This is a genomic window from Methylobacterium sp. ARG-1 (assembly GCF_001262595.1).
Lineage (GTDB): Bacteria > Pseudomonadota > Alphaproteobacteria > Rhizobiales > Beijerinckiaceae > Methylobacterium > Methylobacterium brachiatum.
On the sequence record NZ_LHCD01000012.1, the window covers coordinates 1 to 56,177 of the forward strand.

The 56,177-nt window shown below is 69.4% G+C and carries 53 protein-coding genes and 1 pseudogene (1 of these 54 running past the window's edge); 27 read left to right on the plus strand and 27 right to left on the minus strand.

Going from position 1 to position 56,177, the window contains the following annotated elements; translation table 11 throughout:
• Together AKJ13_RS13175 and pgeF are read right to left on the minus strand one after the other, a co-directional pair.
• Window positions 1–282 (minus strand): annotated as a pseudogene (locus AKJ13_RS13175) (porin family protein); the annotation flags it as partial.
• Between the two features lie 291 nt (window positions 283–573).
• Window positions 574–1,344 (minus strand): peptidoglycan editing factor PgeF, encoded by a 771-nt coding sequence (gene pgeF, locus AKJ13_RS13180; protein WP_050733758.1) that lies wholly within the window; start codon window positions 1,342–1,344, stop codon window positions 574–576.
• A gap of 146 nt (window positions 1,345–1,490) precedes the next feature.
• On the opposite strand from pgeF, the gene AKJ13_RS13185 reads away from it, so the two are divergent.
• Window positions 1,491–1,688, plus strand: coding sequence for a hypothetical protein (locus AKJ13_RS13185; RefSeq protein ID WP_050733759.1), 198 nt, complete (start codon window positions 1,491–1,493; stop codon window positions 1,686–1,688).
• A gap of 33 nt (window positions 1,689–1,721) precedes the next feature.
• Here AKJ13_RS13185 and AKJ13_RS13190 read toward each other — a convergent pair whose 3' ends face one another.
• The 11 genes from AKJ13_RS13190 to rpsF all read right to left on the minus strand — a co-directional run bounded on the left by AKJ13_RS13190 (window position 1,722) and on the right by rpsF (window position 10,951).
• The gene (locus tag AKJ13_RS13190) at window positions 1,722–2,792 is read right to left on the minus strand and encodes an SAM-dependent methyltransferase (RefSeq protein WP_050733760.1); all 1,071 of its coding nucleotides are present in this window, start codon (window positions 2,790–2,792) and stop codon (window positions 1,722–1,724) included.
• Window positions 2,789–3,688 carry a prolipoprotein diacylglyceryl transferase gene (lgt, locus tag AKJ13_RS13195; RefSeq protein ID WP_050733761.1) on the minus strand — a complete coding sequence of 300 codons (900 nt, stop codon included), beginning with the start codon at window positions 3,686–3,688 and terminating at the stop codon, window positions 2,789–2,791. The genes AKJ13_RS13190 and lgt overlap by 4 nt, the downstream gene beginning before the upstream one ends.
• A gap of 83 nt (window positions 3,689–3,771) precedes the next feature.
• A complete protein-coding gene (locus tag AKJ13_RS13200; RefSeq protein WP_050733762.1) occupies window positions 3,772–4,674 on the minus strand; it encodes a VOC family protein in 903 nt (300 codons plus the stop codon).
• Window positions 4,671–5,573: an SMP-30/gluconolactonase/LRE family protein gene (locus AKJ13_RS13205; protein ID WP_050733763.1), complete on the minus strand. Its 903-nt coding sequence runs from the start codon at window positions 5,571–5,573 to the stop codon at window positions 4,671–4,673. Before AKJ13_RS13205 ends, AKJ13_RS13200 begins: the two co-directional genes overlap by 4 nt.
• A 10-nt stretch (window positions 5,574–5,583) precedes the next feature.
• Window positions 5,584–6,033 (minus strand): cupin, encoded by a 450-nt coding sequence (locus tag AKJ13_RS13210; protein WP_050733849.1) that lies wholly within the window; start codon window positions 6,031–6,033, stop codon window positions 5,584–5,586.
• Between the two features lie 91 nt (window positions 6,034–6,124).
• Window positions 6,125–6,664 carry a DUF29 domain-containing protein gene (locus tag AKJ13_RS13215; protein ID WP_050733764.1) on the minus strand — a complete coding sequence of 180 codons (540 nt, stop codon included), beginning with the start codon at window positions 6,662–6,664 and terminating at the stop codon, window positions 6,125–6,127.
• Between the two features lie 4 nt (window positions 6,665–6,668).
• Window positions 6,669–8,156, minus strand: a complete 1,488-nt coding sequence (locus tag AKJ13_RS13220; protein ID WP_007561032.1) for a replicative DNA helicase — start codon at window positions 8,154–8,156, stop codon at window positions 6,669–6,671.
• A gap of 303 nt (window positions 8,157–8,459) precedes the next feature.
• On the minus strand, window positions 8,460–9,032 hold the full coding sequence (rplI, locus tag AKJ13_RS13225) for a 50S ribosomal protein L9 (protein WP_007561034.1): 573 nt from the start codon (window positions 9,030–9,032) through the stop codon (window positions 8,460–8,462).
• 41 nt (window positions 9,033–9,073) lie between these two features.
• Window positions 9,074–10,108, minus strand: coding sequence for a hypothetical protein (locus AKJ13_RS13230; RefSeq protein ID WP_050733765.1), 1,035 nt, complete (start codon window positions 10,106–10,108; stop codon window positions 9,074–9,076).
• Window positions 10,109–10,237: 129 nt separating this feature from the next.
• Entirely contained in the window at window positions 10,238–10,489 is a 252-nt protein-coding gene (gene rpsR, locus AKJ13_RS13235; protein ID WP_007561044.1) for a 30S ribosomal protein S18, read from the minus strand.
• A gap of 3 nt (window positions 10,490–10,492) precedes the next feature.
• Window positions 10,493–10,951 (minus strand): 30S ribosomal protein S6, encoded by a 459-nt coding sequence (gene rpsF / locus AKJ13_RS13240; RefSeq protein WP_007561046.1) that lies wholly within the window; start codon window positions 10,949–10,951, stop codon window positions 10,493–10,495.
• Window positions 10,952–11,326: 375 nt separating this feature from the next.
• Here rpsF and AKJ13_RS13245 point away from each other — a divergent pair, with 375 nt between their 5' ends.
• The 5 genes from AKJ13_RS13245 (at window position 11,327) to era (ending at window position 15,280) form a co-directional block, all read left to right on the plus strand.
• Entirely contained in the window at window positions 11,327–12,076 is a 750-nt protein-coding gene (locus AKJ13_RS13245) for a pyridoxine 5'-phosphate synthase (RefSeq protein WP_050733766.1), read from the plus strand.
• Window positions 12,073–12,471 (plus strand): holo-ACP synthase, encoded by a 399-nt coding sequence (gene acpS / locus AKJ13_RS13250; RefSeq protein WP_050733767.1) that lies wholly within the window; start codon window positions 12,073–12,075, stop codon window positions 12,469–12,471. Before AKJ13_RS13245 ends, acpS begins: the two co-directional genes overlap by 4 nt.
• 249 nt (window positions 12,472–12,720) lie before the next feature.
• Window positions 12,721–13,521 (plus strand): signal peptidase I, encoded by an 801-nt coding sequence (lepB, locus tag AKJ13_RS13255; protein WP_007561051.1) that lies wholly within the window; start codon window positions 12,721–12,723, stop codon window positions 13,519–13,521.
• 11 nt (window positions 13,522–13,532) lie between these two features.
• Window positions 13,533–14,297 carry a ribonuclease III gene (gene rnc, locus AKJ13_RS13260; protein ID WP_050733768.1) on the plus strand — a complete coding sequence of 255 codons (765 nt, stop codon included), beginning with the start codon at window positions 13,533–13,535 and terminating at the stop codon, window positions 14,295–14,297.
• Window positions 14,294–15,280, plus strand: a complete 987-nt coding sequence (gene era, locus AKJ13_RS13265; protein ID WP_050733769.1) for a GTPase Era — start codon at window positions 14,294–14,296, stop codon at window positions 15,278–15,280. Before rnc ends, era begins: the two co-directional genes overlap by 4 nt.
• A gap of 99 nt (window positions 15,281–15,379) precedes the next feature.
• Here era and AKJ13_RS13270 read toward each other — a convergent pair whose 3' ends face one another.
• Entirely contained in the window at window positions 15,380–17,458 is a 2,079-nt protein-coding gene (locus AKJ13_RS13270; protein ID WP_050733770.1) for a prolyl oligopeptidase family serine peptidase, read from the minus strand.
• A 243-nt stretch (window positions 17,459–17,701) separates the two neighbouring features.
• Here AKJ13_RS13270 and AKJ13_RS13275 point away from each other — a divergent pair, with 243 nt between their 5' ends.
• From AKJ13_RS13275 to tsf, 4 genes are all read left to right on the plus strand, one after another.
• The gene (locus AKJ13_RS13275; RefSeq protein WP_050733850.1) at window positions 17,702–18,607 is read left to right on the plus strand and encodes a methyltransferase; all 906 of its coding nucleotides are present in this window, start codon (window positions 17,702–17,704) and stop codon (window positions 18,605–18,607) included.
• Window positions 18,604–19,344 carry a pseudouridine synthase gene (locus AKJ13_RS13280; RefSeq protein ID WP_050733771.1) on the plus strand — a complete coding sequence of 247 codons (741 nt, stop codon included), beginning with the start codon at window positions 18,604–18,606 and terminating at the stop codon, window positions 19,342–19,344. The genes AKJ13_RS13275 and AKJ13_RS13280 overlap by 4 nt, the downstream gene beginning before the upstream one ends.
• Before the next feature lie 506 nt (window positions 19,345–19,850).
• Window positions 19,851–20,918, plus strand: coding sequence for a 30S ribosomal protein S2 (locus AKJ13_RS13285; RefSeq protein ID WP_007561064.1), 1,068 nt, complete (start codon window positions 19,851–19,853; stop codon window positions 20,916–20,918).
• A gap of 116 nt (window positions 20,919–21,034) precedes the next feature.
• Window positions 21,035–21,961: a translation elongation factor Ts gene (gene tsf / locus AKJ13_RS13290; RefSeq protein WP_050733772.1), complete on the plus strand. Its 927-nt coding sequence runs from the start codon at window positions 21,035–21,037 to the stop codon at window positions 21,959–21,961.
• Window positions 21,962–22,724: 763 nt separating this feature from the next.
• Here tsf and AKJ13_RS13295 read toward each other — a convergent pair.
• Window positions 22,725–23,540 carry a metallophosphoesterase gene (locus AKJ13_RS13295; RefSeq protein ID WP_050733773.1) on the minus strand — a complete coding sequence of 272 codons (816 nt, stop codon included), beginning with the start codon at window positions 23,538–23,540 and terminating at the stop codon, window positions 22,725–22,727.
• The gene (locus tag AKJ13_RS13300) at window positions 23,537–24,439 is read right to left on the minus strand and encodes a diacylglycerol kinase family protein (RefSeq protein WP_050733774.1); all 903 of its coding nucleotides are present in this window, start codon (window positions 24,437–24,439) and stop codon (window positions 23,537–23,539) included. Before AKJ13_RS13300 ends, AKJ13_RS13295 begins: the two co-directional genes overlap by 4 nt.
• Before the next feature lie 188 nt (window positions 24,440–24,627).
• On the opposite strand from AKJ13_RS13300, the gene pyrH reads away from it, so the two are divergent.
• From pyrH to dxr, 4 genes are all read left to right on the plus strand, one after another.
• The gene (gene pyrH / locus AKJ13_RS13305) at window positions 24,628–25,350 is read left to right on the plus strand and encodes a UMP kinase (RefSeq protein WP_007561072.1); all 723 of its coding nucleotides are present in this window, start codon (window positions 24,628–24,630) and stop codon (window positions 25,348–25,350) included.
• A gap of 171 nt (window positions 25,351–25,521) precedes the next feature.
• Window positions 25,522–26,085 (plus strand): ribosome recycling factor, encoded by a 564-nt coding sequence (gene frr, locus AKJ13_RS13310; RefSeq protein WP_007561074.1) that lies wholly within the window; start codon window positions 25,522–25,524, stop codon window positions 26,083–26,085.
• Between the two features lie 19 nt (window positions 26,086–26,104).
• On the plus strand, window positions 26,105–26,962 hold the full coding sequence (locus AKJ13_RS13315; RefSeq protein ID WP_050733775.1) for a phosphatidate cytidylyltransferase: 858 nt from the start codon (window positions 26,105–26,107) through the stop codon (window positions 26,960–26,962).
• Between the two features lie 19 nt (window positions 26,963–26,981).
• Window positions 26,982–28,160: a 1-deoxy-D-xylulose-5-phosphate reductoisomerase gene (gene dxr / locus AKJ13_RS13320; RefSeq protein WP_050733776.1), complete on the plus strand. Its 1,179-nt coding sequence runs from the start codon at window positions 26,982–26,984 to the stop codon at window positions 28,158–28,160.
• Window positions 28,161–28,371: 211 nt separating this feature from the next.
• Here dxr and AKJ13_RS13325 read toward each other — a convergent pair whose 3' ends face one another.
• Complete coding sequence (locus AKJ13_RS13325) at window positions 28,372–29,031, minus strand: TetR/AcrR family transcriptional regulator (RefSeq protein WP_050733777.1); 660 nt, start codon at window positions 29,029–29,031, stop codon at window positions 28,372–28,374.
• Between the two features lie 139 nt (window positions 29,032–29,170).
• Here AKJ13_RS13325 and AKJ13_RS13330 point away from each other — a divergent pair, with 139 nt between their 5' ends.
• From AKJ13_RS13330 to lpxB, 9 genes are all read left to right on the plus strand, one after another.
• Window positions 29,171–30,406, plus strand: a complete 1,236-nt coding sequence (locus AKJ13_RS13330; protein ID WP_050733778.1) for an HlyD family secretion protein — start codon at window positions 29,171–29,173, stop codon at window positions 30,404–30,406.
• A gap of 8 nt (window positions 30,407–30,414) precedes the next feature.
• Complete coding sequence (locus AKJ13_RS13335) at window positions 30,415–31,998, plus strand: DHA2 family efflux MFS transporter permease subunit (RefSeq protein ID WP_050733779.1); 1,584 nt, start codon at window positions 30,415–30,417, stop codon at window positions 31,996–31,998.
• Between the two features lie 173 nt (window positions 31,999–32,171).
• Window positions 32,172–33,326, plus strand: a complete 1,155-nt coding sequence (gene rseP, locus AKJ13_RS13340; protein WP_050733780.1) for an RIP metalloprotease RseP — start codon at window positions 32,172–32,174, stop codon at window positions 33,324–33,326.
• Window positions 33,327–33,728: 402 nt separating this feature from the next.
• A complete protein-coding gene (bamA, locus tag AKJ13_RS13345; protein ID WP_050733781.1) occupies window positions 33,729–36,299 on the plus strand; it encodes an outer membrane protein assembly factor BamA in 2,571 nt (856 codons plus the stop codon).
• 49 nt (window positions 36,300–36,348) lie between these two features.
• Window positions 36,349–37,419 (plus strand): UDP-3-O-(3-hydroxymyristoyl)glucosamine N-acyltransferase, encoded by a 1,071-nt coding sequence (gene lpxD / locus AKJ13_RS13350; RefSeq protein ID WP_050733782.1) that lies wholly within the window; start codon window positions 36,349–36,351, stop codon window positions 37,417–37,419.
• Window positions 37,420–37,553: 134 nt separating this feature from the next.
• A complete protein-coding gene (fabZ, locus tag AKJ13_RS13355; protein ID WP_050733783.1) occupies window positions 37,554–38,030 on the plus strand; it encodes a 3-hydroxyacyl-ACP dehydratase FabZ in 477 nt (158 codons plus the stop codon).
• On the plus strand, window positions 38,027–38,845 hold the full coding sequence (gene lpxA / locus AKJ13_RS13360) for an acyl-ACP--UDP-N-acetylglucosamine O-acyltransferase (protein WP_050733784.1): 819 nt from the start codon (window positions 38,027–38,029) through the stop codon (window positions 38,843–38,845). Before fabZ ends, lpxA begins: the two co-directional genes overlap by 4 nt.
• 8 nt (window positions 38,846–38,853) lie before the next feature.
• The gene (lpxI, locus tag AKJ13_RS13365) at window positions 38,854–39,723 is read left to right on the plus strand and encodes a UDP-2,3-diacylglucosamine diphosphatase LpxI (protein ID WP_050733785.1); all 870 of its coding nucleotides are present in this window, start codon (window positions 38,854–38,856) and stop codon (window positions 39,721–39,723) included.
• Window positions 39,720–40,892, plus strand: a complete 1,173-nt coding sequence (gene lpxB / locus AKJ13_RS13370; RefSeq protein ID WP_050733786.1) for a lipid-A-disaccharide synthase — start codon at window positions 39,720–39,722, stop codon at window positions 40,890–40,892. Before lpxI ends, lpxB begins: the two co-directional genes overlap by 4 nt.
• A 141-nt stretch (window positions 40,893–41,033) precedes the next feature.
• On the opposite strand, the gene AKJ13_RS13375 is transcribed toward lpxB, so the two are convergent.
• A complete protein-coding gene (locus AKJ13_RS13375) occupies window positions 41,034–41,696 on the minus strand; it encodes a hypothetical protein (protein ID WP_050733787.1) in 663 nt (220 codons plus the stop codon).
• A gap of 98 nt (window positions 41,697–41,794) precedes the next feature.
• On the minus strand, window positions 41,795–42,427 hold the full coding sequence (locus AKJ13_RS13380) for a 2OG-Fe(II) oxygenase (protein WP_050733788.1): 633 nt from the start codon (window positions 42,425–42,427) through the stop codon (window positions 41,795–41,797).
• 298 nt (window positions 42,428–42,725) lie between these two features.
• On the opposite strand from AKJ13_RS13380, the gene AKJ13_RS13385 reads away from it, so the two are divergent.
• The 3 genes from AKJ13_RS13385 (at window position 42,726) to AKJ13_RS13395 (ending at window position 45,725) form a co-directional block, all read left to right on the plus strand.
• Window positions 42,726–43,046, plus strand: coding sequence for a hypothetical protein (locus tag AKJ13_RS13385; protein WP_050733789.1), 321 nt, complete (start codon window positions 42,726–42,728; stop codon window positions 43,044–43,046).
• 152 nt (window positions 43,047–43,198) lie between these two features.
• Window positions 43,199–45,310 (plus strand): ABC transporter ATP-binding protein/permease, encoded by a 2,112-nt coding sequence (locus AKJ13_RS13390; protein WP_050733790.1) that lies wholly within the window; start codon window positions 43,199–43,201, stop codon window positions 45,308–45,310.
• Between the two features lie 118 nt (window positions 45,311–45,428).
• The gene (locus AKJ13_RS13395) at window positions 45,429–45,725 is read left to right on the plus strand and encodes a hypothetical protein (protein ID WP_007561111.1); all 297 of its coding nucleotides are present in this window, start codon (window positions 45,429–45,431) and stop codon (window positions 45,723–45,725) included.
• A gap of 79 nt (window positions 45,726–45,804) precedes the next feature.
• Here the strand turns inward: AKJ13_RS13395 and eda are convergent, their stop codons facing one another.
• The 3 genes from eda to AKJ13_RS13410 form a co-directional block, all read right to left on the minus strand.
• A complete protein-coding gene (gene eda / locus AKJ13_RS13400; protein ID WP_200905631.1) occupies window positions 45,805–46,434 on the minus strand; it encodes a bifunctional 4-hydroxy-2-oxoglutarate aldolase/2-dehydro-3-deoxy-phosphogluconate aldolase in 630 nt (209 codons plus the stop codon).
• A gap of 23 nt (window positions 46,435–46,457) precedes the next feature.
• Window positions 46,458–48,284 (minus strand): phosphogluconate dehydratase, encoded by a 1,827-nt coding sequence (edd, locus tag AKJ13_RS13405; RefSeq protein WP_050733791.1) that lies wholly within the window; start codon window positions 48,282–48,284, stop codon window positions 46,458–46,460.
• A gap of 334 nt (window positions 48,285–48,618) precedes the next feature.
• Entirely contained in the window at window positions 48,619–49,740 is a 1,122-nt protein-coding gene (locus tag AKJ13_RS13410) for a type II asparaginase (protein ID WP_082316944.1), read from the minus strand.
• A gap of 169 nt (window positions 49,741–49,909) precedes the next feature.
• On the opposite strand from AKJ13_RS13410, the gene AKJ13_RS13415 reads away from it, so the two are divergent.
• Window positions 49,910–50,125, plus strand: a complete 216-nt coding sequence (locus AKJ13_RS13415; protein ID WP_050733792.1) for a hypothetical protein — start codon at window positions 49,910–49,912, stop codon at window positions 50,123–50,125.
• Window positions 50,126–50,307: 182 nt separating this feature from the next.
• Here the strand turns inward: AKJ13_RS13415 and AKJ13_RS13420 are convergent, their stop codons facing one another.
• The 5 genes from AKJ13_RS13420 to AKJ13_RS13440 all read right to left on the minus strand — a co-directional run.
• On the minus strand, window positions 50,308–51,327 hold the full coding sequence (locus AKJ13_RS13420; protein ID WP_050733793.1) for an acyltransferase: 1,020 nt from the start codon (window positions 51,325–51,327) through the stop codon (window positions 50,308–50,310).
• 185 nt (window positions 51,328–51,512) lie between these two features.
• Window positions 51,513–52,451 carry a DMT family transporter gene (locus tag AKJ13_RS13425; RefSeq protein WP_050733794.1) on the minus strand — a complete coding sequence of 313 codons (939 nt, stop codon included), beginning with the start codon at window positions 52,449–52,451 and terminating at the stop codon, window positions 51,513–51,515.
• Window positions 52,452–52,524: 73 nt separating this feature from the next.
• A complete protein-coding gene (locus AKJ13_RS13430; RefSeq protein WP_082316945.1) occupies window positions 52,525–53,793 on the minus strand; it encodes an arsenic transporter in 1,269 nt (422 codons plus the stop codon).
• A gap of 51 nt (window positions 53,794–53,844) precedes the next feature.
• On the minus strand, window positions 53,845–55,146 hold the full coding sequence (locus tag AKJ13_RS13435) for a metallophosphoesterase (protein ID WP_050733795.1): 1,302 nt from the start codon (window positions 55,144–55,146) through the stop codon (window positions 53,845–53,847).
• A gap of 20 nt (window positions 55,147–55,166) precedes the next feature.
• On the minus strand, window positions 55,167–56,177 hold the 3' portion of the coding sequence (locus tag AKJ13_RS13440) for an MFS transporter (protein ID WP_050733796.1). It continues 315 nt past the right edge of the window; the window shows 1,011 of its 1,326 coding nt (coding positions 316–1,326); its start codon lies beyond the right edge, outside the window; it ends in the stop codon at window positions 55,167–55,169.

A 56,177-nucleotide genomic window follows, 5' to 3' on the forward strand; every position in this document is an offset into this window, starting at 1 on the left:
CGCGCCGCCGGAGAAGCCGTCCTGGCTGCGGTTGCTGAAGGTGGCGGTGGTGCCGGGGGCGGCGTAGGGGAAGGGCACGCCGAAGGTGGAGTTGTTCGAGCGGCTGCTGGCGTCGAAGGCGTAGCCGGCGTTGATACCGAAATAGGCGCCGGTCCAGGTGAACACCGGGACGGGGGTGAAGACGGGCGGCGGGGCGGCGCGGCGCGGCAGGTCGGCGGCGAAGGCCGAGCCGGCGAGGGCGACGCCCGCAAGGGCGGTGGTGGCGCGAAGCAGGGATTTCATCATCTGGTCCTCACGGAAGGCCCCGCCCCGGCCTTCGAGGCCGAAGCGGAACGCGGATCTGGCTGCATTCCAGCGGTTCCAGGGCTGCTTTACGCGTTGCGGTATCGCCGACCGCTCATCACGGCCCCTTGTGGCAATCCGCGGTTTTTCCCCGGCACCTCGAGCGTCTAAACGCGCCCGAATGGTCAAGGTTCGCTTATGGCCACGCTTTTTTGCGCCGATTCGGTTTGACAAAGTGTCGCACCCCCTGGACGGCATCGGCCACGCTTGCGTCGGACCATGTCGAAAGGGTCAGGGCGTCAGCGCGATGGCCGAGATCAGGCGCCCGTAATCGGGCTCGCCGCGGTGGGTGGTCCGGCGATAGCTGTAGAAGCGCTCCGGATCGGCATAGGTGCAGAGGTTCAGCATCGCAGCCTCGCCGATCTCCGCCTCGTCGAGCCTGGCCAGGATGAAGCCCGGAAGATCGAACTGCGCGTGGTCCTCGCGGGTACCCGGGCCGAGGAACCGGTCCATGCCGGGCGCCTCGGTGCGGAAGCGTGCGACGAAGTCCGGGCCGACCTCATAGGACGCCTGGCTGATCGTCGGCCCGAGCACGGCTACGATTTTCCGTCTCCGGGCGCCCAGCGACTCCATGGCGCGGACGGTCGCCTCGATCACCCCGGTGAGCGCGCCCTTCCAGCCGGCATGGGCTGCGCCCACAACCCCGTTCTCGGGATCCGCGAACAGGATCGGCCCGCAATCGGCGGTGGCGATACCCAGGGCCAGACCAGGCACCCGCGTCACCATCGCGTCGGCCTTCGGGCGATCCGCGGCCAGGACCGGTGCCTCGACGGTGACCACCTCGGCGGAATGGATCTGATACAGGCTGACGAGCCGGTCCGGCGCCAGGCCGAGCTGCGCACACATACGCGTCCGGTTCTCGGCGACGCGCTCCGGGACATCCCGGGAGCCGAGCCCGCCGTTGAGCGTGGCATAGATGCCCTCGGACACGCCGCCGTCCCGGGTGAAGAAGGCGTGACGCACGCGCCCGTGCGACGAGAGTTCCGGCGCCTCGATATACATGCCTGCAGTCACGGTCGGCTCCCTCGCGGTCCTGGTGTCGCGCTCGATAGCGGAATGGCTGCCCCTTGACGATGTCGTGGAACCGTCAGATTCTTGCTGCATTGCAGCATGAGTCCGGGTTCCGGATTCTTCCGAGAAGGATCGCAATGTCACGACGGACCGAGAACGACTCCCCGATCGAGACCAAGGCCCCCGAGGTTCCGGAGCACCGGAACCCGAGCGCATCCGAACACCCCGTCGTGCGTGAGCTCGGCGAACTCGACCCCTCCGACCCGAACCCGCCGGCACCGCCGACCCCGCGGGCACCGACCGGCTCCGACGCCGGTTTCGGTTCGTTCGGCTGACCACGTCCCACGCTGCCGTCCGGGTTCGAAGCCTCAGGCTTCGGGAAACCCGGGTAGCGGCCCGAGACCCGGGCCCGTCACGGCCAGGGCCTTGAACAGATTGCCCATTCCCGTCGGGCTCGCATCCGTGAGTCGCTCGACGGCCGCATCGATCGCCGCGGCCTGAGCCGGGGTGGCCCGGGACTTCAGGCGCTCGGCGCGGGCATTCAAGCCCAGCGCGAGCAGAAAGTCCCGTTGCGCCACCGGCCCATGAGCCGTCGCGCCCTCGGCCTGGGCAGCCTTCGCCAGGGCGGCGAAATCGACGTGATGCGTGAGATCCGCGTCTCCGGGCGCCGCCAGCGGATCGGTGAAGCGATGCCCGGACAGGGCCTGAAGGGTGTCGCCGAAGCCCGGCCGGCTATGACCGTAATCGATCGCCAGCAGCGCGCCGCCTGATTCCCGCAGGCGGCGGGCGAGTTGCCGCATCAGCGCCAGCCCCACCCCCGGCACGCTCAGCAGCCTGCCCTCCGGGCCCTCCGCCTCGATCCCCGGGGTCGCCTCGGGGGCCAGGCCGTAGATGAAATCGCCTTCTGGGCCGAGCCCGATCAGGCGCTCGTGCCAGCCGGTCGCGCGACGCTCGAACTGCCGGACCGGCAGGCAATCGAAAAACTCGTTGGCCAGGATGATCGCCGGGCCCTCGGGCAGCGTCTCGATTCCGGCGTGCCAGGTGACGCCTTTCCCCGCGAGGGTTCGCTCCTGGACGGCCCGTAGCACTGGGCCGGTCTCGACGAGATGCGGTGCCACCCCGACGCCCGCGGCCGCCATCCCGAGGGCCCGCAGGGCGTCGGCCATCAGCGTGCCCCGGCCGGGGCCGAGTTCCACCAGGACCAGCGGCTCCGGCCGGCCCATCCGGCCGTGAACGTAGCCCGACCAGGCGCCCAGCAACTCGCCGAACATCTGGCTGATCTCGGGTGCGGTCGTGAAATCGCCTCGCACGCCGAGCGGATCACGGGTGCGGTAATAGCCGTGGACCGGGTGGCCGAGACACAGCGCCATGTAGCGGTCAATGCCGATCGGCCCGCCATGGCGGATCAGCGCCGCGATCTCGGCTCCGAGCGGCGTCACGCCTTGGCGGGCGCCTCACGCGCCTCCTGACCGGGAGCGGACACCGGATTGCGTGGGCGGGTCCGCCCGGTTGCGGCAAGCAGGATGTAGGTCAGCCCGACGATCATCATCGGCACGCAAAGCAGCATGCCCATGGTGACACCGCCGCCCATCGGCCCGAGATGGTCGCCGAACAGGAAACCGAGCTGCCGATCCGGCTCGCGGAAGAACTCGCAGAATGTCCGGGCCAGCGCGTAGCCGAGGACGAAGATCCCGCCGAGCAGGCCCGGCTTGCGGAACCCGAACCGGCGGACAGCCAGCGCCATGACGATGAACAGCAGCAGGCCTTCGGTGACGGCCTCGTACAGCTGGCTCGGATGGCGCGGCAGCGGCCCGCCAGTGGGGAACACGATCGCGTAGGGAAAGTCCGGCGCGACCCGCCCCCAGAGCTCGCCGTTCACGAAATTCGCGATTCGCCCGAAGAACAGGCCGATCGGCACGACCACCGCACCGATGTCGAGCAGCGTGTAGCCGTTGAGCTTCTTGGCGCGAGCGAACAGCAGGAAGGCCAGGATCGCCCCGAGGAAGCCCCCATGGAACGACATGCCGCCGTTGCGGATCGCCAGGATCTCCATCGGGTCGGCGATGTACATCGGCAGGTTGTAGAACAGCACGTAGCCGATCCGCCCGCCCAGCACGACGCCGAGCGCCACCCAGACGACCAGGTCGTCGATGTCGACCACCTGCGGACGCTTGACCACGCCCCACAGGCTGTCGGCCATGACCAGGCGGCGCGCATAGTACCAACCGCCGATCAGGCCGGCGATGTAGGCCAGCGCGTACCATTTGATCGTGATCGGCCCGATCGCGATCGCCACCGGATCGATGGCCGGAAAGGGCAGGGCGAGGAGCGGCATCGGTCTGACCTCCGGGGCGGCCGGATTGGACGCCGGAGGGGCGGCGCGTCAAGTGCGCTCCACGCAGCATCCGCCTGCGGGTATCAGGCCTTCACGAACAGGAACCCGTGCCCATCCGGGCCCGCGCAATAGGCAGCCCGGCCGTCCGCGGAGGCGCCCAGCGCGAAGCCCCCCTGGCGCAGTGCCGCCAGCAGGCTGACCATATCCACGACCGCGAAGACGAAACGGGTCGAGGCCCGATCGGCCGGCCCGAACACGGTCCGTGACGCGTGCCGGGGCGCCGGCCGCCGGTAATGCAGCAGCTCGACATGCGTCGCCGGCACCGGCGGCTCGAGCGCAATGACATCGACCTCTGGATCATCGATGCCGTCGAGCCGGGCCTGTTCGGGCCCCCGGTTCACGCCTTTCTGCGCCACCGTGAGGCCGAGGGGCCCGGTGAGGAACGACAGGGTCGCGTCGAGATTGGCGACGGTGATCGCCGAATGGTCGATCCCGAGGAACAGGCCCGGCGCGTCGCGCCAGCGTTCGGCCGGCGGGCCATCGGGAAAGAAGATCAGCTCGAGCGGATGCCCGTCCGGATCGCGAAACTTGTAGGCGGTGACTCCTCCCGTTGATGCGGGCAGGACCTGCGCACCGCCTCGGCTGATCGTGGTCGGGTTGAGCCGGGCGAGCCGGGCCATCGCGGCGTCCATGTCGCGAACCGGAATGGCCAAGTGCTGGAAGAACGGATCGGTCGCCAGGGGATCGGCCGGGTAGGGGGCGCCGGCCGGTTCGACGGCGACGAACGTCACCGCCTGGCGGCCGAGCCGCAGTCGCAGCTGCAGCGCCTTCACCCCGGCGAGCCCCATCGCCTCGACATGCGCAGCCAGCATCGGCTCAGCTGGGGCGACCCGCTCGAAGCCGAGAGCGTCGCAGTAGAAGTCCTCCGTGACCGCGAGGTCCGCGACGGTGCGACTGAATCCGGCGATGGCCCGAACGCCGCTCACAGCAGCCGCGCCCCGCGCACGTTGGTGTAGATGGCGTAGAGCGCATGCGAGGCGCACAGGAACAGGCGGCTGTTGTTGCGGCCGCCGAAAGCGAGGTTCGCCACCGGCGAGGGCACCAGGATCTTGCCGACCAGCTCGCCGCCGGGATCGATGCAGTGGACGCCGTCGCCGGCGCTCGACCAGAGATTGCCCTGCTCGTCGCACCGGATCCCGTCGGCATTGCCCGGTGCGATCGTGCAGAACACTCGCCCGCCGGACAGACGGCCATCCTCGGCCACATCGAACACGCGTATGTTCTGGAGCGGATCCGTGGCGAATTGCAGCCCGGTCTCGACCACGTAGAGTTTTCGCTCGTCAGGCGAGAAGCACAGGCCGTTCGGCCCCTGGAAGTCGTCCGCGACGACGCGCAGCGAGCCGTCGCGCGGGTTGAACCGGTAGAGCGCGGCGGGCAGCTCGGATTCTTGCTTGCCGCCCTCGTAATCGGTCTGGATGCCGTAGGGCGGGTCCGAGAACCAGATCGTGCCGTCGGACTTGCAGACGATGTCGTTGGGCGAGTTCAGCCGCCGGCCCTGGTAGCGCTCGACCAGGCTGGTGATGCTGCCGTCGAGCTCGGTCCGGTGGATGCGCCGGCCGCGATGCGAGCAGGACAGGAGCCGCCCCTGGCGATCCCGGGCATGGCCGTTCTCGAAGTCGCTCGATGCGCGGTAGACGCTGAGGCCGCCCGCATCCGTCCAGCGCATCACCCTGTTGTTCGGCAGATCCGAGAACAGCAGCTCGTTGCGGTCGCCGAAGTAGACCGGACCTTCGGCCCAGCCGAAGCCTTCGGCGAGTTTTTCTAGCGGCGCGTTCGGCAGCGCATACGCCTTGAAGCGTGGCTGCGTCAGTTCGAAACCGTCCATGCCGCGGCCCCTACTTGAAGCGGCCGGGCTGGTTCACGGTGGGCTCCACCTGGAGCCCCGTGACGATCATCGTGCAGGGCTCGTTGCCCACAGTGCCCGAGAGGTGGCCCTTCCTGCCGTCGCGCGCCCTGGTGTTCTGGTCCTCACCCATCATCAGCTCGCCCGGGCCCATCTCGACCCGGTGGCCATCCATGGTCTCCACGAACCAGCGGCCGGAGAGGATCGCGATCCATTGCGGCCGCGGATTCTCATGCCATTCTCCGACCCAGCCGACCGGCAGGACCGTGAAGGTCACGACCGACGGCACCGGCTCCATCTTGTCGTTCCATTGCGGCGCCGTCTCGGGGTTGATCCCCTCGAACTTGAAACGCGCGATGAAAAAACGCTCCTGGCGGCTCACCCCCTCCGCGTCGGTATAGACGTGCCAATACGGCATCTTCGGAGGGGTCGGCTCGCTCATCATCGCTCCTGCGGCGGCGGGACAATCGTCTTCCGCACAACGGCCGGGTGTGGCGATGGTTCGCGGCGGCGCGGAGCGGCCGGGCGTGATCCTACCCGCGTTGAGGCCGCGGCTGGCCGTCGCTCGGCGGCCAGGGGATCTCGCGCGTCATGATCGTCTCGACATCGTAGGGGCAGGCCGGCGGGAAGGTCTGCTCGTCGAGCCCGGTCTCGCCGGCGGCCTCGATCAAGGCACGGTGATAGGCCCGCGCGACCAGCACGTCGATCCGGGACTTCAGGCTGGGGCTGTCTTCGAGACGCTCGGCCACGACGACGCGCTGTGTCCGGATCGACGTGACCCAGCTGCGTGTCCGTCGAGTCGGCTGATGATCCCACTTCAGAAGGTGCAGCAGGATCACGCTCAAGGCGCTTGTCAGTGCGTGGCGTTCGCTGCGACCCACGTCCGCGATCTCGTCGGCAAGGTGTTCGATGTCGAGACGCGCCCAGGCCCCGGCTTGCAGGAAATGCACCTGCTCTTGGGCCCAGGCATGGACGTCGTCCTCGTACCGCGTCGTCTTCAGTCTCTGCGACACTCGCTTCGGAGCTGTCACGACCGCCTCCTTGCCGCCGCCCGGTCGCACCGGCGGCCGCAATCTATCACATCTGCTCGGGCAGCCGCTCGCTCTGCGCAAGGTTCGAGAACCGGGTGATGTTGGCGTCGAACTGCAGTTCGACCGTGCCGGTCGGTCCGTGACGCTGCTTGCCGAGGATGACCTCGGCCTTGCCGTGGACACGGTTCATCTCCGCCTCCCAGGCGAAGAACTCCTCCGTACCCTCGCGCGGCTTCTTGTTGTTGACGTAGTATTCCTCGCGGAACACGAACATCACCACGTCGGCGTCCTGCTCGATCGAGCCGGATTCGCGCAGATCCGAGAGCTGCGGGCGCTTGTCGTCGCGGTTCTCGACCTGACGGGAGAGCTGGGACAGGCCGATGATCGGCACCGCTAGCTCCTTGGCGAGCGCCTTCATGCCGGTGGTGATCTCGGTCATCTCCTGCACGCGGTTGTCGCTGCGCTTGCCGGAGCCGGAAAGCAGCTGCAGGTAGTCGACGATCAGCAGGTCCAGGCCCTTCTGGCGCTTCAGGCGCCGGGCTCGGGCGGCGAGCTGGGCGATCGAGATGCCGCCGGTCTGGTCGATGTAGAACGGGATCGTCTGCATGTCCCGGGCGGCGTCGGTGATCTTGTAGAAATCCTCCGGCCGGATGTCGCCGCGGCGAATCTTGTAGGAGGGCACGCCCGATTGCTCGGCGATGATACGGGTGGCGAGCTGCTCGGCCGACATTTCGAGCGAGAAGAACCCGACGATGCCGCCGTTGACGGTCTGCATCGTGCCGTCCGCCTGCTTCTCGCCGCGATAGGCCTTGGCGATGTTGAAGGCGATGTTGGTCACCAGCGAGGTCTTGCCCATGGCCGGGCGGCCCGCGAGGATGATCAAGTCGGAGGGCTGCAGGCCGCCCATCTTGGCGTCGAGGTCGGACAGGCCGGTGGCGATGCCCGAGAGCTTGCCGTCGCGCTGATAGGCCTTGGCGGCCATGTCCACCGCGGCGGTGAGCGCGTCGGAGAACTTCTGGAAGCCGCCGTCGTATTTCCCGGCCTCGGCGAGCTCGTAGAGCCGGCGCTCGGTCTCCTCGATCTGGTCGCGAGGCGCCTGCTCCACCGGCGCCTCGTAGGCGCCGTTCACCAGATCCTCGCCGATCGTGATGAGGCGACGGCGGATCGCGAGGTCGTAGATCGTCCGGCCGTAGGCGCCGGCATTGATCACCGTGGTGGCGTCGGCGGCCAGCCTCGCGAGGTACTGCATCACCGTCTGGCCGCCGAAATCGGCGTCGCCCAGATAGGTCTTCATGGTGATGGGCGTGGCAAGCTTGCCGGCCCGAATCAGCGAGGCAGCCACCGAGAAGATCTGCTGGTGGGCATCCTCCATGAAGTGCTCGGCCAGGAGGAAGTCCGACACCCGGTAATAGGCGTCGTTGTTCACCAAGATGGCGCCGAGCAGCGCCTGCTCCGCATCGATGTTGTGCGGGGCGACGCGGTACTCAGCTTGAACCGCTTCCAGCTTGGCCGTGAGCGCATTGGGCAGGGCCATCGGCGGACGACTCCGAATCAGGCGCCGCGACGGGCGCACCAGGATCACACCGCGCGACATTGGCCACGGTAAGGTTACCGAAGCCTAGCCGACGGCCGGCTCATCCGGTCCTCGGCCCGGACGAACGGACGCCCGCCGACTCTCGCGAGGGGCGGGCGTCCATGCTGGAACAAAACTGGAACGTGTCAAGTCTTAGGGCGAATGATCCCCAATGTTCACCGCTATACAGGGATGCTGGCGACGCCGCCCCGCGCGAGCCGGATGGCCCTTGCGGAGCGGCGCTGACCATGGATCCCGACGGAATCAGCCGCGGTCGTCGGCACCTTCGCCGGCATCGGCCAGCGCCATGCCGACCTCCAGGCCGAGGTCGTCGAGGTTGAACGCCTCACGCTCGGTGACCGACTCGCCACGTGCCTGACGCTCGGCCTCTTCGGGGCTGCGGGCGACGTTGACCGTGATCTGGACCTCGACCTCGGGGTGCAGCACCACCGGGACGGTGTGCAGGCCCAGGGTCTTGATCGGCTGGTTCAGGATGAACTGGCCGCGATCGACGGTGAATCCCTCCTTGGCCACCACCTCGGCGAGGTCGCGGGTGGAGACGGAGCCGTAGAGCACGCCGGTCTCGCCCGACTGGCGGATCAGGATGAAGCTCTGGCCGTTCAGCTTCTCGGCGACGGCCTCGGCGTCCTTCTTCCGGTCGAGGTTGCGGGCCTCGAGCTGGGCGCGCTGCGACTCGAAGTGCTTCTTGTTGGATTCCGTCGCGCGCAGCGCCTTGCCGCGGGCGAGCAGGAAGTTGCGGGCAAAGCCCGGGCGGACGTTCACGGTCTCGCCCATCTGGCCGAGCTTGGCCACGCGCTCGAGCAGGATCACTTCCATCGTCATTCTCCTTCAGTTGGTCGGCCGCACGGGCCGGGGACTCACGGCGCCGGGTTGTCCTTCGGACGGCGGCGATCGAGGGCGGTGTCGGCCAGGCCGAACAGGGTGAGTGCCACCAGGGCGACGCCCTGGGTCACGAACAGGATCAGGTACATGCCGAACAGCATCAGCCCGCGCCCTGGCCGGCCGCGCGAGCGGTCGTGGAAGGCGGCGAGCCCCTGGAGCGCGAAGGCCGCGCTGAAGGCGCCGACCAGCGCGACGCCGAACACGCCGATGAAGCCGGGGGCGAAGCACATCAGCACGGCGGCTGCCAGGGTTACCAGGGTCGTGCGCGGCATGGCGGTCGACGGCAGGTCCGGCCAGGGCCGGGGCAGGCGACCGGAAATCTTCACGATCCGCGCCGAGGCCCACAGATAGAAGGTCAGGAGCAGGGTGAGCCCGTTGGCCGCGAAGGCCGGCACGACGCGCGCGAGGGCGTCCGCGACTTCGCCCCGCGTCACCTCGGCCTCGTCCTGGCCGGGCTTGGGCGTCGCGTCCGGCTCGGTCCCCGCGTCGGGGGCGGGAGAGCCGGCCTCGGCTTGCGGCGCGTCGGGGCGGCGAGTCTCGGTCGCCGGCCGGGCGGCGGGGTCGCGCACCTGCACCAGCGTGCGGGCGAGCCCGCGCAGTTGCGCGTCGAAGGCCGCGTGGTTCGGCGAGGACAGGACCGCGATGGCGATGAAGGCGAGGGCGGCCGTGGCGGCGGTCCAGCCGAGGAGGCGGCCGGTCGGGTACCATTCGAGGCCGGAGGGCGTCTCGCGGCCGAGCAGCGTCAGGTAGGCGAGCCACCAGGCCGGCAGGGCGATGTAGGCGGCGTAGGCGAGGCCCATGAAGGGCGCGATCACGAGCGCCAGAGCGAAGCTACCGGCAGCCGCCGCCGTGAGGGCGGCCTTGTGGCTCCAGCCCAGGCCGACGATGAGGATCGGCAGAGGCGCTACGAGGTAGAGCAGGATCGCCAGCGGGGTCGCCTTCAGCAGCACCCCGAACAGGAGTGCGGAGACGAGGCCCGCGCCGATACCGATGCCGATATGCTGTGCCATGGGTTCCGCTGTCCCGCTGCCGTCACGGCAGGGTTAGAGGCGTCACTGCGCCCCAACGATCGAGCGATGTGGTATCGCTCTCTGAGGAAGCCGGCCCGGGTCGATGCCGGGCCGGCCAGTCGAAGCAGCCTACTTGATCACGTAGGGCAGCAGGCCGAGGAAGCGGGCGCGCTTGATCGCCTGGGCGAGCTCGCGCTGCTTCTTGGCCGAGACCGCGGTGATGCGGGACGGGACGATCTTGCCGCGCTCGGAGACGTAGCGGGACAGGAGCTTGACGTCCTTGTAGTCGATCTTCGGCGCGTTCGCGCCGGAGAACGGGCAAGTCTTGCGACGACGGAAGAAGGGACGGCGTCCGCCGCCCGCACCAGCACCGAAAGCCATGGTTTAGCCCTCCCCGCCGAAGCTGCGCTCGGGACGATCGCCGCGCTCGGGGCGCTCGCCGCCGCCGAACCCGCCGCCGCCACCGAAGCCGTCATCGTCACGACGCCGGCCGCGCTCGCGATCCTTGCGGTCGTCGCGGTCGCGCTTCTGCATCATCGCCGACGGCTCGGAATCGAGATCCTCGACCCGGACGGTCATGAAGCGCAGCACGTCCTCGGAGATCTGCATCTGACGCTCCATCTCGGCGATGGCGGCCGGGGGGGCGTCGATGTTGAGGAGCGCGAAATGCGCCTTGCGGTTCTTCTTGATGCGGTAGGCCAGGGACTTCACGCCCCACATCTCGATCTTCTCGAGGCGGCCGCCGTTCTGCTCGATCACACCCTTGTAGGTGTCGATCATCGTCTCGACCTGCTGGGACGTCACGTCCTGCCGGGCCAAGAGCACGTGCTCGTAGAGAGGCATATCGGGCCTTTCAGTGTCAAAAGGAGCCCGGCCGCCCGGAGGCGGCTGGTTCGGGCCGGTTCATTCGCGAGACGCTCGGCGCCAAGCCCTTCGAGCCGTTTTTGCAGGCCCGAGCGGTTGATCGAAGGCGGAGACACCGGACGACGGATCGTTCAGGATCCTATGCCGCAAGCGGCACCGTCCGTTCAGCCCCCGGCCGGAGCGAACGCGAGGGGCGCCGCATAATCGGTTTTTCGCAGGCTGGCAAGACCGGCCGGTCTCGACGCGGCTCGTCCGCCTGAGCGCCGGCGCGGCTTGCCCATCGGGCGGATCGCCAACATATCGGCGGTTCGAGGGCGCCCGCCGGACCGTGGCGGCCCCGGGACGGATCGGCCCATGATCTCCGAAAAGCTGCGCCTCGGCGTCAACATCGACCACGTCGCCACGGTGCGCAACGCCCGCGGCGAGTCTTATCCCGACCCGGTGCGGGCCGCCCTCCTGGCGGTCGAGGCCGGGGCGGACGGCATCACCGCGCATCTGCGCGAGGACCGGCGCCACATCCGCGACGCCGACATCGCCGCGCTGAAGCGCGATCTCACCGTACCGCTCAACTTCGAGATGGCGGCCACGGATGAGATGGTGACGATCGCCCTGGCGACACGCCCCCATGCCGCCTGCCTGGTGCCGGAGAAGCGCGCGGAGCGCACCACCGAGGGCGGCCTCGACATCGTCGGCGGACGCGATCACCTCGCCCCCCGGATCCGCGCCCTGGCCGAGGCCGGGATCCGCGTCTCGCTCTTCGTCGAGCCCGAGCCCGCGGTCATGGACGCCGCCCGTGCGCTCGGCGCGCCGGTGGTCGAGCTGCACACCGGCAGCTATTGCGAGGCCGCCGTGGCGGGCGATGATGCGCGGGTTGCCCACGAACTGGCGCGGATCACGCGGGCGGCCGAGCACGGCGCCGGGCTCGGCCTGGAGATCCATGCCGGGCACGGGCTCACGGTCCGGAGCGTCGGGCCGGTGGCGGCGCTGCCGCAGATCCGGGAGCTGAATATCGGCCACGCCCTGATCGCCGACGCGATCTTCGTCGGGCTCGCCCAGGCGGTGCGCGACATGCGGGCCGCCATGGACCGTGCGCGGCGCCCATGATCATCGGCATCGGCTCGGATCTCTGCGACATCGACCGGATCGCCCGGACGCTCGAGCGCCATGGCGACCGCTTCACGCACCGGGTGTTCACCGATGGCGAGCGCGCACGCTGCGACCGCCGCGCCGCCCGCGCGCCGGGCTACGCCAGGCGCTTTGCCGCCAAGGAAGCCTGCGCCAAGGCCCTGGGCACCGGCCTCAGCAACGGCGTGTTCTGGCGCGACATGGAGGTGGTGAACCTGCCCTCCGGCCAGCCGACACTGCGGCTCTCCGGCGGTGCCGCCGCGCGACTCGCCGAGATGCTGCCCGCGGGGCATGAGGTCCGGCTGCATGTCAGCCTCACGGACGATCCGCCCATGGCTCAAGCCTTCGTGATCATCGAGGCGCTGCCCGTGTGAGACCCGGGATGGCGGATTAGCCCGCTACCCTCGCGCGTTGCCGGGGGCTCGCGCTTGGTCTAGACCGCCGCACCAGCGGACACGATTGCGGCGCATTCCTCGGGACAACCGCAGATCAGCCGCAGGCGGCGAGGCCGGGCCTCGCGGGCGGCTGGCGTATGATGCGGACGGGCGGAAGCCGGTCCCGGCCCCGTCGTACGATAACGGAAGAGCTGGGGCGTGCTCCGGCGACGGAATCTGAGTCTGAAGATGGAACGCGCACGCGTGGATCACGACGGCAAGCCGCTGACGAAACCGGTCGAGACCGGCACCTGGGCCAGCATCCGCGAGACGCTGAAGGTCGGCGTCCAGGCGCTGCTGATCGCCCTGGTGGTGCGCACGCTGCTGTTCCAGCCGTTCAACATCCCGTCGGGGTCGCTGGTGCCGACGCTGCTGATCGGCGATTACCTGTTCGTCTCGAAGTATTCCTACGGCTACTCGAAATACTCCCTGCCGCTCTCGGAATACATTCCGATCCAAGCGGACGGGCGCGTCTGGGCGGCCGAGCCGAAGCGCGGCGACATCGCGGTGTTCAAGCTGCCCAAGGACAACGCCACGGATTACATCAAGCGCGTGATCGGCCTGCCGGGCGACAAGATCCAGATGATCGACGGCGTGCTCAACATCAACGGCAAGCCGGTCAAGCGCGAGCGGATCGCCGATTACGAGACCACCGATCCCTACGGCCAGGCGACCAAGGTGCCCCAGTATCTCGAGACGCTGCCCAACGGCGTCGTCCACCGGGTGATCGAGCGCGACGGCGACAACGGCTTCTGGGACAAGACCGAACTCTACACCGTGCCCAGCGGGCACTTCTTCATGATGGGCGACAACCGCGACAACTCCACCGACTCGCGCGATCTCGCGAGCGTCGGCTACGTGCCCTTCGCCAATCTCGTCGGGCGCGCCGAGATGATCTTCTTCTCGATCGACGAGGGCACACCGGCCTGGCAGCTCTGGAACTGGCCGGCCCATGTGCGCTGGTCGCGCCTGTTCTCAACCATCCATTGAACGGCCCGAACTTGGACGAGGCTGGACAGGCCCGACCGTCTTCCCGGGCGCGGCGTTCCCCTAAGCCCAGGCCCCCGCTCGGCGTTCTGGAGGAGCGGATCGGCCACAGCTTCGCCGATCAGAACCTGCTGACCCGGGCGCTCACCCATACCAGCAAGGCCACCGGGCGCGGCGGCAGCTACCAGCGCCTGGAGTTCCTGGGCGACCGGGTGCTCGGGCTCGCCGTGGCCGACCGGCTCTACGCCGCCTTTCCCGACGCGGACGAAGGCGACCTGTCGCGCCGCCTGGCGGGCCTCGTGCGCCGGGAGACCTGCGCGGCGGTGGCGGCTTCCTGGGAGGTCGGGCCGCATCTGATCCTTGGCCAGGGCGAGGTGATGGGCGGCGGCCGGCGCAACCAGACGATCCTGGCCGACGTCTGCGAGGCGATTCTCGGTGCGATCTACCTCGATGCCGGCTTCGAGGCCGCCCGGGTAATCGTCGAGGCGCATTTCCATCCGGCCGAGCCGATGGCGGCCCATCGCGGCCGCGACGCCAAATCCGCCCTGCAGGAATGGGCCATGGGCCGGAGCCTGCCGATCCCCGTCTACGCGGTGGTCGAGCGCACCGGCCCGGATCATGCGCCCCGGTTCCGCATTGCCGTACAGGTCGAGGGGCTTGAACCGGGTCACGGCGAGGGTACCTCGAAGCGTGTCGCCGAGCAGGAGGCCGCCCGTGCGCTGATGGAGCGCGAGGGAATCGGCACCGTCCCGGAGACGGGGCCGACGGAGACAGCATGACCGACCACGAACAAGACGACGGACAGGACAAGGGGCATGCCGAGGGGCCGGCCCTCAAGGCGCCATCGGCGCTTCCGGGTACGCCCCCCGATTCACGGGCGGGCTTCGTCGCGCTGATCGGCGTGCCGAATGCCGGCAAGTCGACGCTCCTCAACAACCTGGTCGGCACGAAGGTCTCGATCGTCTCGCGCAAGGTGCAGACGACACGGGCGCTCGTGCGCGGCATCCTGATCGAGGGCTCGGCCCAGGTCATCCTGGTCGACACCCCGGGCATCTTCGCGCCCAAGCGCCGCCTCGACCGGGCGATGGTGCATTCGGCCTGGAGCGGCGCGGCCGACGCGGACGCGGTCTGTCTGCTGGTCGATGCCCGCAAGGGCCTGGACGAGGAGGTCGAGGCGATCCTGAGCCGCCTCGGCGACGTGAAGCGCGAGAAGATGCTGATCCTCAACAAGATCGACCTGATCCCGCGGGAGCGGCTGCTCGATCTGGCTGCCAAGCTCAACGCGGCCTCGCCGTTTGCCGAGACCTTCATGATCTCGGCCCTTAAGGGCGACGGCGTCGGCGACCTGCGCCGCGCGCTCGCCGCCCGGATGCCGCCGGGCCCGTGGCTCTACCCGGAGGATCAGGTCTCGGACGCGCCGCTGCGCATGCTGGCCGCGGAGATTACCCGGGAAAAAATCTACGACCGGCTGCACGAGGAGCTGCCCTACCGATCCACGGTCGAGACCGACCAGTGGCAGATCCGGCCGGACGGATCGGTCCGGATCGAGCAGACGATCTTCGTCGAGCGCGAGAGCCAGCGCTCGATCGTGCTCGGCAAGGGCGGCCAGACCATCAAGGCGATCGGGCAGGCGGCCCGCATCGAGATCGCCGAGGCGGCGGACGCCAAGGTCCACCTGTTCCTGCACGTGAAGGTGCGTGAGAACTGGGCCGACGACCCCGCCCGCTACCGCGAGATGGGCCTGGAATTCCCCCGCGGCTGAACCGGGTTTCCTGGGGCTCGCCCTTCGGCGGAGTCCCCGAGACTTGCGGGGCTCTGCCCTGCACCCGCAAAAGGTCGAAGACCTTTTGAAACCCGGACTTTAGGCCTCCGGGGCATCCCAGCCGATCGAGCGACGCAGGAAGGTCAGGCCGAGCGCCAGGAACGATGCCGTCTCGGCATTGTCCTTGCCGTAGCCGTGCCCCCCGGAGGCAGGCTCGTAGAAGGACGCGGCGTAGCCGAGGGCGTTCAGCTTCCGGGCCATCTTGCGGGCATGCCCGGGATGAACGCGGTCGTCGCGGCGGCTGGTGGCCAGCAGGATCGGCGGGTAGGGCCGGCCGGCCTCGGCGGTGTGGTAGGCCGAGATCGCGCCGAGGAAAGCCCAATCCTGCGGATCGTCCGAGTCGCCGTATTCCGCGATCCAGCTCGCCCCGGCCAGGAGCTTGGTGTAGCGGCGCATGTCGATCAGCGGGATCGTGCAGAACAGCGCCCCGAACCGCTCCGGATAGCGGGTCAGCATGTTGGCGATCAGCAGGCCGCCATTCGAGCCGCCCTCCGCGGCGATCCGGCCCGGCTGGGTCACGCCGCGCGCGACGAGGTCGGCCGCCACCGCGGCGAAATCGCCATGGGCCCGCGCCTTGCCCTCCCGGCGTCCGGCATCGTGCCAGCGTGTGCCGAACTCGCCGCCCCCGCGGATATTGGCGACGACGCTCGTGCCGCCCCGCTCCAGCCAGAGCTTGCCCAGGACCGGGGAATAGCTCGGCAGCAGCGGAAGCCGGAAACCGCCATAGGCGGTCATATGCACCGGAGCCTCGCCGGTCAGGGCCTCCGGTCCGGTCTGGACGTAGGGAACCCGCGTGCCGTCCGCCGAGATTGCCTCGTGGCGGGTGACCCGCAGGCCCTGCGCGTCGAAAGCCGGCGGGGTTCGGCGCAGCACCGAGGGTGCTTCGAGGCTCGGCGGGATGCTGAGCAGCGTCGCGGGCGTCACCGGGTCGTGCACGGTCGCGAGCAAGGTGCCGTCCGCCTCCTCGGGGTCGCCGTCGAGGGGCCAGACATGGACGCTGCCGAGGGCCGGCAGCCCGTCGAGCGGCCGTGTCGTCCAGGCACCCCCTTCGGGCGTGCAGATCGTGTAGGTCGGACGCAGGTCGTCGAGCGCGTGGACGAACAGGCGCCCCGCCGACCAGAACACGTCCTGGAGCGCCCGGCGCTCGTCCGGCCGCCACAGCACCGTGAGGTCGCGGCGACCCTCCAGGAAGGCCGACAGCGGCATTGCCAGCACCGTGTCGGTCGCGTGCTCCATGCCGCCCACGAGCCAGGGTTGGCGTGGTCGCACCGCGAGGTAATCCCGGTCGATCTGCACGTCGGCATCCGAGGGCAGGTCGAGCTGCGTGCGCGGGCCGTTCCGGTCGCCGAGGTGGATCGTCGTGTCGAAGAAGCCGATCTGATCGACGAAGACCAGCCGCTCGACGCCCGTCTCCCGGTCCACCGAGGCCCAGGCGGCCATGCTGGTCTCCGGCACCTCGAACAGCACCGCGGCGGCCTGAGGATCCGATCCGCGTGACAACATCCGAGCTGTGCGGGGGTAGCCCGCGCGCGTGGCCATGCCGTCGCCGTAGGCGCTCGAGATCAGCAGCGTATCGCGGTCGAGCCAGGCCGCACCGCCCTTCGACTCCGGCAGGACGAAGCCGTCCGCCACGAAGCTGCGGCTGATCAGGTCGAACTCGCGCACGACCTTGGCGTCGCCGCCGCCCCGGCTGAGGGACAGCAGGGCGCGGTCGTGACCGTCCTTCAGGACCGACGACCCAGCCCAGACCCAATCCTCGCCCTCCGCAGTGGCGAGCGCATCGAGGTCGAGCAGGATATCCCAGTCTGGCGATTCCGACCGGAAGCTCGCCTCGTCGGTCCGGCGCCACAGGCCGCGCGGGTGTTCGGCATCCGTCCAGAAATTATAGAGCAGCCCGCCCCGGCGCGAGACGAACGGGATACGCTCCGGCCGATCCAGGATGGTCCGCGCGGTGTCGCGATCCCGGGCGAAGCCGGCATCGCCGTAGCGGGCCAGGGTCTCGGCGTTGCGGGCCTCGACCCAGGCCAGCGCCTCCGACCCGTCGATCTCTTCCAACCACAGGTAGGGATCGTCGTCCGGATGCTGGAGGGTCGGGCGCGGGTCGTTCGGAGCAGTCATGACCGCAAGATAGACCCGCGTTCGGGGATTCGGGAACCACCCCGATGGCGCAGGGGCAGGGGCTCACCCGTGGCAGACGGTCTGCCCTCCGACCAGGCCCGTGCGACGACCCCGAGGCTGGGCTTTCGGAGCCATTCCGGGTAACAGGCGACGTTCCCTCCGGATGATCCGAGTCGGGTGCGGGCTTCCCGCTCCGCTGTGGATTCGCGTTCCGATGCCAGCTCTCCAGATCCTGAATTGTTCATGCGCCATGCCGTTTACGGCCTGCCGCCGGTCGACCTCGCAGAGGTTCCCGGCGACGCCGTCCAGCTTTCCCCCCTGATCCCCGGTTCAGCCCGGCTCGAGGACCTGACCGAGGGCAGCCTCGATGCCGCGACTGTGCTGGCGCCCCCAGGCACGATCGAGCGGCGCTACGTGCTCGCTCACACGTTGCGGGCGCTCGTGCCCGGCGGCCGGATGCTGGCGCTCGCTCCGAAGGACCGGGGCGGCACGCGGCTGGCCAAGGAACTGGCCGCTTTCGGGTGTCACGCCGCCGACGAGCCGCGCCGCCACCATCGGATCTGCCGGCTCGTGCGACCGCCCGAACCGGCCGGGCTTGCCGCGGCGATCGACGAGGGTGGCCCGCGCCACGTCGACAATCTCGCTCTGTGCACGCAGCCCGGCGTCTTCTCCTGGGATCGGCTCGATCCCGGTACGGCTTTGCTCCTGGCGAATCTGCCGCCGCTGAAGGGCAAGGGGGCCGATCTCGGCTGCGGCCTCGGGATCCTCGCCCGGGCGATCCTGGGCTCGCCCGCGGTCACCGCGCTGACGCTGGTGGAGATCGATCGCCGCGCCGTCGAGATGGCGCATCGCAACGTCGCCGATCCGCGGGCGACGATCGTCTGGGCCGATATCCGGGCGGCCGGCACGGTGCCGGGCAGCCTCGACTTCGTCGTGATGAACCCGCCGTTCCACGACGGCGGAACCGAGGATCAGGCGCTCGGCCGCACCTTCATCGCCCGGGCCGCGGAGGCGCTGCGCAAGGGCGGCACCCTGTGGCTCGTGGCCAATGCGCACCTGCCCTACGAGACGGCTCTCGGCGCCGCGTTCCGCGACGTCTCGGTCTCGGTGCAGGCCGGGGGCTACCGGGTCTACGAGGCGCGCCGATGAAGGCAGCGAAATCCGTCCGCCTCGACAAGCTGCTGGCCAATCTCGGTTACGGGTCGCGCCGCGAGATCCAGGGGCTGGCCCGCGCCGGCGCGATCCTGCTGGACGGCGCCGAGCTGGCGGATGCCGGCGACCGGATCGCCCTTGATCCCGATCTTCCGGAGCGTCTGACCATCGACGGCGCGCCAGTCGATCCGCTGCCGGGGCTGTGCCTGATGCTGCACAAGCCGCTCGGCGTGACCTGCTCGCACAAGGAAGCCGGGCCCCTCGTCTACGGGCTGTTGCCCGAGCGCTGGCGCCGCCGCGACCCGCCGCTCTCCACCGTGGGGCGCCTCGACAAGGAGACCTCCGGCCTTCTGCTGCTCACCGATGACGGCGCGCTCCTGCACCGGATCATCGCGCCCAAGGCGAATGTGGCCAAGCGCTATCGGGTCACCCTCGACCGGCCCCTCGACGGCACCGAGGGAGCGACCTTCGCGTCCGGCACGCTGATGCTCGAGGGCGAGGACCGGCCCTTGCTGCCGGTGCATCTGGATGTCGAGGATTCCACCCATTGCGCGGTGACGCTGACGGAAGGCCGCTATCACCAGGTGCGCCGGATCTTCGCCGCCATCGGCAACCACGTCGTCGCTTTGCATCGGGATCGGGTCGGTGGGCTCGACCTACCGGCGGACCTGCCGGCCGGGGGCTACCGGGTTATGGGTCCGGCGGATATCGCCGCCGTGTTCGCGGGCAGCTGATCGCTGTCCAGCTGGACTGCGGCCTTAATGACGCGACCGGACGAGGGCGACGACGGCTCCGGTGATCGCCAGCATCTGAAAGCCAATCAATCCGGCGACCGAGCGCAGGATTTCGGTGCGGGTCTCCGCCAATTCGGCGCGCAGATCTGCCTTGGTGACGAGATCGCCCCGAAACGCTTCAGCCTGGCATCGGCCAAACCCGCGGCCTGCTCGGGCGAGAGCTTGGCCTTGTCCCGGAGGGTCCGGGCAAATTTCAGCGTCTCTCCTGCGACGCCCGCCATGCGGCGACTTATCGGTGTCGGAGGCCTCGGGTTACAAGCCCTGAGAGGCGGTCGCCCTTCGATTCCACCCGAAACCTTGCGTCCCGCCCCGGGCTCTGCTAAGCGCCCGCCCATCCCACACGCGGAGCCGGCCTCATGCCTGAATGAGGCGTCTTCCGGTGGCCGTCCGAATACGTCGGGCGGCTGCATCCCTCCGCGGCGGATCCAACCGGAGAGTACAAAGACATGGCCGTCGATTTCACTATGCGTCAGCTCCTCGAGGCGGGCGCCCATTTCGGTCACCAGGCCCACCGCTGGAACCCGAAGATGCAGCCGTACATCTTCGGCACCCGCAACAACATCCACATCATCGACCTGGCCCAGACCGTGCCGGCGATGCACACCGCGCTGCAGGCGGTGAGCGACACCGTCGCCAAGGGCGGCCGCGTGCTGTTCGTCGGCACCAAGCGCCAGGCGGCCGACACGATCGCCGACGCCGCCAAGCGCTCGGCCCAGTACTACGTCAACTCCCGCTGGCTGGGCGGCATGCTCACCAACTGGAAGACCATCTCGGGCTCCATCGCGCGCCTGCGCAAGGTCACCGAGACGCTGGAGACCGGCGGCCCGGGCCTGACCAAGAAAGAGCGCCTGATGCTGTCCCGTGAGAAGGACAAGCTCGAGAAGGCGCTCGGCGGCATCAAGGACATGGGCGGCGTGCCCGACCTGCTGTTCGTGATCGACACCAACAAGGAGCAGCTGGCGATCAAGGAGGCGAACCGCCTCGGGATCCCGGTGGCCGCCATCGTCGACACCAACTGCAACCCGGACGGCATCACCCACATCGTTCCGGCCAACGACGATGCCGGCCGCGCCATCGCGCTCTACTGCGACCTGATCGCCAAGGCCGCCATCGACGGCATCTCGCGCGCCCAGGGCTCGTCGGGCGTCGATCTCGGCGCCTCCGAGGAGCCGCAGGCCGAGGAGCTGCCGGCCAACGACGACGCGGCCGTCTCGGTCGAGTCCGACGCGCTCGATCCGGCCGACGTGGCGATGCTCGCCGAGTCGACCGAGCATTTCGAGCTGCTCGCCGCCCCGCGCGGCGCGCCGGACGACCTGACCAAGCTGCACGGCGCCGGTCCGCAGATCGTCCAAAAGCTCAACGATGCCGGCATCTACCATTACTGGCAGATTGCCGCGATGACCCCGGACGAGGTCGCCAAGGTCGATTCCGACCTGAAGCTCAACGGCCGCATCGACCGCGATTCGTGGGTTTCGCAGGCCCGCGGTTTCGTCGAGGCCGCCGCCGCGGTCTAACTCTCGGTACGTCGCGGCGCCCTGTCATCGGGGCGTCGTGAACCCAGGCATACCGGGCCCGGCCGCTTACCCGCGCGCCGGGCCTCTCTCATCCAGACCACACGAAAGGGACCGCCATGGCCAACATCACCGCCGCGATGGTGAAGGAGCTCCGGGAGAAGACCGGCGCGGGCATGATGGACTGCAAGGGCGCGCTCAACGAGACGCAGGGCGACATCGAGGCGGCCATCGACTGGCTGCGCAAGAAGGGCCTTGCCAAGGCCGCCAAGAAGGCCGGCCGCGTCGCCGCCGAGGGCCTGGTCGCCGTCGAATCCGCCGGCCATCATGCCGCGATCGTCGAGGTGAATTCCGAGACCGACTTCGTCGCCCGCAACGACGCTTTCCAGGCCTTCGCCCGTGAGGCCGCCAAGATCGCGCTGAACACCGACGGCACCCTGGAGGGCCTCCAGGCCGCCAAGTTCCCGGGCGCCACCGAGACCGTCTCGGAGAAGCTGCAGAGCCTGATCGCCACCATCGGCGAGAACATGAACCTGCGCCGGGTCGCCAAGCTCGAGGTCAAGAAGGGCGTCATCGCCTCCTACGTCCACAGCCAGGTCTCGGACGGGCTGGGCAAGATCGGCGTGCTCGTGGCGCTCGAGTCCGAGGGCGACGTCGACGCGCTGTCGAATCTCGGCCGCCAGATCGCCATGCACGTCGCCGCCACCAACCCGGTGGCGCTGGACGCCTCCGGCGTCGATGCCGCGACCCTGGAGCGCGAGTCGAACATCCTGCGCGAAAAGAACGCCGGCAAGCCGGACCACGTGCTCGCCAAGATCGTCGAGAGCGGCCTGAAGAGCTACTACAAGGAGGTCACCCTCCTGGAGCAGCCCTTCGTGCATGACGGCTCGAAGACGGTCAGCCAGGTGCTCAAGGAAGCCGCCGGCAAGGTCGGCGGACCCGTCACCCTGACGGCGTTCGTCCGCTACGCGCTGGGCGAGGGCATCGAGAAGGAAGAGGGCCCGGACTTCGCCACCGAAGTCGCCCAGCAGGCCGGCCGCGCCTGATTCGTCCGAACCTTTCGGTCTGACGATTTCGCGACCCCGTCCGGCGTGAGCCGGGCGGGGTTTTCTTGTGTCTTGGCGGCTTCGACGACGGTTTGCGCCGCGCAGCGGACGGCCTCCTTCGACCCCTCCGCTAGGCTCCGTCACCGCGGGATGGAGGCGTTGGGTGGGAGGGCCGCCGGTCAGCAGTGGGTCGGCAGCAGAACGAACCGCCCTGCCATTCCGGAGCCGCGCAACCGAGCCCGGAATCCAGACCCGCAGGCGGTGCAGCACCTCGCTCGACCAGTGTTTCCGGATTCCGGGCTCGCCTACGGTGCCCCGGAATGACGCGGTGGATGCGTCGGCATCCGTGCATGTCTGGAACTGTCGAAGAATGGCATGCCACGTGTTGTGGCGCTGCACCGGAGCGGGGAGGCCACTGCGCTTCGGGGTCTCGCCGCTCACGCGATGTCGCGTTGAGCGGCGCAGCCGGAACGAGGTTTTACGTCGCGCGATACCGATGATAACCGCCAACGGATTGACATCGTTTGCCTTCTCTCTGCGATCGAGGCTGTGCCGCCCTTCCGCGAAAACCTAATCCCCCGCGCCCCGTGTTGCAGCGCACACCGGCCGCGGCACGGCCGCGCTAGATCTTCCTCATGGCTTTGAAAACCTTCTCCTACTTGATGATCGGCGTGTTCGCGTCCGGTCTCGTCATGACGCTTCTCGGCTCCGTCGGCGTCTTCACCGGGAGCTGACAAGATCGGCGCCGGCGCGACCATGTCGGTCATGCCGGCGCCGCATCGACCCAGGCGCACCCGTTCCACAGCCGCACGGTGACGGTCGCCCGACCGTCCGCGATGGTGATCCGGTTGTAGGCGTTCGGCTCGTTGCCCCGCAGCCGCGTCGAGGTTGCCGAGCCGGCTTGGACCGCGAGCAACCGCCCCGGGCGCGAGCGGACCGCGCTGCGGTCCGCCAAGGAATCCTCGGGGGTCTCGGGGTCCGCGTAGCGGGCGTAGTGCCGGTGCAGATGGCCCGCCAGGGTCAGGCCGACCCCGCAGCGGCGGAACGCGGCCAGGGCCCGATCGGCCCGCCCGACCATCCGGGCTTCCGCGTCCCAGGGGGGCGGCAGGAACGGGTGGTGGCCCACGACGATCTTGAACAGGTGATCCGGCATCGCCGACAGCCGCGCTTCGGCCCGGACGATCTGGCTGTGGCGGATCACGCCGTGCGACCAGTCCGGCTCCGGCGCCCAGCGCCGCACCGTGTTCAGGCAGACGATCCCGATCTCCGCGTCCTCGAAGCACGGCTCGGTCTCGGCCGCGATGGTGCGCCGGTAGCGCGTGAACGGCCACAGGAAGCGCTGGATCAGGCGGAACGGCGAGATGTCGTGGTTGCCCGGCACCCCGATCCAGGGCGGTGCCAGCCGGTCGAGGAAGGCGCGGGCCTCGGCGAATTCCGACGGGCGCGCCGCCATGGTGAAGTCCCCCGAGGCGACGATCAGGTCCGGCGCGTCGGCGTTCAACTCATGGACCAGCGATTCCACCACCGCCGGGTCGGTGCGGCCGAAATGCAGGTCGGAGATATGGCTGATCCGTCTCACGGATGGCCGCCCGTCTTCGGCACGATCACGGTCAGCGCCTGCCGGTGGATCCGGTAGCGCAGGGGCGCGGGGATCAGGGTCACCTCGCCGTCGTTCATGACCCGGAGCGCCCGAGCCTCCGACGCGATGGCCAGGTTCGTCGCCGGCACCCGCTCCACGTCCGGCAGCCGCCGCCAATCGCCCAGGGCGAAGCCGAGGGCGAGGCGCAGGGTCCGGGCCAGCGAGAGATGCGCCAGGACGTAGAGCGTGAGCCGCCCGGCATCTAACGGCGCCCGCACCAGCATATGGCCCGGGCGCTCGACGTAATCACCGATCACCACCGCCAGCAGCCGGAACCGCCAGGTCCGGACCGCGCCGTCGATCGTGCCGGTCACGGTAAGGCGCGGATACCGGCCGAGATGGCGCAAGATCCCCACGACCCAGCGCAGCAGGCTGCGCAGGCCCAGATGCCGGCGATGCGCCTCCCGGTGCCGCGTCACCCGGGCGGGCAGGCCGAGCACCGAGTTGATCAGGAAGGTGCGGCCATTGACCTCACCAACATCGATCCGGCGTCGGCCGCCCGCAACCAGCGCGGCCACCGCGCCGTCGATATCGAGCGGCACGCCAAGATCCCGGGCCAGGAGGTTCAGGGTGCCGAGCGGCAGGATGCCCAGCGGCGTGGTCTTACCAACGAGGGCCGCGGCCGCGCACGCGATGGTGCCGTCGCCGCCGGCCACCACCAGGGCGTCGATACCGGGCTCCGAGGCCGCGGCGGCGATCCGCACCGGCAGGGGCGCCCCCCGGTCGGCCTCGCCGAGCGGTTCGATCCCGGCCGCGACCAGCTTCTCCCGGATCGCCTCCGGCGTCGTGCCGGATGCCACCGCCCCGGAGGCGCCGTTGATGACGAGTGCGATGCGCATGGAATCCCGGGCGTCCGTCCCGATGGCGGGCCCCGCTCCTCTGCCAAAGCTGCACGTCGATCGCGTGTCGGTGGCAGATCGTCCCCGTGATCCCCGCCTCGATCGCTCCGCGCCCCTCGACGCCACTCCCGCGGCTGACGTAGAAGCCTCGCGGGTTCGCGCGATGCGGTGGGGAGCCGGAGATCGAGATGCCGGAAGCGACGCCGTTTCGCCGTATCCTCCTCAAGCTGTCGGGCGAGGCCCTGGCCGCTCCGGACGGCTACTGGCTCCATCCGCCCACGCTGGCGGCCCTGGCCGAGGACATCGCCCGGACCATCGAGGCTGGGGCCGAGATCGCCATTGTGGTCGGCGGCGGCAACATGATCCGCGGCGCCCGCATCTCGGCGGCCGGCTGGATCGACCGGGCCACCGGTGATTCCCTGGGCATGATGGCCACGGTGATGAACTCGCTGGCGATCGAGACCGCGCTCAACGCCGCCGGCGTGCCGGCCCGGACCATGTCAGCGGTGTCGATGCCGACGATCTGCGAGACCTATGCCCGCCAGCCGGCCCTGCACCATCTCGACAAGGGTCAGGTGGTGGTGCTCGCCGGCGGCACCGGCAACCCGTTCTTCACTACCGACACCGCCGCGGTGCTGCGCGCCGCCGAGCTGCGCTGCGACGCCGTGCTCAAGGCCACGCAGGTGGACGGCGTCTACTCGGCCGATCCCAAGAAGGATCCGAGCGCCACGCGCTACGACCGGCTGACCCATGACGAGGCGATCGCCCGCGACCTCAAGGTGATGGACACCGCGGCCTTCGCGCTCGCCCGCGAGAGCCGGCTCTCGATCGTGGTCGGCTCCCTGCATCCGCCGAGCTCGATCGCCGGGATCCTGTCGGGCGAGGCGCCCTCGACCCTCGTGGCGCCCTGATCCGGCACGCCGAGCGCGGCTCGCGATTTGCCGCGCTGTCTTCGAAAAGCCGGTGGCCTGCTTTCCGGACAATGCGCCGGAGGTTTGCGGCACCGGGAAAATTCCGCCATTGAGGCCGCGACTGCCCGTACCGGGCGAGAAGACAACGTCAGACGTGTCGGGACGACCACCATGGCCACACCGGAATTCGACCTCAACGACATCAAGCGCCGCATGCAGGGCGCGGTCGCGTCGCTCTCCAAGGATCTCGGATCCCTGCGGACCGGGCGCGCCACGCCCTCGCTGCTCGACCCGATCCAGGTCGACGCCTACGGCTCGTCGATGCCGATGGCGCAGGTTGCCACCGTGAGCGTGCCGGAGCCGCGGCTCCTGTCGATCTCGGTCTGGGACCGCAGCATGGTCACCGCCGTCGAGAAGGCGATCCGCGAATCCGACCTCGGCCTCAACCCGCAGACCGAGGGTCAGACCATCCGGCTGCGCATCCCCGAGATGAACGAGCAGCGCCGCAAGGAGATGGTCAAGGTCGCCCACAAGTACACCGAGGAGGCGCGCGTCGCCGTGCGCCACGTCCGCCGGGACGGGCTCGATCACCTCAAGAAACTCCTGAAGGACAGCGCCATCTCGGAGGACGACGAGAAGCGCCAGGCTGCCGACGTGCAGAAGGCGACCGACCAGTTCATCGCCGAGATCGACGGCGTGCTGGCCGCCAAGGAGAAGGAGATCATGCACGTCTGAGGCGAAGGCCGAGACGCGCGTGACCCCCACCGCCCCACCGGCCGCACGCCCCTCCGGGCGGCGCGAGCTCTGGCTGCGCGTCGCCTCGGGCGTGGTCCTCGCCCCGGCGATCCTCGCGGCCCTGGTCTATGGTGGCTGGCCCTTCGCGGGGATCTGGCTCGCCGCGGGCATCATCGGCTTCGCCGAATGGATGGTGATGAGCCGGACCGAGCCGCGCGAGGTGCTGATCGCGCTGGGCGCGGCGACGCTCGGCGCCCTGCTGCTCTGCCAGCGCGGTGGCGCCCCGGCGCCCGCCTGCCTCGCCGTCCTGCTCCTCGGGGCCGCAGCCTGCGCCACGGTGGCGCGCACCGGCTTCGGCCGGGTACGGGCGCTCGCCGGCGTGCTCGGGGCGGCTTCCATCGCGTCGGTACCGGTGGCCCTGCGCGACGATCCCGGGATCGGCCTCGTCGGCCCGGCCTGGATGTTCGCCGTGGTCTGGTCCACCGACATCGCGGCCTATTTCGCCGGCCGCAAGATCGGCGGGCCGAAGCTGATGCCCCGGGTTTCGCCCAACAAGACCTGGTCGGGCGCGATTGGCGGCCTAGTCGGCGCGGTCGCGGCCGGCTCGCTCGTGGCGGTGGCCGCCGACCTCGCCGGGCTGGACCTGCCGAGCGCCGCCTCGCTGCCGGTGGTGGCCGGGGTGAGCGCCCTGGCCTCCGTGCTCAGCCAAGCCGGCGACCTGGTCGAATCCGGTCTCAAGCGCCGCTATGGAGTGAAGGATTCGGGCAAGATCATCCCGGGCCATGGCGGCGTCATGGACCGGCTCGACGGATTTTTTGCGGTGGCCGTGTTGGCCGGGCTCTATCTCGCCCTGCGTGGAAGCGGTCTGATCCCGTGACGATGAGGGAGTTTCACCCGTGACCCAGACCGTCGCCGTCTTCGGCGCCACCGGCTCGATCGGGCGCTCCACCGCCGACCTACTGGCCCAGCATCCCGACCGGTTCCGCACCGGCGCCGTCGTCGGCGGCCGCGACGCCGTGGCGCTCGCCAAGGTCGCGCGCGAGCTCGGCGCCTCCTTCGCGGCGCTCGCCGACGCGAGTGCCGGCCCGGCCCTCGCCGAGGCGCTCTCGGGCAGCGGCATCCCCAATGGGGCCGGGGAGGGCGCCGTGATGGAGGCCGCTCACCGCGACGCCGATATCGTCGTCGCCGCGGTGAGCGGCGCGGCTGGGCTGAAATCCACCCATGCCGCGCTCCGGCTCGGCCGCAAGGTCGCGCTCGCCAACAAGGAGAGCCTTGTCTGCGCTGGCGACGCCTTCATGCGGGACGCGGCGCGCTACGGTGCCACGATCCTGCCGATGGATTCCGAGCACGACGCGCTCAGCCAGGCGCTCGCCGGCCGGCCGCTGGCGGATGTCCGCACCATGATGATCACCGCCTCGGGTGGCCCGTTCCGGACCTGGACCCGGGAGCGGATCGCCGCCGCCTCCGCAACCGAGGCCGCGGCCCATCCAACCTGGTCGATGGGCATGAAGATCAACATCGATTCGGCCAGCCTGATGAACAAGGGCCTGGAACTGATCGAGGCGCACCACCTGTTCGGCATCGAGCCCGAGCGCCTGGACGTTGTCGTCCACCCGCAATCGGTGATCCACGGCCTAGTCTATTGGCTCGACGGTGCCGTGACCGCCGAGCTGGCGCTCCCCGACATGCGCGTGCCGATCTCGCACTGCCTCGGCCTCGGCGACCGCCTGACCATCGCCCGGGGCAGGCCCCTGGACCTCGTCAAGCTCGGCGCGCTGACCTTCGAGGCGGCCGACGAGGAGCGCTTCCCGTGCCTGCGCATCGCCCGGGCGGCGCTCGCCGCCGGGGGGGCGGCGCCCACCGTCATGAATGCCGCGAACGAGATCGCGGTGGCCGCCTTCATCGCCGGCCGGATCGGCTTCTACGGCATCAGCGACCTGGTCGAGCGCGCCTGCGGACATTTCGCCGGGCAGTACCGGACCGCGCCTGCCGACGTGGACGAGGCGCTGGCCATCGACGCCCATGTCCGCGTCTGGAGCGCCGAGGCTCTGCCGGAGTTGCGCGCGGCCGGGTAGTAGCGCCGCCGAAGGTGTTTTCGGCCCCCCCTGAGCCGGCTCTCCCACCCAATCCCCTCGTCCTGAGGTGCCAGGCGATCGAAGATCGCCGGGCCTCGAAGGAGGTTTTCAGGGATCACGCGGCCGGCCGGAGGTCTCCGTCGTCGCCTCCGCTTCCTCGGGCTGAGGCCGTGCGGGGGAAGTCGGATGGCCCTACGGGGCGTGGGATCGATCAGTCCTTGGCCGCTCCGCCCGACGCATCCGCCCCGTACCCGGCCAGAAACACCCGCACCGCCTCCGCGACCTGAAACCGCTTCCGGGCTTCGTCCGCCATCCCGCCGGCCGCGAACAGGAGGCGGGTCAGGAGGCCCGCCAGGCACAGATGCAGGAAGTGCTGGGCCGCGAGGGTTGTATCGGAGATGCGCAGCCGGCCGCTCTCCACCTGGACATCGAGATAGGCCGCCAACCGGGCGACACCGCAGGCCGGCCCGGCCTCGTAATAGACCTGCCCGAAATGCGGGAATTTCTCGCAGACCCCGATGACCATGCGATGCACGGAGATGTGCTCCGGCTTGGACATCTCGGTGAGGAAACTCATCCCTAACCGCGTCAACACGGCTGGGACGTCCGAATCGGCTGGGTCGAATGTGAACAGGGTCTCGGCCAGGCTGGACTTCTCCAGGATGATCAGAGCCTCGAACAAGGCCTCCTTGCTGTCGAAATAGACGTAGAGCGTGCCCTTGGAGACGCCTGCGGCCCGGGCGATCTCGCCCATACTGGCCCCGTCGAACCCAGAGGCGAGGAAGACGCGGCGCGCGCCTTCGAGGATCTGCCGCCGCTTGTCGCTCTCAATCGAGGACGAGCCCCGCTCCAGCACCACGCCCTGAACCATCACCCTGCTCCGCGTCGGAGACGCTGCTTCGCTTGACCGAACCGTTCGGTCAATCTACCCTGAAGCCAGATTCGACGGGCGTCAAGGCGCGTCCTGTCGGCTGACCGAACGGTTCGGTCATGAGACCAGAGGCTCTGCGATGTCCCTTCGCGAAGATGGCGACCGATCGGCTGCCGACAGTGCGTTCGTGGAGGACGAACGCGCCGAGGGTCCGGCGCCCCGCCACGCCACCCCGCGCAACGCCGAGGCGCCGCAGGCTTCCGCGCAGGACTCGCCCCCCGCCCGCAAGCGTCCGTTTCGGCGGGCGTTGCTGCTCGGTGTGCTGGCGGTGGCCCTCGGTGGCGGCACCTACGAGGGTTGGCAATGGTGGAGCGTCGGGCGGTTCTTCGTCTCGACCGACGACGCCTACGTGCAGGCCGACATCTCGGTCCTGGCCGCCAAGGTCTCGGGCTATCTCGAATCCGTCCCCGTGGCGAACGGCGTCTCGGTGAAGAAGGGCGACGTGATCGCCAAACTCGACGACGGCGATTACCGCCTCGCGCTCCAGGCCGCGCAGGACAAGCTCGCCACACAGGAGAGCACGATCGTGCGGATCGGCCGGCAGGTCGAGGCCGCGCAGGCGCAGGTCACCCAGGCCGCCGCGCAGATCGACGCGACCCGCGCCGACGCCGTGCGCGCCCAGGCGGATTTCGCCCGGGCGACGCAGATGCAGGCCGATTACGTCGCCAGGTCGCGGATCGACCAAGCCCGCGCCGACCGGGACCGCACCGAGGCCTCGGTGAAGGGCATGGAGGCCGGCCTCCTGGCGGCCCGGGCCAATGTCGACGTGCTCCAGGCCCAGAAGCGCGAGGCCGAGCGGCTCTCGGCCGAGCTGCGCACCGCGGTCGATCGCGCCCGGCGCGACCTCGACTTCACGGTGATCCGCGCGCCGTTCGACGGCGTGGTCGGCAACAAGGCGGTCGAGGCCGGGGCCTACGTGGCGCCTGGAACGCGGGTCGCCGCCCTGGTCCCGCTCCAGAGCGTGCACATCGACGCGAACTTCAAGGAAACGCAGGTCCAGCGCATGCGCCCGGGCCAGCCGGTGATCGTGACGGTGGACGCCTATCCGGACCGCGAGATCCACGGGGTGGTCGAGTCGTTCTCGCCGGCCTCCGGCTCGGTGTTCAGCCTGCTGCCCCCGGACAACGCCACTGGCAACTTCACCAAGATCGTCCAGCGCCTGCCGGTGCGGGTGCGCGTGCCCGAGGACGTCGCCCGCGAGGGGCTGCTGCGGCCCGGCCTCTCGGCCGAGGTCCGGGTCGATACCCGCGGTGGCACCGACCGCTCGGTCCTCGACCAAGCCGCGAACCGGCGGTTCGACGCTGCGAGCCGCTGAGCCCGGCCGTGGCTGCCAGCGCCGCCCTCCCGGCCGCAATCCCGGCCGCCGCAGAGCCCCCCATGGACCGCCGCCGCATGGTGGCGTTCTTCTGCATGGTGTTCGGGATGTTTATGGCGATCCTGGACATCCAGATCGTCTCGGCCTCCCTCAATGAGATCCAGGCCGGCCTTTCGGCCTCCGGGGACGAGATCCCCTGGGTCCAGACCAGCTACCTGATCGCCGAGGTGATCTCGATCCCGCTCTCGGGCACCCTGTCGCGGGTGCTCTCGACCCGCTGGATGTTCTCGCTCTCGGCGGGGGGCTTCACGCTGATGAGCGTGATGTGCGCCACCTCCTCGTCGATCTCCGAGATGATCGTCTGGCGGGCCGCGCAGGGTTTCATCGGCGGCGGCATGATCCCGACCGTGTTCGCCGCGGCCTTCACCATCTTCCCGCCGTCGAAGCGCACCATCGTGTCGCCGGTGATCGGCCTGGTGGCGACGCTGGCGCCGACCATCGGTCCGACGATCGGCGGCTACCTCACCGACCTGATGTCCTGGCACTGGCTGTTCCTGATCAACGTCGTGCCGGGCATCGGGGTGACGATCTCGACTTGGCTCCTGGTCGATTTCGACAAGCCGGACCACGCCTTGCTGAAGTCCTTTGACTGGGCCGGCCTCGCCTTCATGGCGGGTTTCCTCGGCTGCCTCGAATACGTCCTCGAGGAGGGTCCGAACCACGACTGGATCCAGGACGAGGCGGTCTTCGCCTGTGCGGTCATCTGCGCCGTCTCAGGGCTGCTGTTTTTCTGGCGGGCCTTCACGGCCAAGCAGCCGATCGTCGACCTGCGGGCCTTCTCCGACCGCAACTTCGCCAGCGGTTGCGTCGCGAGCTTCGTGCTCGGCATCGGGCTCTACGGCCTGACCTACATCTACCCGGTCTACCTCGCCCGGGTGCGCGGCTACTCGGCGCTGATGATCGGCGAGACGATGTTCGTCTCGGGGCTGTGCATGTTCGCCACCGCTCCGATCGCCGGACGCCTCTCCGGCAAGGTCGATCCGCGGATCATGATGGCGATCGGCTTCGTCGGCTTCGCCAGCGGCACCTGGATCGTGACCGGGCTGACCAAGGACTGGGATTTCTGGGAGCTGCTCTGGCCGCAGGTCCTGCGCGGCTGCTCGCTGATGCTGTGCATGATCCCGATCAACAACATCGCGCTCGGCACCCTGCCGCCGGCCCGGATGAAGAACGCCTCCGGCCTCTACAACCTCACCCGCAACCTCGGCGGCGCGGTCGGCCTGGCGCTGATCAACACCGTGCTCAACGCCCGCTGGGACCTGCACCTCGCCCGGCTGCACGAGCGCTTCACCTGGGCCAACAACGCCGCGCTGGAACGGCTCGATTCCATGCAGCGCGGCTTCGAGTCCTTCGGCAGCGCCGCGCCGGGCATGGCGCTCAAGGCCATGTCCAACACGGTGCGGATCCAGGGGCTGGTGATGGCCTTCGAGGACGTGTTCCTGGCGCTCACCGTGCTGTTCCTGGCGATGGCCTGCGCCGTGCCGCTGATCCGCCGCCCGCGCGCGGCCGCCGGCGGGGGCGGGGGCCACTGACGGCTTCGGGACCGAGGATAGCGGGGATCGTTCGCCCCGATGTGCGCGCCCGCGCCCCGCGACCTCCCGCGGCAGTACCGGCGGATTGCGTTGGCGGTAAACCACACCGATCTGCTAAACCGGCCCGATGGCCGGCCTGAGACGCCGGTGCAGAGACGGCCAGGGATCGGCTCATGGACTTCCTCAACGCGATGGGCGGGACCGCCGGTGGCTTCTTCGGCGCCGTGATCCCGTTCCTGTTCGTGCTCACGGTCGTGGTCTTCGTCCACGAGATGGGCCACTTCCTGGTCGGGCGCTGGTGCGGCGTCGGCGTGCATGCCTTCTCCCTCGGCTTCGGCCCGGAGCTGTTCGGCTTCAACGACCGCCGCGGCACCCGCTGGAAGCTCTGCGCCATTCCGCTCGGCGGCTACGTCAAGTTCCACGGCGACGTGAACGGCGCGAGCATCCCGGATCCCGAGGCGATCGCCCGGATGAGCCCGCAGGAGCGGGCGACGAGTTTCCCGACCCAGCCGGTGGCCAAGCGCGCCGCGATCGTGGCCGCCGGCCCGGTGGCGAACTTCCTGCTCGCGATCCTGCTGTTCGCCGGGGCGATCTGGCTCGCCGGCCGCTACGAGCTGCCCGCCCGGGTCTCCTCGGTGGAGCCCGGCAGCGTCGCCGCCCAGGCCGGCTTCCAGCCGGGCGACGTGATCACGGCCATCGACGGCGAGAAGATCGGCGACTTCAACGCCATGTACCGCACGGTGACCGGCAACGCCGGCACGCCGCTGACCTTCACGGTGGAGCGCGGCGACCAGCCGATCACCATCCAGGCGACCCCGGCGACATACGAGGAGAAGACGCCGTTCGGCCGCCACCGGATCGGGCGGCTCGGCATCCGCTCGCCCTCGGGCTCGGAGGCCCGGCTCGTCCGGTACGGGGCACTGGACTCCCTCGATCTCGGCGTGCGCGAGACCTATTTCGTGGTCGAGCGGACCTTCTCCTACCTCAGCAAGCTCGCCACCGGACGCGAATCCGCCGACCAGCTCTCGGGCCCGATCGGCATCGCGCGGGTGTCCGGCGAGGTCGCCAAGACCGGCGGCGTCGGCGGTCTCGTCGGCCTGATCGCGCTGCTTTCGGTCTCGATCGGCCTGCTGAACCTGTTCCCGGTGCCGCTCCTCGATGGCGGGCACCTGCTGTTCTACGCCTTCGAGGTGATCCGCGGCCGCCCGCTCAGCGAGCGCGCCCAGGAGATCGGGTTCCGCATCGGCCTCGCCCTCGTGCTGATGCTGATGCTGTTCGCGGCCTGGAACGACATCCTCAACCTCGGCGCCTCCTGGCGGAATACCTGATCCCGGAGCGGGGCGCCGGGTCCGATCTCCACCGGATTCGGTGCCTCAATCCCGCCGCGATCCCGCCCGGAGAGCGCCGCGAACGCGCCCCGGCGGGCGCTTAAAACAGCGTTAAAGCCGGGATTGGCCGGCGCGAAAACAGTTGTGTCCGCAAAGATTTACGGGCCGTTTACCATGATTGGCGCTTTGCCCACGCTGGGTCTGCGCCGTTAAGTGGCGCGAAGGCCACGACCCCCCAAAATCCCCTGACGATGGCCTCCCGCGCGTTTGCTTGGCAGGGGAATCCCGCTAAGAGCTACGCTTGGACCTGAAGCCACGCTTGGACCAGGGTGACAGGACGACCGGTCAACGGCCGCCTGTGACGGGCTAACCCCCGCGACCAGAACAGAAACGGGCGATTGCATGATGTCGTTGACGGGGAAGCCCCGACGTAAGTCGGTGCGGAAGACCATCGTCCTAGTCGCTGCCGGTGCGGGCCTCGTCCTGAGCGGTGCCGCGCAGGCGCAGCAGATCGTCGTCCAGGGCAACCAGCGCGTCGATGCCGACACCATCCGGTCCTACGTGACTGGAACTGCCTCCGGCTCCGCCGAGGAGGCACGGCGCAACCTGCTCGCCAGCGGCATGTTCTCGGACGTGAAGGTCGCCCAGTCCGGCGGTCGCACGGTGGTCACCGTCCGCGAGAACAACCTGATCAATCGGGTCGTGTTCGAGGGCAACAAGAAGGTCGAGAAGGCCACGCTCGAGGGCATCGTCGAGGCGAAAGCCCGTGGCCCCTACAGCGAGGCCATCGTCAACGCCGACCTCGCCCGCATCCGCGACGTCTACAAGCGTTTCGGCCGCGGCACCGCCAAGGTTACCTACCGGACCGTCGACCTGCCCAACGGCCGCGTCGACGTGATCTACCAAGTCGACGAGGGCGACAAGACCGGCATCATCTCGATCAACTTCGTCGGCAACAACGCCTATTCAGAGCGGACCCTGAAGGGGCTCATGAGCTCTTCCGAGATGAACTTCCTGTCGTTCATCAAGACCTCCGACGTCTACGATCCCGACCGCATCACCGCCGACCTCGACCAGGTGCGCCGCTACTACCTGAAGAACGGCTACGCGGACTTCCAGGTGGTCAGCGCCGACGCCCGCTACGTCGAGGGTGACAGCTCGGGCTACGTCATCACCATCACGGTGAATGAGGGCGAGCAGTACAAGGTCGGCGCGGTGGCGGTGGATTCCCGCCTGCCGGGCATCGACACCGCCAAACTCGACGGCCAGATCACCGCCGCGGTGGGCGACGTCTACAACGCCGACGACGTGGAGCGGACGCTCAACAACGTCACCCGCGAGGTCAACCGCGCCGGCTACCCGTTCGCCCAGGTCCGCCCGACCGGCCAGCGTGATCCCGCCTCCCACCAGGTCTCCCTGGGCTTCGTGGTCGAGGACGGCCCGCACGTCTACGTCGAGCGCATCAACATCCGCGGCAACACCCGCACCCGCGACTACGTCATCCGTCGCGAGCTCGATATCGCGGAAGGCGATGCCTACAACCGCGTGCTCACCGACCGCGCCGAGCGGCGTCTGAACGGCCTCGGCTTCTTCAAGAAGGTCCGGTTCTCCAACGAGCCCGGCTCCGCGGCCGACCGCGTGGTCATCAACATCGATGTCGAGGATCAGCCCACGGGTTCGTTCTCGGTGGCGGGCGGCTACTCCACCCAGGACGGTATCATCGGCGAGGTCTCGGTCTCCGAGTCCAACTTCCTCGGTCGCGGCCAGTATGTCCGCCTCGCCGGCACCGGCGGCCAGTACTCGCGCGGCGTCGACTTCTCGTTCACCGAGCCGTACTTCCTCGGCTACCGGCTCGCCGCCGGCTTCGACGCCTTCTACAAGTACTCCGACCTGACCCGGTACTCGCGCTACGAGACCACGGTGTATGGCGGCCAGCTGCGCCTGGGCCTGCCGATCACCGAGGAGTTCGGCATCACCCTGCGCTACTCGCTGTACAACACCGAGCTGAAGGTCCCGAACACCCTCAAGCGGCCGTACAACGACTGTTCGACGCCGATCCCGGGCTACACCGCGACCTATGCCGGCGGCACGATCGACCCGAACAGCGGCCGGAACATCGGCGGCCAGGCGATCTACCCGAACTGCGCGTATGACGGCGAAGCCTCGATCGCCATCAAGGGCTCGCAGGGCAACACGCTGACCTCGCTGGCCGGCCTGACGCTCGCCTACTCGACCCTCGACGTGGTCGGCGCCCCGCGCAACGGCCTCTACGCCGAGTTGAAGCCCGACGTCGCGGGTCTCGGCGGCGACTCGAAGTTCTTCCGCGTCACCGCGGATGCGCGCTACTACAAGGAGCTGTTCGAGGACGTGATCGGCTTCGTCCGGTTCCAGGGCGGCCACATTAACGCCATCGACGGCAAGCCGCTGCGCGTCACCGACGAGTTCTTCCTCGGCCCGTCGCTGGTCCGCGGCTTCGCGCCCAACGGCATCGGCCCGCGCGACGTCGGCATCGCCGACGCCCGCTCCAACGCCATCGGTGGCTCCACCTATATCGGCGGTACCCTGGAGGTGCAGTTCCCGCTGCCGCTCATTCCGCGGGATCTGGGCCTGAAGGGCGCGGTCTTCGCCGATGCCGGTACGCTGTTCGGCTATAGCGGCCGGCGCAACTTCAACGTGAACGGCGACGGCTTCATCAACGGCATCTCGCCCCAGACCGGAAAGTGTAACTTCTCCGCATTCAACATCGGCGTCGAGCCGGAATGCGTGAACGTCCGCGACACTGCCGCGATCCGCTCCTCGATCGGCGCCTCCATCCTGTGGAACTCGCCGCTCGGCCCGATCCGCTTCGATTACGCCTACGCCCTGACGAAGGACGAGGGTCAGTCGGTCTACGTGCCGCTGCTCGGCAAGGTCGGCCATATCGGCAAGGATCAGACCCAGGCGTTCCGCTTCTCGGGCGGCTCGCGGTTCTGATAAAATTACGCGCGCCGGTCGGATTTCCCCGGCCGGCGCGTTGTCACGCATGTCAGATCCCGCTTTCTTCGCCGCGACCGGCTCGCTCACCCTCGCCGACATCGCGGCCGCCGCCGGCGCGGTCCTCCCCGAGGGCGCGGACCCGGAATACCGCCTCACCGGAGCCGCCCCGCTCGAGAGCGCCGGGCCGCACCACCTCGCCTACATGGACAATGCCCGCTATGGCGCGGCGCTGACCGAGACCCGGGCCGGGGCCTGCCTGGTGAGCCCGCGCTTCGCGGCACGCTGCCCGGCCGGCACCGTCGCGTTGGTCAGCCGCGACCCGTACCGGGCCTACGCCGCCCTGCTCGGCCGCCTCCACCCGGACGCCATGCGTCCCGGCTCCCAATTCGACGGACGCAGCATCGCCCCGGGCGCCCATGTCCACCCGGATGCGCGCCTGGAAGAGGGCGTCACGGTCGATCCGGGTGCCGTGATCGGCCCCGGCGTCGAGATCGGGTCCGGCAGCGTCATCGGCCCGAACGCGGTGATCGGCCCAGGGGTGCGGATTGGGCGCGACTGCTCCATCGGGGCGGGCACGACCTTGAGCCACGCGCTGCTCGGCAACCGGGTGATCCTGCATCCCGGCGCCCGGCTCGGCCAGGACGGGTTCGGCTTCGCCATGGGCGCGAGCCATCTCAAGGTGCCGCAGATCGGCCGGGTGATCGTCCAGGACGATGTCGAGATCGGCGCCAACACGACGATCGACCGGGGCGCCTCGCGCGATACGGTGATCGGCGAGGGCACCAAGATCGATAACTTGGTCCAGATCGCCCACAACGTCGTGATCGGGCGCCATTGCGTGATCGTCTCCGGGGTCGGCATCTCGGGCTCGACCACGCTGGAGGATTACGTGGTGCTCGGCGGCCAGGTCGGCGTCGTCGGCCATCTGCGCATCGGCCGCGGCGCCCAGATCGCCGGCTCGTCCAACGTCAACCGTGATGTCCCGCCGGGCAGCCGCTGGGGCGGTACGCCGGCCAAGCCGGTGCGGGCCTGGTTCCGCGAGCTGACGACGCTGGCGCGCCTGGCCGAGCGCTCGGGCAAGGATCCCGAGAAAGATCCGGCCTCCGAGGCCGAGTGATCCCGGTCGCGATATCGGCCGCGCCGTCGGGAAACCCTTGCGCTTCCGCCGATTTCTTCCGAAGAGGGCGTCCGCCCGTCATGGAGGGCGGATATCGGTCCGCCAGGTGGCGGTGACGCGAGGTACGGGATTCGATGAGCGAGGCGGCGGGCGACACAAACGAGGAGCTGGGCACAGCCGACATCCAGACGCTGCTGGAGCTGCTGCCGCACCGCTACCCGTTCCTGATGATCGACCGCATCGTCGAGATCGACCGCGACGAATCCTGCGTCGGCATCAAGAACGTCACCGCCAACGAGCCGCAATTCATGGGGCATTTCCCCGGTCTGCCGGTCTTCCCCGGGGTGCTGCTGATCGAGGGCATGGCCCAGACCGCCGGCGCGATCTGCTGCCGTCACATCCGGACTGAAGAGCTGCAGACCAAGCAGGTGTTCTTCATGACCATCGACAAGTGCAAGTTCCGCAAGCCGGTCACCCCGGGTGATCAGGTGCGCTTCCACATGAAGAAGATGAACCGGCGCCGGACGATGTGGTGGTACCGCGGCGAGGCCCGGGTCGACGGTGTGCTGGTGGCGGAGGCCGAGATCAGCGCCATGCTGGTGACGGAGTGAGCGACGCCTTCATCCACTCGAGCGCCGTGATCGAATCCGGCGCCGTGATCGGTGACGGGACCCGGATCGGCCCCTTCTGCCATGTCGGCCCCGAGGTCGTGCTCGGCGAGGGCTGCGAACTCCTCAGCCACGTGGTGCTGGCCGGCCGCACCACGATCGGCCCCCGCACCCGGATCTTCCCGTTCGCATCCATCGGCCACCAGCCGCAGGACCTGAAATACCGGGGCGAGCCCTCGACACTCAGGATCGGATCCGACTGCCTGATTCGCGAGGGCGTGACCATGAACCCCGGCACCAGCGGGGGCGGCCTCGAGACCGCGGTCGGCGATCACTGCACCTTCCTGGCCAATTCCCATGTCGGCCACGACTGCCGGGTCGGCGACCACGTCATCTTCTCCAACAATGTGATGCTGGCCGGCCATTGCAGCGTCGGCGATTACGCGATCTTGGGCGGCGGCGCCGCCGTGATCCAGTTTGCCCGGGTCGGCGCCCACGCGTTCGTGGGCGGACTCTCGGGCCTGGAGAACGACTGCATCCCGTACGGCATGGTGCTCGGCAACCGCGCCTACCTGTCGGGCCTCAACATCATCGGCCTGCAGCGCCGGGGCTTCGCCCGGGAGGACATCCACGCGCTCCGGCGGGCCTACCGGCTGCTGTTCGCCCCCGAGGGCACGCTCATGGAGCGGGTCGAGGACGTGGCCGCGACCTTCGAATCCCACGCCGCGGTGTCCGAGATCCTCGCCTTCATTCGCGCTGGCGGCAAGCGCTCGATCTGCACCCCGCGCGAGCTTCCGGTCCCGATCGGGGCGGCCTGAGCCTCCCCATGGCCGAGGCCGCTCCGCTACCCGAGGGCACGCTCGTCCTGATCGCCGGCGCCGGCCGGCTGCCCGAGCTGGTGGCCGAGTCCCTGAACCGGACGCACCGGCCGTTCCGGCTGATCGCGCTACGCGGCTTCACCGACCGGCCCCTGCGCGCCCGGGCCGACGCCACCGTGGACCTCCTCGACCTCGCCGCGATCCTCAAGCTGCTGCGCCGCTGGGGACCGGCCGTGATGGTGCCGGCGGGCGGAGTCTCTCGGCCGAGCCCGGCCGCGCTGCTCAATGCCGGCGCGGCGCTCAGGAACCGCGAGACCCTGCGGGCGATCGCCGGGGGCGGCGACGACCGCCTGCTGCGCGCCGCCCTGGCCCTGGTCGAGGAGGAGGGCCACCGGGTGCTCGGCGTCCACGAGGCCGCGCCAGATCTGCTCTGTCCGGAGGGCCGGCTCGGCCGCCTCGGACCCGACACGGATGCCGACGCGTCGATTCGCACCGGGCGCGGGGTGCTCGATGCGCTCTCGCCCTACGATCTCGGGCAGGCGGTGGCGGTCTCGGGCGAGCGTGTGATCGCCGTCGAGGGGCCGGAGGGGACCGACCGCATGCTCGCCCGCGCCCGGGCGCTCGGGCGCAAGCCGTTCGGGCGAGGCCGGGCGCTGCCCGCGACCGTGCTGGTGAAGGCGCCGAAGCTTGGCCAGGACCTGCGCATCGACTTGCCGGCGGTTGGCCCCCGGACCGTGCGCAACGCCGCCGCGGCCGGCTGCGTCGGCCTGGCGCTCGAGGCCGGCGGCACCCTGGTGATCGACCGTGTGGCCACCGCCGCGGAGGCCGACCGCCTCGGGCTGTTTCTGGTCGGCTACCGCTCCGGGGCCGGACTATGAACGGGCCGAAGACCGTCTGGCTGGTGGCCGGCGAGGATTCCGGCGACCAGCTCGGGGCCAAGCTGATGCGGGCGCTGCGGGCGGCCGCGCCCGGGACCGTGTTCGGCGGGGTCGGCGGCGAGGCCATGGCCGAGGAGGGGTTCATCTCCCTGTTCCCCCTCGATGACGTCGCCGTCATGGGCTACCTGCCGGTGCTCGCCCGCGCCCGGACCCTGCTGCGTCGGATCCGCGAGACTGCGACCGCGGTGGTGCGCGACCGGCCCGACGTACTAGTGATCATCGACAGCCCGGGCTTCACCCATGCCGTGGCCCAGCGGGTCCGGAAGGCGGCGCCCGGCATTCCGATCGTCGATTACGTGTCGCCGAGCGTCTGGGCCTGGCGGCCGTGGCGGGCCAAAGGCATGCGCGGCTTCATCGACCACGTGATGGCGCTGCTGCCGTTCGAGCCGGACGCGCATCTGCGGCTCGGCGGCCCGCCCTGCACCTATGTCGGCCACCCGCTGATCGAGCGCTTCTCGGATTTGCGTCCCTCCGCGATGGAGAGCCGGCGACGGGAGGCGGTGCCCTACAGCCTTGTGATCCTGCCGGGCTCGCGCCGCGCCGAGATCGACCGTCTGATGCCGGTCTTCGGGCAGGTGCTGGAACAGGTCTCCCGCATCCTCGAGGTCGAGGCGGTGCTGCCCGCCGTCACCCGGCACCGGGTGCTGATCGAGCGGCTGGCCCAGGATTGGCCCGTCCCGGTGCGGGTGCTCACCGGCGAGTCCTCGAAATACGCGGCTTTCCGGGGTGCCCGGGCGGCGCTGGCGGCCTCCGGCACCGTCACGCTGGAGCTGGCGCTGGCCGGCGTCCCGATGGTGGTGGCCTACAAGGTCTCGCGCGCGGAGGAGTTCATCGCCCGGCGCCTGATCCAAGTCCCCAGCATCGTGCTGCCGAATTTGATCCTGGCCGCGAACGCCATTCCGGAATTCGTCCAGGCGGACTGCACCGCCGAGCATCTAACCCAGGCGCTGCTGCCCCTGCTGGTCGGCGGTGCGGAGCGGGACGCGCAGAGCGACGCGCTCGCCCGGATCGACGGCCTGATGCGGCTCGCCGGCGACGACACCCCGAGCCGGGCCGCCGCGCGGATCGTTCTCGACGCGGCCGCCGGCCGGTTGAGCGGGGCCGCCTGACGGATCGGTGGCACGTCCGACGGACGAAGACGCCTTTTCGTCCTTGCGAGCGCAGCGAAGCAACCCGGTACAGCGCGCGATCTCAAACCGTGGCGTTTCCCTGGGTTGCTTCGCTGCGCCCACAAGGACAGAGTTAGGTTATCACCCCCCGCGCCGGCCGCAGCGGATATAGGCGGCCGTGCCACGGCCGCTCGACCAGGTGAGGCGGTCGCCGTCAACCACGAGGCGGACCTGCGAGGACCAGTGCCGGCCGCGATCGCTGCACTCGGCGCCCATTACCCAGCTGTTGCCGACCCGGCGGCTGTCGTGAAAATTGCAGATCGTCCGTCCGGCCCGGGCGCGGTCCTGCGTGATCGTGGCCGGGATGTAGCCCCGGCGACGGGAGCGGGCCGCGCAGGCATCGGCGGTCGGACCCCAGATGCCGACGAAGTCCGGGCTGGACGTGCTGGCCGGCTTGACCGCCGAAGGCGTGACCGGAGCCGAGATCGCCGCCTGCTGCCCCGCCGCCGTCTGGCGCGGGCTCGCCGGCGCGGCGGCGAGCGACGAGGCGTCCGGCCGCTGCACGTCCGGGACGGATTCATCCGGCGTGTCGAGCATCACCACCCGGCGGCCCAGCGGTTTCGGCGCCGGGGCGGGCCGGGTCTCGGCGGTCGGCGAACGGAACGGCAGGTCTTCGGTCAGGTAGGCCACGCTGTAGGTAAACAGGCCGGCCCAGCCGAGGACGAGGAGGCCGGGCACGACGAAGCGACGCTTGGAACCGGTGCGGGCGTCCTCGCCCGGATCGGCCAGCACGACCGCGCCCATTCGATCCCCCTGGTCCAGGCATCCGGCCCCGATTCGGGTGCCGGCTTGCGGGTGAAAAGCATGCCCCAACAAGAGCCTGGGTGAAACTGCCGTCGTGTTCAGCGTCCGAAGATCCCCTTGAGGAATTGCGCCGTCCGGTTGCGCTTGCGCTTGCGCTCGAGCTCGGTGGCGTCCTTGAGCCAGGCGACCTGAACCACGCGCCGCTCGCCCTCGAACGGCTCGTGACCGTGCCAGGAATTGTCGGCCCGCAGGAATGCGAACATCGTGCCCATGGTCGGCGGCACCTCCACCGCGAAGGGCGCGTAGTTGCGGCCGTCGTACAGCACCCGCAGGCGGCCGGCGGCCGGGGCGTCCCAGGCGTCGTTCATATAGACCAGCAGCGTCAGCACCTTCGACGGGCCGTCGGTGTGGATCGAGCCGTATTTCAGCTGGCTCTTCCGCATAATCGTGGTGAGCCGCGGGCATGAGACGAGGTCGATGCCGAACTTCTCGCCGAGCAGGGCCGAGAACTCGTCGCTTTCCAGCTCGTCGATCAGCGCCTTGAACCGGCCCTTGAGGGCGACCTCGTCCACGGTGAGGTAGCCGGGCTTGGCGATGTCCGGGAAATCGCGCCGGATCGCGTCGATCGCGTCGGGGTTCAGGACGTTGGTGCCGAGCGTGTACGGGTAGGGCTCGCGGGCGACCGGGGCGGCGCGCACCGCGGAAACGTCGAGGATCGAGAGGGCGGACATCTGCGGGTCCCTGGGCTCCAGCGCACGACGACCGGCACGCCGGGCGCCGGAGGCGCGTGCCGGAGGGCCGACCGAAAGGTCCGTGCCGGGGCGGCCCGAGGGGCGTCCGCGGTCACGAAATCTTAAGCGTTCTCGGTGGTCCCGGAATCCCATAATCCGGCGATTGCGGCGGTCCAACGGCGAAAGCCGTGTGGTGGCGCATTCCGGTGACAGTCTCGGGCGGCCCGGCCGTGCAGGATGGCGCGATGCCCGAGGACTTTCTTCTCGGGTGCGTCGTGTATTCTGGAATCCATCCGCGATGAGGCCGCAGGTCCTCGCCTTGCTGTGCATTCACCTGATCGCCGCGACGATCGGGGCGGAGGCGCTTGCCCAGCCGTCCCGCTCGCCGCGTCCCGCCGGCACGGCGCGGATGACCTGCGCAGAGGCGATGGCGCTGGTGAAGAGCGAGGGCGACGTGATGATCGCCGGCGGCACGGCGCCGGAGCGCTTCGTCAGCGGCCCCGGCCAGTGCAGCGGCGCCGAGATCGCCGAGCTGCGCTTCGTCCCCACCCGCGACAATCCGCAATGCCCGATCGGCTATCGCTGCCGCGAGCCGGGCTTCGAGGAGTGGAACTGGTAGCGCCGCAGGGCGCCTCGCGGCCCGCCTGCGCGGATCGTGACCAAAGTTTCACGTGACAGCGCCGACGACATGCCACGTTCTCGCCACGACCCAGGGCCAAGGCCGCCGGGTTGCGTTCCCGAATGGGCGCTCACGTTAGGCGGGAGACACGCGTGGCTTCACTCAGGACCGGGCTCGGGATCCAGGCCGTGCTGACGGCCGTGGCCGCGCTGATCCTGCTGGCGCTTCCGGGGATCCCCAGCCCGCCGCTCTACGTGTCGCTCGCCGGCTTCGTGATGGCCGGCATCCTGATCGCGGCCAACGGCATCTCCGCCTATCTGAAGGTCTTCGTCTCGGTCTACGGGCTCGGCTACCTGCTGCTGGCCGGCATGAAGACGGTGGCCGCCATGGGCCTCCTGCCCCCGGTCGTGGCCGCGCTGCTGCCGCCCGATTTTGCCGCCACCGGCGCCGTAGTGTTCGGCGCCATCGTGCTCGGCGTGTCGTATCTCGAGCCGATCCGGGCGATCACCGACATCGCCGATCCGTATTTCGCCAATCGGGACAAGCCGACCAAGGAGATCGGCCTGTTCCGCTGGTTCGGCAGCACCGAGGGCCGGATCGGGCGCAACCTCGTCGCGCTGTCGATTTTCGTGAACTTCGCCGACGTGGCGCTGACCCTGCGGTTCAATTTCTTCTACCGCGACATCTACAACTCGCTGCAGGAATACGACGCGGCGGCGTTCTGGTACCAGTTGCTCTGGATCTTTATCCCGTTGGCGATGCTCAACATCGCCATCGGCATGTTCGACTTGTTCGTCGATTCCTCCCTGCACATCCGCTGGCGCACTTGGCTGACGCACAGCCTGTACGAGCGCTGGCTCGGCAACGGCACCCATTACCGCATCCCGTTCACCGACGAGGAGGCGGACAACCCGGATCAGCGTATCCAGGCCGACGTCAACCTGTTCATCCAGCAGACCGCGAGCCTGTCAATCAGGCTGCTCAGCCAGGCGGCGCAGCTCGTCTCGTTCATCGTGATCCTGTGGACCCTGTCGCGCGACTTCGTCGTGCCGTTCACCGATACGGTGATCCCGGGCTTCCTGGTCTGGCTGGTCATCGCTTACGCAGTGGTCGGCACCTGGCTCACCCACCTGATCGGCCGGCCCCTGATCGGGCTCAACTTCCGACAGGAGCAGGTCGAGGCCGATTTCCGCTTCTCGCTGGCCCGCAACCGGATCTACTCGGAGCAGATCGCGCTGCTGCGCGGCGAGCGCGCGGAAGCCACGCGGCTCGGCTCGCTGTTCCACATGATCATCGACAATTATGTCGGCATCATCTTCCGCCGCATCAAGCTGATCGCCTTCACGTTCAGCTACCGGCAGGCGAGCGTGATCTTCCCGATGGTGCTCGCCGCGCCGTCCTTTTTCGCGAAAAAGATTACTCTGGGCGCGCTGCAGCAGACCTCGCAGGCCTTCTCGCAGGTGCAGAGCTCGCTATCCTTCTTCGTGGATTCCTACACGACCCTCGCGTCCTACAAGGCCAACACCATCCGTCTCGGGTCCTTCCGCCGGGCCATGAGCAAGGCCGAGGCGCTGGAGGCGGCGGGCTACGGGCTTGTCCAGGGCAACGAGACCGCCAACGGCGTCACCGCCCGCGGGCTGGTGCTTGCCCTACCGGACGGCCGCGAGATCGTCTCGGCCCCGGAGCTGACCCTCGCCAAGGGCGGCGCCACCCTGGTCACCGGCCCCTCAGGCTCCGGCAAGTCGACGCTGTTCCGGGCGATCGCCGGGATCTGGCCGTTCGGCAAGGGCCGGGTCGACGTGCCGGCCGGGCAATCGACGCTGCTGCTGCCGCAGCGGCCCTACATCCCGCAGGGCACCCTGCGCGGCGCCGTGGTCTACCCGAACACCACCGACCAGTTCACGGACGCGGCGATCCGCGACGCCCTGACGGCTGCCCAGCTGCCGCATCTCGTCGACCGCCTCGACGAGACCGACACCTGGGAACGGCGCCTGTCGGGCGGCGAGCAGCAGCGCCTCGCCATCGCCCGGGCGATCCTGGCCAAGCCCGCCTGGCTGTTCCTCGACGAATCGACCGCCTCCCTCGACGAGCCGTCGGAAGCGAAGATCTACCGGATGCTGCGGGAGCGCCTGCCCGATACCACCATCGTCTCCATCGGCCATCGCTCGACGCTCGACGCGTTCCACGAGAAGCGGATCGTGCTGGAGCCGCAGGGCAATCTCTTCACCCCGCGGGAGCGCCGGGAGCCGCAACCGGCGGAATAAGTGCAATCGATCACGACATCTCAGGGAAAATGCCCTGCAGAAGTTGCGAGATGGAAATATTAAGGAACCAGCGACTGCTGGGTCCGTTTGTCATGCGCTCAATAAATCGGAGGAACGCATGACCAAGATCACGACCCTTGCAGGCGCCGGCGCTCTCATCCTGATGTCGACCGCCGCCTTCGCGGCTCCGTGCGCGACTGGGACGACCGTGACGCGCGACAAGGAAGCCAGCAAGGCCTCGACGGTCGATCCGAGCGTGAAGGACCCGACTTCCCCGGGCGCCAAGGCTGAGTCCCCCGGCACTGTCGGCGCGATGAAGAACGCCGGCACCGCCACGTCGCCCTCCGACGTGCAGGCCCAGTCCAGCGGCAAGCCGACCGCTGCCCAGGCGGCCAAGGGCGGCGACGACTGCTGATCGGGCTCAACCGCATCGGTCTTTGGTGGAACGCCCGCCCGGCTCAAACCGCGGCGGGCGTTCTCGTTCGTCGATGTCGTCAGGCAGCCTTACGCAAGTTGGCGGCGGTACGGGCGGCGCGCTTGATGGCATCCGGGTCGAGCAGGCCGGGCTTCACCACCCAACTTCCGCCGACGCACAGCACCGACGGGATGGCGAGCCAATCCGGCGCGGTGGCCTCGGTGATCCCTCCGGTCGGGCAGAACTTCACCTGGCCGAACACGGCGGTCAGTGCCTTGAGGGCCTTGATTCCGCCCGCTGCCTCGGCCGGGAAGAACTTGAACCGGTCGAGCCCGTAATCGAGCCCGCGCATGATGTCGGCTGCCGTGGCGACGCCCGGTAGGTAGGGCACGCCGTTGGTCTTGGCGGCGTCGGTGAGCGGCTCGGTGAGCCCCGGCGAGACGATGAACTCGGCGCCTGCGGCCAGGGCGTTCTCGAGATCGACCGGGTTCAGGACCGTGCCGGCCCCGACCACCGCGCCCTCGACCTGGGTCATCTCGCGGATCACATCCAAGGCGGCGGGCGTGCGCAGCGTGACCTCCAGGGCGGTCAGGCCGCCCTGGACCAGGGCCTCGGCGATCGGCCGGGCCTGGGCCACGTCCTCGATCACGAGGACCGGGATGACGGGCACGGAGCGCATCAGCGCGTCGATGCTGGTCAGATCATTCATGATCGGCTTCTCCCGTTCGACGTTCAGAGACCGGCGGCCGCAAGCATGGCTGAGGCGCCCCGCTCGGCGGTGTCGGCCCCGTGGCGCATGAAAGCGAACAGCTCCCGCCCGGTTCCCGCCTCCGGGACCGGCTGGACCGCGTCCGCGCGGGCGGCCAGCTCCGCGTCGTCGACCATCACCTGCAGCAACCCCTCGGCTGCGCTGAGGCGGATGATGTCGCCGTCGCGAATCCGCCCGATCGCCCCGCCGCCCAGGGCCTCGGGGCTCAGGTGGATGGCGGCCGGCACCTTGCCGGAGGCACCCGACATCCGGCCGTCCGTGACCAGAGCGACCTTGTGGCCGCGATCCTGGAGGACGCCGAGCGGCGGTGTCAGCTTGTGCAACTCGGGCATGCCGTTGGCACGCGGGCCCTGGAACCGGACGACCACGACCACGTCGCGCTCCAGCTCGCCGGCCTTGAACGCCTTGAGCACGTCGTCCTGATCGGAGAAGACCCGGGCCGGGGCCTCGATGGTCCGCCGCTGCTCCTCGACCGCGCTGGTCTTGAACGTCGCCCGGCCGAGATTGCCGGTCACCAGCCGCATGCCGCCATCGGGCTGGAACGGGTTGTCGGGCCGGCGGATCATGGTCTCGTCCAGGCTTTCCGGCACCGCGTCCTCGAAGGTGAGCTCGTCGCCGTCGAGCTTCGGGTCGCGGGCATGGTCGCGCAGGGACTGGCCGGCCACCGTCAGGATGTCGTCGTGCAGCAGCCCGGCATCGAGGAGGGCGGCCATGACGAAGCTCATGCCGCCGGCGGCGTGGAAGTGGTTCACGTCGCCCGCGCCGTTCGGGTAGACCCGGGCGATGAGCGGCACGGCGTTCGACAGCCGGTCGATATCCTCCCAGTCGATCACGATGCCGGCGGCACGGGCGATGGCCGGCAGGTGGATCGCGTGGTTGGTCGAGCCGCCGGTGGCGAGCAGGCCGACCGCAGCGTTCACGATCGCCTTCTCGTCCACGCACAGGCCGAGCGGCCGGTAATCATTGCCGGCGGCGCCGATCTCGGTGAGCCGGTGGATCGCCGCCCGGGTCACGGCTTGGCGCAGCTTCGTGCCGGGATTGATGAACGAGGCGCCCGGCATGTGCAGGCCCATCATGTCCATCATCATCTGGTTCGAGTTGGCGGTGCCGTAGAATGTGCAGGTGCCGGCCCCGTGATAGGAGGCAGATTCGGATTCGAGCAGCTCCGCGCGGCCGACCTTGCCTTCGGCGTAGAGCTGGCGGATCCGCTGCTTCTCCTTGTTGGCGAGCCCCGAGGGCATCGGCCCGGCCGGGATCAGAATCGTCGGCAAATGGCCGAAGCGCAGCGCGCCGATCAAGAGGCCGGGCACGATCTTGTCACAGATGCCGAGCAGCGCGGCGCCATCGAACATGCCGTGGCTCAGGCCCACCGCGGTCGAGAGCGCGATCGTGTCCCGGGAGAACAGCGACAGCTCCATGCCGCGCTGCCCTTGCGTGACCCCGTCGCACATCGCCGGGGTGCCGCCCGCCACTTGGGCGGTGGCGCCGCGCTCGCGGGCGAAGACCTTGATCTGGTCGGGATAGCGTCCGTAGGGCTGATGCGCCGAGAGCATGTCGTTGTAGGCGGTGACGATGCCGATATTCATCACCGTCCGGCCGTCGCGGAGCGCCGGCTTGTCCTCGCCGGAGGCGGCGAAGCCGTGGGCGAGGTTGCCGCAGGCCAGCGTCGGCCGATGCACGCCGGACTCGCGCTCCCGGGCGATCAGGTCGAGATAGGTCCGCCGGGACTCGCGGGAGCGCGCCACGACGCGCTCGGTGACCGCCGCGACCTCGGGATGAAGCTCGGTCATGCTGGTTCCTCCGTCCAGGGTGCCGACGGATCGCCGACTCGGAGCCACGTCCGACTCCCTCGGCGCAACCGCCTCGCGCCGGTATCTAAGGGGTGCGCCGCGGGAAGTAACCCAGTCGCCGCGCGGGGAGCCGGAGCGTCGGGCGCACGATCGAGAGTATCGCAGGCTTTCGGATCTCCCGGTTCCCCCCTCATCCTGAGGTGCCCGTGTCAGCGGGCCTCGAAGGAGTCCTCCAGAAAGCGCAGTGGTCCCTGGAGGGCTCCTTTGAGGGTGACGCTGCGCGCCTCCGCCTCAGGATGAGTTCGAGGGTCGGCGCGTCGAGAAAGGGACGCTGTCAATATTCCCAGAAGATGCGCTGCAGCTCCTTGGTGTCCTGCGTCTTGGTCAGCGCCACGGCCGCCAGGATCTTGGCCTTGGCCGGATTGAGGTCGTGGGCGACGACCCAGTCGTATTTGTCGTCGGGCTGCTCGGCGTTGCGCAGGACCAGACCGTCCGGCACCCGCGAGGAGCGGATCACGATCGTGCCCTTGGAGCGGATGTCCTTGAGCTTGTCCACGAGGTAGCCGGCCACCGAGCCGTTGCCCGTACCGGCGTTGACGATCGCCTTTGCACCGGCCTGGACCTCGGCATCGTAGATGCCGGGGATCATGTTGCCGGAGCCGTAGACGATGCCGACCAGCGGCAGGCTGTCGATCTGATCGATGTCGAACTCGGAGCTGGTGTTGTGCCGCTTGGAGAGCGACCGGAAGAAGTAGGTCTTGCCCTCGATCACCATGCCGAGCGGTCCCCACTGGCTGTAGAAGGCGCTCGGGACGACGTTGGTCCGCTTGTTCACGTCGCGACCCGACTGGATCGTGTCGTTCATCGTCACGGTTACGCCCTTGCCGATCGCCTCCTTGCTGGCCGCCACCGTCACGGCGTCGAGCAGGTTGAGGGCGCCGTCGGCCGAGATCGCCGTGCCCGGGCGCATCGACCCGACCACCACGATCGGCTTGTCGCTCTTGACCACGAGGTCGAGGAAGAACGACGTCTCCTCCAGGGTATCGGTGCCGTGGGTGATGACCACGCCGTCCACGTCGTCCTGCTTGAGCAGGGCGGAGACGCGCTTGGCGAGCTGGATCAGCTGGGCGTCGGTGAAGCTCTCGGAAGCGATCTGGAAGACCTGCTCGCCGCGCACATTGGCGATGGTGCTGACCTGCGGCACCGCCGCGATCAGCTTGTCCACCGGCACCTTGGCGGCCGTGTAGGTCGCGCTGTTGGCCGCGTCGGCACCCGCGCCCGCGATCGTGCCGCCGGTGGCCAGGATCACCACGTTGGGCTTCTTCACCGCCGCCGCAGTGCTGGCATCCGTCATCTCGCGGGCGCGGAGCGGGGTCGCCCCGAGCGTGCCGGCGAGCACCAGCGCCAGGGTCGCTCCGCGCAGGGCTCGGCCCGCGCCGCTTCGGCATGAGATCATCGGGGATCCTTGTGGTCTGACAGGGGATCGCGAGTCGGGCTCGCCGGGCGGGATCGTAGACCCCGCCCGGTGCGAGGCAAGTTTCGTGCACCCGATCCGCTGGCGGATGGATCCATTTCGTAAGCTTGGGCGTTGTTCCGCGACGTGGTTCGTTCGGAGGTAAACCCCCATGCTGCATCTCGCCGGCCTGCTCGACGAACTCGAGCGGAGCGAGCCCGCACGGGCCGCGATGGCGATCCTCGAATCGGCCTTGGCCCGTCGGTCCGTCGAAGAGCAGACCGCGTTCTGGCGCGCGGTCGATCTGTACTACGTCTCCCGCAAGGCCCCGCCCGAGCCCACACCCAGCATGATCGGCGCCGTACCCCAGATGGCGGCAGCGGTTTAACGGGGCGGGAAATTCGTATTCCTTTCGGGCGTCTGGCGGAGGTTAGGCTCCGGTCTGACGGCCTTGTCCCATTTTTGACCGCATCCTGAGACGCGCTGGGCGCGCGGCTCAGTATTGGGAAGCGGTTTCATTGCCCCAAGTCTTGCGTCGGCTGCACTTGAGAGCGCGGAGTCGGACGGTTTTCAGGGCATTGCGTACGACTTCGCCTCGCTCCGGTTCCGGCCCGCCACGCGATCGAACACGCGGTTGAGGTAGCGTCGTATCGGCCGCTCGATCAGGAACAGGCTGATTATGCCCAGGGCGATGGCCGGCAGGACGAGGGCCTTGGCGATGCGCCCGCCCATCGCCTCGTGCAGGACGTAGAACGGCTGCTGCCACAGGTAGATCGAGTACGACCAGGCGCCGAACAGGACGAGCGGCGTCGATGTCAGGCCCCGGCGCAGGACGTCCGGGGCGTTGGGGATCGTCGCCACCGCGGCGGCGAGCGATGCGGTGCCGAGGCTGTACTTGATCGGGTCCGGTACGGCGTCGACGTTCAGCATCAGGCCGAGGAGGAGCAACACCGCGGGCCTCCAGGACGGCCTCGCGCGCGTCGGATCGCTGCGGCCGAACTTCAGGTAGGCCGCCGCCCCCAGCAGGATCGAGGCCCCCCGCACGTCGCTGCGCCAGTACACATCCGTGTAGCTGCCGCCGAGCGCGGTGGAGACCAGGCCATTCAGGCAGGCCAGGCCGGCCAGAATGGCGAGCACCGGGAGCAGGGCGAAGCCGAACCGGCGCCAGAGCAGCGCGATCAGCCCGAGCAGGATGTAGCTGTGCTCCTCGACGCAGAGCGACCAGACATGGTCGACATTGGGCGCCTCGGCAAACCACAGGTGGTAGTAATTGTAGGTGAGCGTCAGCGCGGCGAGATAGCCGGGGAGCTCCCCTTCACGGCCGGTGGCGATGGCGAGCCCGCTCATCGCTAGCACGAAGCCGATCAGCGCCGGGTAGATGCGGGACGCCCGGCGGACGACGAACCGCGTCAGCGGCACGGCGCGCACGAACAGGATCTCCGCCATCAGGCGCCCGCTCAGCACGAAGAACAGCTCCACGCCGAAACGGCCGAGATTGATCCCGCGGCTGGTGGCGAAATGGCCGACGAGCACGAGCAGGATCGCGCAGCCGCGCCAGCCATCGAGCACGGGAAGGTGACGCGGGATCATTGGACGTCTGCCGGTTCGACTTCAGCGACGGTCCAGGCAGGCCCGCCCCCCACACGGGGCCGAGATGGTCTTAAGGGGTAGGCCGCGCCGGCCGACCCGCCCGGCGCCTCGAAAGACGTAGCGTGTCCGGCGCCTCCCGGCCGCCGGCTCCGCGTGCCGAAAGTGCCAGCGTGGCTCGGGCCCGATCAGAACACCGAGATCAGCACGATGCCCGCGGCCATCAGCAGGCCGCCGATCAGCCGGCCGATGCCGGCGCGGACGCGCTTCATCCCGAGCCAGCCGAAATGGTCGATGGCGATGGAGGTGAACAGGTTCGCGGTGATCAGCAGGCCGTTGAAGGCGCCGGCCCCGACCTTGTCGACGAAGAGCAGGCCGGCAAACACCGCCACCGCGCCGGCGATGCCGCCCAGCGCGCCCCACCACGGCACCCGCGCCATATCCGCCCGGGTCGGCAGCGGCGTCGGGCGCAGCAGGAACACGAACAGGAACACCAGGGCCACGGGCACGAACGACACGGTGGCGGCGAGCCAGGGATTCACCAGGGCGCCGCGCAGCTGCGCGTTGAGCACCACGCCGACCGCCTGGAGCGAGCCCGCGACCAGGATGAACGGGTAGAGCAGCTTGGCCATCAGGCCGCCCTCGCTCGATTCCGCCGTCTCGTCGTCCGATTTCGGGCCGGTGACGCGGGCGATGAACACGATGCCCACCACCATCAGCAGGCCGCCGAGCCAGGGCATCGGCTTGAAGCCGCCGGCCTGGAGGCCGAACAGGCCGAGGCTGTCCAGCGCCAGGGAGGTCAGGATGTTGGCTGTGATGGTCAGGCCGTTGAACGGGCCGGCCCCGACCTTGTCGACGAAGGCGAGCCCGCCGAACACCGCCACCGCGCCGGCCACCCCGCCGAGCGGCGCGTACCAGGGCATCGAGCCCAGGGTCTGCAGCGTCGGCAGCGGCGTCGGCATGGTGAAGAACAGGATCGTGAACACGATCACGATCGGCATGAACGAGTAGGTCGCCGCCAGCCACGGATTGACCAGCGCGTCGCGCAGGCGCGCGTTCATGGAATTGCCGAGCGCCTGGAGCGCACCGGCAACCAGGATGAAGGGATAGAGCAGGGCGGCGTTCAAGGGGCCGGTCTCCGGTCGTGAGAGGGCGAGGCGGTTGGGAAAGGCGTCGTCCTGGGAACCGGAGACCGGGTTCTCAGACGAGCAGCAGGGCTCCGAGTGCGAGCACCAGGGCGGGCGGCATCACCAGCAGGCCGAGCTTGAGGAACTGCCAGGCCGACACGTCCTCGCCCTCGCGGCGGATCGCGGTGAGCCACAGGATCGTGGCGAGCGAACCGGTCACCGAGAGGTTCGGCCCGAGATCGACGCCGATCAGGATCGCGCCCGCGACCTTGTGCGAGACCTCGGCCGCCTGGACCGCGGCCCCGGCCAGCAGCCCGGCCGGCAGGTTGTTCACGAGGTTCGACCCGAAGGCGACGATGGCGCCGCCCGCCCAGGCGGTGGCGGCGGGGTCGGTCTGGGCGTAGCCTTTCAGGGTGTCGGCCAGCAGGGTGAGGATCCCGGTCTTCTCCAGGGCCTCGACCAGCACGAACAGGCCGGCCACCAGGGGCAGCACCGCCCAGGACACGTCTTTCACCACCTCGACCAGGCCGCCGCGGTTCAGTGCGACCACCAGCAGGGTCGTGGCGAGGCCGGCAACGAAGGTGGGCAGGCCGAGTTCGATGCCCGCGGCCGAGGCCCCGATCAGCGCACCCGCGGTGGCGATGATGCCGAGCCCCGCGACCTTGCCGCCCAGCCCGAGATGCACGGTCTCGACCTCGGTCTTGATGGTCTGGCCCTTGAGCCGGGTATTTTGGGTCAGCCGCAGCACCGCGTAGGTGGCCACAATCGCCAGGACCGAGGGCAGCGCGAAGGTTGCGAGCCACTGGCCGAGGGGCGGCATGTCGGTGGCGAACACCACAAGGTTGGCCGGGTTCGAGATCGGCAGAACGAAGCTCGCCGCGTTGGCGATGAAGGCGCAGATGAACAGGTAGGGCAGGGGCTCGGCGTCAGCGGCCTTGGCGGCGGCGTAGACCGCGGGCGTCAGCACCACCGCGCAGGCATCGTTGGACAGGAACACCGTGACCACGGTGCCGACGATGTAGATCAGCAGGAACAGCCGGGTCGGCGAGCCCTTGGCGGCGCGCACCGCCAGGCCGGCCAGCCAATCGAACAGACCTTCCTTCCGGGCGATCTCGGCGAGCAGCATCATGCCGACGAGGAACAGGTAGACATCGGTGCCCTTGGAGACGCCGTCCAGGGCGACTTGCCAGGGCAGCAGGCCGAGCACGACCAGCAGGGCGGCGCCGAGCACCGCCCAGATCGCCTCCGGCCAGGAGAACGGGCGCACGATCACGCCCAGGGTGGCGAGCGCGGCGATGCCCCAGGTCGCCAGGTTCGGTGTCAGGGTCAGTCCAGCAAACACGTCGAAACATCTCCCCCCGGAGTCGTGGTGAGGATCACCGCTGAGTCACGATCACCACTTGCGGCCGTAGCGGTTGGGCCCGAGCTGATCGCCGCGCACGCCCTTGCCGACCCAGGATCGGATCCGGCCCGCATCGCTCCCCGGTTTATGCGGCATCGGAGGTGGTGCCACGCTGTCCGAGGTGACGATCACCGGCTCGATCACGTCGGTGTCGACGAAATCGGGGCCGTGGCCGGGCCAGCGTCCATCGACCGCCTCGACCTGGATGCTGCGTCCGGCCCCGTCCCAAGCCAGGGCCGCCTCGTAGCAGCGCGAATCCGGACGACGCTCCATCAGCAGCCAGGGTCCAGTATCGACCCGGCAATGGACGTAATTCGGCGGGGCATCGGATAGCACCAGTGCCCGGACCGTGATCCGCCCTTCGGCGTCGAGCTCCATGCCGCTGCTCGCGGGCGACGTCGGAAGGGTGGCGACCCGCCGGTCGGCGGGGCTCGTGATCAGCACGAACGGCGCGGTCCGGTCCAGTGCGCGGAAGCGCCAGCTCGTCACCGGCCCGTCGATCGCCGCGACCGCGTAGCCGACCGAGCCATCCTCGTTCTGCCCCACCGAGCGGGCGGCGGCGTAGAGGGTCCGGCCATCGGGGGCGAGCTCGTTGTAATGGGTGTGGCCCATCTCCACGAGGCGCACCCGCGTCGCCCAGAACAGGCCGCCGATGTCGAGGCGCTCGTCCGGCTCGCGCAGGTCGTCGGGATAGGCGTGCATGAACACTGCGCACGGCATCTGCTGCGTACCGGCCTCGGCGAGCTGGTCGTTCAGCCACTGCGTCTGCAGGCGGCCGAGCCGGAAATCCAGCCCGATGCCTTTCCGGCCGAAACCCGGGCTGATCATGTCGATGAACAGGCAGCGGACGCCCTGGATATCCGTGCTGGCGCAGTAATGCGGGATCGGTTCGACCGGCCAGGTTTCCGGGCAGCCGGAGGGCGGCTGCTCCAGGTCCCAGACCATCGGCTCCGGCAGACGGTCGACCAGGCTCGCCGCGAAGGCCTGGAAATCGTCCATCCGGCCGTGCTGGCGGTCGTGGTCGCCGGGGATCAGGCGCACCGGCAGGTCGGGATGCCGGTCCAGCGCGGCCTTCAGGATCCGGTATTCCGAGGCGTAGCCGTTCTCGGCCAAGTCGCCGGGCAGGTACACGAAGTCGAACAGGTCGCGCGGGGCGATCGCGGCGATCTGGTCGAGGATCGCGTTCAGGTCGCGGGTATTCTGGGCCGCTTCATCCTGCAGATGCAGGTCGCCGACATGCAGGAAGACGAGCGGCTCGCGCCGCGGCGCGGCGCGGGGATCGGGGGCGGACATGGGGCGCTCCTGCCGGCCGGTCAGGCGCGCGCCGGCACGGCCGGGGGCAGGCCGGCACCGCTATCCGGCGTGCCGGTGGCGGCTTCCCCGCCCCGGGTCTCGGGCATCATCGTCAGGTACAGGACGAAGCCGAACCCGGCGATCGCCGCCAGCGCCAGGAACGCCGCGGAATACCCGGCCGACACGATGATCAACCCGGCCGGCGTCGCGCTCACCGAGGCGCCGACACCCTGGGCGGTGGCCACCGCGCCCTGGGCGGCGTTGAACCGTCCCCCGCCCCGGGTCAGGTCGGCCACGACGATCGGGAACAGGGCGCCGTAGATCCCGGCCCCGACCCCGTCGAGAAGCTGCACGCCGACCAGCCAGAACGGGTTGTCCGAGAGGGTGTAGAGGACGCCACGCAAAGCCAGCACGCCGAAGGCGGCGAGGAAGATCGGCTTGCGCCCGATGATGTCGGCCTTGGCGCCGACGAAGATCGCCACCGGCACCATCACGCATTGCGCCGCGACGATGCACACGGCGATCAGCGATGTCGCGTGGTCCTTGCCGGAGAGATGGGTGAGCAGCTGGCCGACCGAGGTCAGCATCGCCGCATTGGACAGGTGGAAGATCGCGCAGAGCACGGCGAACAGCATCAAGGGCTTGTTCTGCAGCAAGGTCGCCAGGCCCGACGGCTTCTCGTCCGCCTTGGCCTCCGCCTCAGTCATGCCGCGGGCGAGGTCGTCGTCGATCGCGTCGGCCGGGACCATCAGCATGGCGCCGATCGAGAGTGCGGCCAGTACGCCCATCAGCCAGAACACGACAATCGACCCGAAGAAATAGGCGAGCCCCCCGGCGATAGCCGCGGATGCCGCGTTGCCGGCGTGGTTGAAGCCCTCGTTGCGGCCGATCCGGTTGGCGAACATCTTCGGACCGACCACGCCGAGCGTGATCGCGGCCAGCGCCGGCGGGAAGATCGTGCCGGCCACGCCCGCGATCGATTGGGTGGCGGTGACGAGGTAGAAATTCGAGATGAACGGCAGGATCAGGCA

What these genes read in the sequence shown, in the direction of transcription:
- pgeF (WP_050733758.1), bottom strand. Translation starts at nt 1,344, where the DNA reads ATGTATATCGAGGCGCCGGAACTCTCGTCGCACGGGCGCGTGCGTCAC.
- AKJ13_RS13185 (WP_050733759.1), top strand. Translation starts at nt 1,491, where the DNA reads ATGTCACGACGGACCGAGAACGACTCCCCGATCGAGACCAAGGCCCCC.
- lgt (WP_050733761.1), bottom strand. Translation starts at nt 3,688, where the DNA reads ATGCCGCTCCTCGCCCTGCCCTTTCCGGCCATCGATCCGGTGGCGATC.
- AKJ13_RS13205 (WP_050733763.1), bottom strand. Translation starts at nt 5,573, where the DNA reads ATGGACGGTTTCGAACTGACGCAGCCACGCTTCAAGGCGTATGCGCTG.
- AKJ13_RS13210 (WP_050733849.1), bottom strand. Translation starts at nt 6,033, where the DNA reads ATGAGCGAGCCGACCCCTCCGAAGATGCCGTATTGGCACGTCTATACC.
- AKJ13_RS13220 (WP_007561032.1), bottom strand. Translation starts at nt 8,156, where the DNA reads ATGGCCCTGCCCAATGCGCTCACGGCCAAGCTGGAAGCGGTTCAAGCT.
- rplI (WP_007561034.1), bottom strand. Translation starts at nt 9,032, where the DNA reads ATGGAAGTGATCCTGCTCGAGCGCGTGGCCAAGCTCGGCCAGATGGGC.
- AKJ13_RS13230 (WP_050733765.1), bottom strand. Translation starts at nt 10,108, where the DNA reads ATGGCACAGCATATCGGCATCGGTATCGGCGCGGGCCTCGTCTCCGCA.
- rpsR (WP_007561044.1), bottom strand. Translation starts at nt 10,489, where the DNA reads ATGGCTTTCGGTGCTGGTGCGGGCGGCGGACGCCGTCCCTTCTTCCGT.
- rpsF (WP_007561046.1), bottom strand. Translation starts at nt 10,951, where the DNA reads ATGCCTCTCTACGAGCACGTGCTCTTGGCCCGGCAGGACGTGACGTCC.
- AKJ13_RS13245 (WP_050733766.1), top strand. Translation starts at nt 11,327, where the DNA reads ATGATCTCCGAAAAGCTGCGCCTCGGCGTCAACATCGACCACGTCGCC.
- acpS (WP_050733767.1), top strand. Translation starts at nt 12,073, where the DNA reads ATGATCATCGGCATCGGCTCGGATCTCTGCGACATCGACCGGATCGCC.
- lepB (WP_007561051.1), top strand. Translation starts at nt 12,721, where the DNA reads ATGGAACGCGCACGCGTGGATCACGACGGCAAGCCGCTGACGAAACCG.
- era (WP_050733769.1), top strand. Translation starts at nt 14,294, where the DNA reads ATGACCGACCACGAACAAGACGACGGACAGGACAAGGGGCATGCCGAG.
- AKJ13_RS13270 (WP_050733770.1), bottom strand. Translation starts at nt 17,458, where the DNA reads ATGACTGCTCCGAACGACCCGCGCCCGACCCTCCAGCATCCGGACGAC.
- AKJ13_RS13275 (WP_050733850.1), top strand. Translation starts at nt 17,702, where the DNA reads ATGCGCCATGCCGTTTACGGCCTGCCGCCGGTCGACCTCGCAGAGGTT.
- AKJ13_RS13280 (WP_050733771.1), top strand. Translation starts at nt 18,604, where the DNA reads ATGAAGGCAGCGAAATCCGTCCGCCTCGACAAGCTGCTGGCCAATCTC.
- AKJ13_RS13285 (WP_007561064.1), top strand. Translation starts at nt 19,851, where the DNA reads ATGGCCGTCGATTTCACTATGCGTCAGCTCCTCGAGGCGGGCGCCCAT.
- tsf (WP_050733772.1), top strand. Translation starts at nt 21,035, where the DNA reads ATGGCCAACATCACCGCCGCGATGGTGAAGGAGCTCCGGGAGAAGACC.
- AKJ13_RS13300 (WP_050733774.1), bottom strand. Translation starts at nt 24,439, where the DNA reads ATGCGCATCGCACTCGTCATCAACGGCGCCTCCGGGGCGGTGGCATCC.
- pyrH (WP_007561072.1), top strand. Translation starts at nt 24,628, where the DNA reads ATGCCGGAAGCGACGCCGTTTCGCCGTATCCTCCTCAAGCTGTCGGGC.
- frr (WP_007561074.1), top strand. Translation starts at nt 25,522, where the DNA reads ATGGCCACACCGGAATTCGACCTCAACGACATCAAGCGCCGCATGCAG.
- AKJ13_RS13325 (WP_050733777.1), bottom strand. Translation starts at nt 29,031, where the DNA reads ATGGTTCAGGGCGTGGTGCTGGAGCGGGGCTCGTCCTCGATTGAGAGC.
- AKJ13_RS13330 (WP_050733778.1), top strand. Translation starts at nt 29,171, where the DNA reads ATGTCCCTTCGCGAAGATGGCGACCGATCGGCTGCCGACAGTGCGTTC.
- rseP (WP_050733780.1), top strand. Translation starts at nt 32,172, where the DNA reads ATGGACTTCCTCAACGCGATGGGCGGGACCGCCGGTGGCTTCTTCGGC.
- bamA (WP_050733781.1), top strand. Translation starts at nt 33,729, where the DNA reads ATGATGTCGTTGACGGGGAAGCCCCGACGTAAGTCGGTGCGGAAGACC.
- lpxD (WP_050733782.1), top strand. Translation starts at nt 36,349, where the DNA reads ATGTCAGATCCCGCTTTCTTCGCCGCGACCGGCTCGCTCACCCTCGCC.
- fabZ (WP_050733783.1), top strand. Translation starts at nt 37,554, where the DNA reads ATGAGCGAGGCGGCGGGCGACACAAACGAGGAGCTGGGCACAGCCGAC.
- lpxI (WP_050733785.1), top strand. Translation starts at nt 38,854, where the DNA reads ATGGCCGAGGCCGCTCCGCTACCCGAGGGCACGCTCGTCCTGATCGCC.
- lpxB (WP_050733786.1), top strand. Translation starts at nt 39,720, where the DNA reads ATGAACGGGCCGAAGACCGTCTGGCTGGTGGCCGGCGAGGATTCCGGC.
- AKJ13_RS13375 (WP_050733787.1), bottom strand. Translation starts at nt 41,696, where the DNA reads ATGGGCGCGGTCGTGCTGGCCGATCCGGGCGAGGACGCCCGCACCGGT.
- AKJ13_RS13380 (WP_050733788.1), bottom strand. Translation starts at nt 42,427, where the DNA reads ATGTCCGCCCTCTCGATCCTCGACGTTTCCGCGGTGCGCGCCGCCCCG.
- AKJ13_RS13385 (WP_050733789.1), top strand. Translation starts at nt 42,726, where the DNA reads ATGAGGCCGCAGGTCCTCGCCTTGCTGTGCATTCACCTGATCGCCGCG.
- AKJ13_RS13395 (WP_007561111.1), top strand. Translation starts at nt 45,429, where the DNA reads ATGACCAAGATCACGACCCTTGCAGGCGCCGGCGCTCTCATCCTGATG.
- eda (WP_200905631.1), bottom strand. Translation starts at nt 46,434, where the DNA reads ATGAATGATCTGACCAGCATCGACGCGCTGATGCGCTCCGTGCCCGTC.
- edd (WP_050733791.1), bottom strand. Translation starts at nt 48,284, where the DNA reads ATGACCGAGCTTCATCCCGAGGTCGCGGCGGTCACCGAGCGCGTCGTG.
- AKJ13_RS13410 (WP_082316944.1), bottom strand. Translation starts at nt 49,740, where the DNA reads ATGATCTCATGCCGAAGCGGCGCGGGCCGAGCCCTGCGCGGAGCGACC.
- AKJ13_RS13415 (WP_050733792.1), top strand. Translation starts at nt 49,910, where the DNA reads ATGCTGCATCTCGCCGGCCTGCTCGACGAACTCGAGCGGAGCGAGCCC.
- AKJ13_RS13420 (WP_050733793.1), bottom strand. Translation starts at nt 51,327, where the DNA reads ATGATCCCGCGTCACCTTCCCGTGCTCGATGGCTGGCGCGGCTGCGCG.
- AKJ13_RS13435 (WP_050733795.1), bottom strand. Translation starts at nt 55,146, where the DNA reads ATGTCCGCCCCCGATCCCCGCGCCGCGCCGCGGCGCGAGCCGCTCGTC.